Source organism: Microvirga lotononidis, assembly GCF_034627025.1.
GTDB lineage: Bacteria > Pseudomonadota > Alphaproteobacteria > Rhizobiales > Beijerinckiaceae > Microvirga > Microvirga lotononidis.
This window is the reverse complement of record NZ_CP141048.1, coordinates 4,344,557-4,401,853: the sequence shown is the minus strand read 5'-3', so window position 1 is coordinate 4,401,853 and position 57,297 is coordinate 4,344,557. Positions and strand designations below refer to the sequence as shown.

The 57,297-nt window shown below is 64.0% G+C and carries 54 protein-coding genes and 1 tRNA gene (2 of these 55 only partly in view); 45 read left to right on the top strand and 10 right to left on the bottom strand.

Annotation, left to right across the window (positions count from 1 at the left end; all coding sequences use genetic code 11):
- The 44 genes from U0023_RS20745 to lpxB all read left to right on the top strand — a co-directional run.
- Positions 1-199 carry the 3' end of a ubiquinol-cytochrome C chaperone family protein gene (locus tag U0023_RS20745; RefSeq protein ID WP_009491109.1) on the top strand. It extends 332 nt beyond the left edge of the window, so only the last 199 of its 531 coding nucleotides appear in the window; the start codon falls outside the window, past its left edge; it ends in the stop codon at positions 197-199.
- A gap of 12 nt (positions 200-211) precedes the next feature.
- Positions 212-727 carry a YceD family protein gene (locus U0023_RS20740; RefSeq protein WP_009491110.1) on the top strand — a complete coding sequence of 172 codons (516 nt, stop codon included), beginning with the start codon at positions 212-214 and terminating at the stop codon, positions 725-727.
- A 140-nt stretch (positions 728-867) separates the two neighbouring features.
- Positions 868-1,902, top strand: coding sequence for a phosphate acyltransferase PlsX (gene plsX, locus U0023_RS20735; RefSeq protein ID WP_009491111.1), 1,035 nt, complete (start codon positions 868-870; stop codon positions 1,900-1,902).
- A 12-nt stretch (positions 1,903-1,914) separates the two neighbouring features.
- Positions 1,915-2,892, top strand: coding sequence for a beta-ketoacyl-ACP synthase III (locus tag U0023_RS20730; RefSeq protein WP_009491112.1), 978 nt, complete (start codon positions 1,915-1,917; stop codon positions 2,890-2,892).
- Positions 2,893-3,022: 130 nt separating this feature from the next.
- Entirely contained in the window at positions 3,023-3,334 is a 312-nt protein-coding gene (locus U0023_RS20725; protein WP_009491113.1) for an integration host factor subunit alpha, read from the top strand.
- A 22-nt stretch (positions 3,335-3,356) separates the two neighbouring features.
- Positions 3,357-3,860 (top strand): MerR family transcriptional regulator, encoded by a 504-nt coding sequence (locus U0023_RS20720; RefSeq protein ID WP_009491114.1) that lies wholly within the window; start codon positions 3,357-3,359, stop codon positions 3,858-3,860.
- Between the two features lie 123 nt (positions 3,861-3,983).
- Positions 3,984-4,060 (top strand) — tRNA-Asp (locus U0023_RS20715).
- Positions 4,061-4,250: 190 nt separating this feature from the next.
- Entirely contained in the window at positions 4,251-4,679 is a 429-nt protein-coding gene (locus U0023_RS20710; RefSeq protein WP_009491115.1) for a low affinity iron permease family protein, read from the top strand.
- Positions 4,680-4,852: 173 nt separating this feature from the next.
- Positions 4,853-5,218, top strand: coding sequence for an NADH-quinone oxidoreductase subunit A (locus U0023_RS20705; RefSeq protein ID WP_009491116.1), 366 nt, complete (start codon positions 4,853-4,855; stop codon positions 5,216-5,218).
- Positions 5,209-5,793, top strand: coding sequence for a NuoB/complex I 20 kDa subunit family protein (locus U0023_RS20700; RefSeq protein WP_009491117.1), 585 nt, complete (start codon positions 5,209-5,211; stop codon positions 5,791-5,793). The genes U0023_RS20705 and U0023_RS20700 overlap by 10 nt, the downstream gene beginning before the upstream one ends.
- Before the next feature lie 14 nt (positions 5,794-5,807).
- Complete coding sequence (locus U0023_RS20695; RefSeq protein ID WP_009491118.1) at positions 5,808-6,410, top strand: NADH-quinone oxidoreductase subunit C; 603 nt, start codon at positions 5,808-5,810, stop codon at positions 6,408-6,410.
- A gap of 18 nt (positions 6,411-6,428) precedes the next feature.
- Complete coding sequence (locus U0023_RS20690) at positions 6,429-7,619, top strand: NADH-quinone oxidoreductase subunit D (RefSeq protein WP_009491119.1); 1,191 nt, start codon at positions 6,429-6,431, stop codon at positions 7,617-7,619.
- Between the two features lie 115 nt (positions 7,620-7,734).
- Positions 7,735-8,790 (top strand): NADH-quinone oxidoreductase subunit NuoE, encoded by a 1,056-nt coding sequence (nuoE, locus tag U0023_RS20685; RefSeq protein WP_009491120.1) that lies wholly within the window; start codon positions 7,735-7,737, stop codon positions 8,788-8,790.
- Positions 8,791-8,804: 14 nt separating this feature from the next.
- Entirely contained in the window at positions 8,805-10,106 is a 1,302-nt protein-coding gene (nuoF, locus tag U0023_RS20680; RefSeq protein WP_009491121.1) for an NADH-quinone oxidoreductase subunit NuoF, read from the top strand.
- Positions 10,107-10,114: 8 nt separating this feature from the next.
- Positions 10,115-12,193 (top strand): NADH-quinone oxidoreductase subunit NuoG, encoded by a 2,079-nt coding sequence (gene nuoG, locus U0023_RS20675; protein ID WP_009491122.1) that lies wholly within the window; start codon positions 10,115-10,117, stop codon positions 12,191-12,193.
- A 12-nt stretch (positions 12,194-12,205) separates the two neighbouring features.
- The gene (nuoH, locus tag U0023_RS20670; RefSeq protein ID WP_009491123.1) at positions 12,206-13,231 is read left to right on the top strand and encodes an NADH-quinone oxidoreductase subunit NuoH; all 1,026 of its coding nucleotides are present in this window, start codon (positions 12,206-12,208) and stop codon (positions 13,229-13,231) included.
- Positions 13,232-13,243: 12 nt separating this feature from the next.
- Positions 13,244-13,732: an NADH-quinone oxidoreductase subunit NuoI gene (gene nuoI, locus U0023_RS20665; RefSeq protein WP_009491124.1), complete on the top strand. Its 489-nt coding sequence runs from the start codon at positions 13,244-13,246 to the stop codon at positions 13,730-13,732.
- A 226-nt stretch (positions 13,733-13,958) separates the two neighbouring features.
- A complete protein-coding gene (locus tag U0023_RS20660) occupies positions 13,959-14,573 on the top strand; it encodes an NADH-quinone oxidoreductase subunit J (protein WP_009491125.1) in 615 nt (204 codons plus the stop codon).
- A gap of 11 nt (positions 14,574-14,584) precedes the next feature.
- Complete coding sequence (gene nuoK, locus U0023_RS20655) at positions 14,585-14,893, top strand: NADH-quinone oxidoreductase subunit NuoK (RefSeq protein ID WP_009491126.1); 309 nt, start codon at positions 14,585-14,587, stop codon at positions 14,891-14,893.
- An 86-nt stretch (positions 14,894-14,979) separates the two neighbouring features.
- A complete protein-coding gene (nuoL, locus tag U0023_RS20650; RefSeq protein WP_009491127.1) occupies positions 14,980-17,019 on the top strand; it encodes an NADH-quinone oxidoreductase subunit L in 2,040 nt (679 codons plus the stop codon).
- Entirely contained in the window at positions 17,019-18,530 is a 1,512-nt protein-coding gene (locus U0023_RS20645; RefSeq protein ID WP_009491128.1) for an NADH-quinone oxidoreductase subunit M, read from the top strand. Before nuoL ends, U0023_RS20645 begins: the two co-directional genes overlap by 1 nt.
- A 7-nt stretch (positions 18,531-18,537) precedes the next feature.
- Positions 18,538-19,977, top strand: coding sequence for an NADH-quinone oxidoreductase subunit NuoN (nuoN, locus tag U0023_RS20640; RefSeq protein ID WP_009491129.1), 1,440 nt, complete (start codon positions 18,538-18,540; stop codon positions 19,975-19,977).
- Between the two features lie 2 nt (positions 19,978-19,979).
- On the top strand, positions 19,980-20,804 hold the full coding sequence (locus tag U0023_RS20635; RefSeq protein ID WP_009491130.1) for a biotin--[acetyl-CoA-carboxylase] ligase: 825 nt from the start codon (positions 19,980-19,982) through the stop codon (positions 20,802-20,804).
- A gap of 4 nt (positions 20,805-20,808) precedes the next feature.
- Positions 20,809-22,482, top strand: coding sequence for a ribonuclease J (locus tag U0023_RS20630; protein ID WP_009491131.1), 1,674 nt, complete (start codon positions 20,809-20,811; stop codon positions 22,480-22,482).
- 21 nt (positions 22,483-22,503) lie between these two features.
- The gene (mce, locus tag U0023_RS20625) at positions 22,504-22,908 is read left to right on the top strand and encodes a methylmalonyl-CoA epimerase (protein ID WP_009491132.1); all 405 of its coding nucleotides are present in this window, start codon (positions 22,504-22,506) and stop codon (positions 22,906-22,908) included.
- 7 nt (positions 22,909-22,915) lie between these two features.
- Positions 22,916-23,254, top strand: a complete 339-nt coding sequence (locus U0023_RS20620; RefSeq protein WP_009491133.1) for a DUF1467 family protein — start codon at positions 22,916-22,918, stop codon at positions 23,252-23,254.
- Between the two features lie 392 nt (positions 23,255-23,646).
- Positions 23,647-24,975: a proline--tRNA ligase gene (proS, locus tag U0023_RS20615; protein WP_009491134.1), complete on the top strand. Its 1,329-nt coding sequence runs from the start codon at positions 23,647-23,649 to the stop codon at positions 24,973-24,975.
- Positions 24,976-24,981: 6 nt separating this feature from the next.
- The gene (locus tag U0023_RS20610; RefSeq protein WP_009491135.1) at positions 24,982-26,271 is read left to right on the top strand and encodes a lipoprotein-releasing ABC transporter permease subunit; all 1,290 of its coding nucleotides are present in this window, start codon (positions 24,982-24,984) and stop codon (positions 26,269-26,271) included.
- Positions 26,272-26,273: 2 nt separating this feature from the next.
- Entirely contained in the window at positions 26,274-26,969 is a 696-nt protein-coding gene (locus U0023_RS20605) for an ABC transporter ATP-binding protein (RefSeq protein ID WP_009491136.1), read from the top strand.
- Between the two features lie 391 nt (positions 26,970-27,360).
- The gene (dnaE, locus tag U0023_RS20600) at positions 27,361-30,834 is read left to right on the top strand and encodes a DNA polymerase III subunit alpha (RefSeq protein ID WP_009491138.1); all 3,474 of its coding nucleotides are present in this window, start codon (positions 27,361-27,363) and stop codon (positions 30,832-30,834) included.
- A gap of 178 nt (positions 30,835-31,012) precedes the next feature.
- On the top strand, positions 31,013-32,035 hold the full coding sequence (locus U0023_RS20595; RefSeq protein ID WP_009491139.1) for a 30S ribosomal protein S2: 1,023 nt from the start codon (positions 31,013-31,015) through the stop codon (positions 32,033-32,035).
- Between the two features lie 105 nt (positions 32,036-32,140).
- Positions 32,141-33,070 carry a translation elongation factor Ts gene (tsf, locus tag U0023_RS20590; RefSeq protein WP_009491140.1) on the top strand — a complete coding sequence of 310 codons (930 nt, stop codon included), beginning with the start codon at positions 32,141-32,143 and terminating at the stop codon, positions 33,068-33,070.
- Between the two features lie 71 nt (positions 33,071-33,141).
- Positions 33,142-33,855, top strand: a complete 714-nt coding sequence (gene pyrH / locus U0023_RS20585; RefSeq protein ID WP_009491141.1) for a UMP kinase — start codon at positions 33,142-33,144, stop codon at positions 33,853-33,855.
- A gap of 72 nt (positions 33,856-33,927) precedes the next feature.
- Positions 33,928-34,488: a ribosome recycling factor gene (gene frr, locus U0023_RS20580; RefSeq protein ID WP_009491142.1), complete on the top strand. Its 561-nt coding sequence runs from the start codon at positions 33,928-33,930 to the stop codon at positions 34,486-34,488.
- Positions 34,489-34,515: 27 nt separating this feature from the next.
- Complete coding sequence (locus tag U0023_RS20575) at positions 34,516-35,283, top strand: isoprenyl transferase (RefSeq protein WP_009491143.1); 768 nt, start codon at positions 34,516-34,518, stop codon at positions 35,281-35,283.
- Between the two features lie 26 nt (positions 35,284-35,309).
- Positions 35,310-36,143, top strand: coding sequence for a phosphatidate cytidylyltransferase (locus U0023_RS20570; protein WP_052600490.1), 834 nt, complete (start codon positions 35,310-35,312; stop codon positions 36,141-36,143).
- Positions 36,144-36,149: 6 nt separating this feature from the next.
- Entirely contained in the window at positions 36,150-37,331 is a 1,182-nt protein-coding gene (gene dxr / locus U0023_RS20565; RefSeq protein ID WP_009491145.1) for a 1-deoxy-D-xylulose-5-phosphate reductoisomerase, read from the top strand.
- Positions 37,332-37,351: 20 nt separating this feature from the next.
- Positions 37,352-38,515 (top strand): RIP metalloprotease RseP, encoded by a 1,164-nt coding sequence (gene rseP / locus U0023_RS20560; RefSeq protein ID WP_009491146.1) that lies wholly within the window; start codon positions 37,352-37,354, stop codon positions 38,513-38,515.
- A gap of 165 nt (positions 38,516-38,680) precedes the next feature.
- Positions 38,681-41,071, top strand: a complete 2,391-nt coding sequence (gene bamA / locus U0023_RS20555; protein ID WP_009491147.1) for an outer membrane protein assembly factor BamA — start codon at positions 38,681-38,683, stop codon at positions 41,069-41,071.
- 38 nt (positions 41,072-41,109) lie between these two features.
- Positions 41,110-42,174 (top strand): UDP-3-O-(3-hydroxymyristoyl)glucosamine N-acyltransferase, encoded by a 1,065-nt coding sequence (gene lpxD / locus U0023_RS20550; RefSeq protein WP_009491148.1) that lies wholly within the window; start codon positions 41,110-41,112, stop codon positions 42,172-42,174.
- A 40-nt stretch (positions 42,175-42,214) separates the two neighbouring features.
- Positions 42,215-42,679, top strand: a complete 465-nt coding sequence (fabZ, locus tag U0023_RS20545) for a 3-hydroxyacyl-ACP dehydratase FabZ (RefSeq protein WP_009491149.1) — start codon at positions 42,215-42,217, stop codon at positions 42,677-42,679.
- The gene (gene lpxA / locus U0023_RS20540) at positions 42,679-43,488 is read left to right on the top strand and encodes an acyl-ACP--UDP-N-acetylglucosamine O-acyltransferase (protein WP_009491150.1); all 810 of its coding nucleotides are present in this window, start codon (positions 42,679-42,681) and stop codon (positions 43,486-43,488) included. Before fabZ ends, lpxA begins: the two co-directional genes overlap by 1 nt.
- Complete coding sequence (locus tag U0023_RS20535) at positions 43,488-44,351, top strand: LpxI family protein (protein ID WP_009491151.1); 864 nt, start codon at positions 43,488-43,490, stop codon at positions 44,349-44,351. Before lpxA ends, U0023_RS20535 begins: the two co-directional genes overlap by 1 nt.
- Positions 44,344-45,522: a lipid-A-disaccharide synthase gene (gene lpxB / locus U0023_RS20530; protein WP_009491152.1), complete on the top strand. Its 1,179-nt coding sequence runs from the start codon at positions 44,344-44,346 to the stop codon at positions 45,520-45,522. The genes U0023_RS20535 and lpxB overlap by 8 nt, the downstream gene beginning before the upstream one ends.
- Before the next feature lie 51 nt (positions 45,523-45,573).
- On the opposite strand, the gene U0023_RS20525 is transcribed toward lpxB, so the two are convergent.
- The 3 genes from U0023_RS20525 to gltX form a co-directional block, all read right to left on the bottom strand.
- The gene (locus U0023_RS20525; RefSeq protein WP_154661012.1) at positions 45,574-45,966 is read right to left on the bottom strand and encodes a hypothetical protein; all 393 of its coding nucleotides are present in this window, start codon (positions 45,964-45,966) and stop codon (positions 45,574-45,576) included.
- A gap of 122 nt (positions 45,967-46,088) precedes the next feature.
- Positions 46,089-47,381, bottom strand: coding sequence for a citrate synthase (gene gltA, locus U0023_RS20520; RefSeq protein ID WP_009491154.1), 1,293 nt, complete (start codon positions 47,379-47,381; stop codon positions 46,089-46,091).
- A 174-nt stretch (positions 47,382-47,555) separates the two neighbouring features.
- Positions 47,556-48,986, bottom strand: a complete 1,431-nt coding sequence (gene gltX / locus U0023_RS20515; protein ID WP_009491155.1) for a glutamate--tRNA ligase — start codon at positions 48,984-48,986, stop codon at positions 47,556-47,558.
- A gap of 253 nt (positions 48,987-49,239) precedes the next feature.
- Here gltX and U0023_RS20510 point away from each other — a divergent pair, with 253 nt between their 5' ends.
- Positions 49,240-51,537, top strand: coding sequence for a ComEC/Rec2 family competence protein (locus U0023_RS20510; RefSeq protein ID WP_154661013.1), 2,298 nt, complete (start codon positions 49,240-49,242; stop codon positions 51,535-51,537).
- A 59-nt stretch (positions 51,538-51,596) separates the two neighbouring features.
- Here the strand turns inward: U0023_RS20510 and lexA are convergent, their stop codons facing one another.
- The 7 genes from lexA to trpE all read right to left on the bottom strand — a co-directional run.
- The gene (gene lexA, locus U0023_RS20505) at positions 51,597-52,301 is read right to left on the bottom strand and encodes a transcriptional repressor LexA (protein WP_009491157.1); all 705 of its coding nucleotides are present in this window, start codon (positions 52,299-52,301) and stop codon (positions 51,597-51,599) included.
- Positions 52,302-52,414: 113 nt separating this feature from the next.
- A complete protein-coding gene (locus U0023_RS20500; protein WP_009491158.1) occupies positions 52,415-53,671 on the bottom strand; it encodes a molybdopterin molybdotransferase MoeA in 1,257 nt (418 codons plus the stop codon).
- Positions 53,668-54,144, bottom strand: a complete 477-nt coding sequence (moaC, locus tag U0023_RS20495) for a cyclic pyranopterin monophosphate synthase MoaC (protein ID WP_009491159.1) — start codon at positions 54,142-54,144, stop codon at positions 53,668-53,670. Before moaC ends, U0023_RS20500 begins: the two co-directional genes overlap by 4 nt.
- Positions 54,141-54,941: an indole-3-glycerol phosphate synthase TrpC gene (trpC, locus tag U0023_RS20490; RefSeq protein ID WP_009491160.1), complete on the bottom strand. Its 801-nt coding sequence runs from the start codon at positions 54,939-54,941 to the stop codon at positions 54,141-54,143. The genes moaC and trpC overlap by 4 nt, the downstream gene beginning before the upstream one ends.
- 8 nt (positions 54,942-54,949) lie before the next feature.
- The gene (trpD, locus tag U0023_RS20485; protein WP_009491161.1) at positions 54,950-55,963 is read right to left on the bottom strand and encodes an anthranilate phosphoribosyltransferase; all 1,014 of its coding nucleotides are present in this window, start codon (positions 55,961-55,963) and stop codon (positions 54,950-54,952) included.
- 5 nt (positions 55,964-55,968) lie between these two features.
- Positions 55,969-56,598 (bottom strand): anthranilate synthase component II, encoded by a 630-nt coding sequence (locus tag U0023_RS20480; protein ID WP_009491162.1) that lies wholly within the window; start codon positions 56,596-56,598, stop codon positions 55,969-55,971.
- A gap of 58 nt (positions 56,599-56,656) precedes the next feature.
- Positions 56,657-57,297, bottom strand: partial view of an anthranilate synthase component I gene (trpE, locus tag U0023_RS20475; protein WP_009491163.1) — the final stretch only. 880 nt of this gene lie beyond the right edge of the window; only the last 641 of its 1,521 coding nucleotides appear in the window; its start codon lies off the right edge, out of view — the gene reads right to left on this strand; the stop codon is at positions 56,657-56,659.

The window sequence follows — 57,297 nt, the reverse complement described above, 5'->3', positions numbered from 1 at the left end:
CGCCTATGACGCTCCCCTGAATGCCGACGACGGGGAGGCTCTGGCGCTTGCTTTCGGCCGCAACGTCTACGGCGGTGAGGCACCGGCCGGCCCCCTGGCGCGTTATGCCTTCGCAGCCGATCGGGGGCTCAAGGCAATGGATCTGGACACCCTTCTGGAGACCGGCCCCACTTTTCCTGAACCTGAGACCTTTGCTTAAGGAGGCAACCTGATGACACCGGAAACCGTGGGACCCTTGTCGCGGCTGATCGACGTCATGAAGATCCCGCCCCGGGGGCAGGAGGTCCATGTGGAGGCGACGGCCGAGGAATGCGCCGCGCTGGCAAAGGACTTCGGGCTGCCGGGGATCCAGGCCCTCTCCGGCGACTACCAGCTGAAGGCCTCGGCCAAGGGCATCCATGTGACGGGCGTGGTCAAGGCCTCGATCACGCAGGTCTGCGTCACGTCCCTGGAGCCCTTCGATTCCACGATGGAGGAAGAGGTCGAAGTCGATTTCGCTGAACCGTCCGGGATGCCGGCGGAACCGCCCACCGATATCAACGAATATGAGCCCCCGGACGAGATCGTGAACGGGCAGATCGACCTCGGTGCGCTCACGGCCGAGTTCCTGGCTCTCGGCCTGGATCCCTATCCCCGGAAGCCCGGCGTCGATTTCAGCTACCAGGATCCCGCCGATGCAAAGGATTCTCCATTCGCGTCCTTGAACAGGCTCAAGGGAAGCCAATAGGGCTGGCGGCGTCAGGCTTCAGCGCATACCTGCACGTTGCGTAAGGTAGGCGCAACTCCTGAGAATTCAGTTGCGGAGCAACCGCAAACCGCTATTTTCCGCCCCCTGTTGAATGACTTAAAAAGAAAGAACAATCGTTCATGCCGAAGCCGGTGCGTATTTCGCTTGATGCGATGGGGGGCGATCACGGTCCGTCCATCGTGATCCCGGGCGCAGCCTTGGCCTTGGAGCGGCATCCGGACCTCCGCTTCCTGATGTTCGGCAATGAAGCGATCGTCGCGCCCCTTCTGAAAGCTCATCCCAAGCTGAAGGAAGCGACCGAATTGCGCCATACCGACATCGCCATCGCCATGGACGAGAAACCGAGCCAGGCCATCCGGATGGGGCGGGGGAAATCGTCCATGTGGCGGGCCGTCCAGGCTGTCCGGGACGGGGAGGCGGATGCAGCCGTGTCGGCGGGCAATACCGGGGCCCTGATGGCGACTGCCAAGGTCTGCCTCAAGACCATGGCCCATATCGAGCGCCCGGCCATCGCCTGCATGTGGCCGACCTTGCGCGGGGAAAGCATCGTGCTTGATGTCGGCGCGACGATCGGGGCGGATGCGGGACATCTGGTGGATATGGCGATCATGGGGGCCGCCATGGCTCGGATCGTATTCGACCTGGATCGCCCGACCGTCGGGCTCCTGAATGTCGGTACGGAAGAGATTAAGGGCATCGAGGCCGTCAAGGAGGCAAGCCGGATCCTAAAGGACGCGAATCTCCCGCATCTGGATTATCGCGGCTTCGTCGAAGGAGACGATCTCGGCAAAGGCACCGTCGATGTGGTCGTGACCGAAGGGTTTACGGGCAACATTGCCCTGAAGACCGCCGAGGGAACGGCGAAGCAGATCGCCCAGTACCTGCGCTCGGCCATGAGTCGCACCCTGATGGCCAAGATAGGCTATCTCTTCGCGAAACAGGCCTTTAATGCTCTCCGGGACAAAATGGATCCCCGCAAGGTCAATGGCGGTGTCTTCCTGGGCCTCGAAGGCGTCGTCGTCAAAAGCCACGGCGGCACGGACGATCTAGGCTTCGCCAGCGCCATCGACGTCGCCTACGACATGGCGCATTTTGAATTGATGAACACAATCCGGAGCATGCTCGACCATGACCCGGTTGGCCACTCGGCCTGAGGAAGGCGCATCTTGAAACGTATTCGTTCCGTCGTACGCGGCGTCGGCTCGTATCTGCCGAGGCGTAAACTGACAAACCAGGACCTTGAGAAGCTGGTGGACACTTCGCACGACTGGATCGTGCAGCGGACCGGCATCGAGGCGCGCCACATCGCTGACGACGACGAGACTACATCGGTGCTTGGGATCAAGGCGGCGGAGGCAGCCCTAGCCGATGCCGGGCTTCGGGCCGAGGATATCGATCTGGTCATCTGTGCGACCTCGACGCCGGATTACACCTTCCCCTCGACCGCCACGATGATCCAGACCGGCATCGGCATGACCCATGGGGCAGCCTTCGATCTCCAGGCCGTCTGCACGGGTTTCGTCTATGCGGTGGCGACGGCGGACAAGTTCCTGCAATCCGGTTCGCACAAGCGCGCCCTCGTTGTCGGTGCCGAGACCTTTTCCCGCATTCTCGACTGGAACGACCGCACCACCTGCGTGCTGTTTGGCGACGGCGCGGGAGCTATCGTGCTGGAGGCCCAGGAGGGGGAGGGCACGTCCTCCGATCGAGGCGTCCTGACCTCTCACCTCCGGTCCGACGGTCGCTACCGGGATAAGCTCTATGTCGATGGCGGTCCCGGTTCGACGAAGACGACGGGCGTTCTGAAGATGGAGGGGCGCGAAGTCTTCAAGTTCGCCGTTGGCATGGTGGCCGATGTCGTACAGGATGCCTTCAAGGCGACCGGCACGAGCCCCGAGGAGCTGAAGTGGTTCGTGCCGCACCAGGCCAACAAGCGCATTATCACGGCTAGCGCGGACAAGCTCGGCATCGCGCCGGAGAAAGTCGTCATCACCGTCAATAGGCACGGCAATACATCGGCAGCTTCGATTCCCCTCGCGCTGGACACTGCTCGAAAGGACGGGCGGATCAGGGACGGGGACCTCGTCATGATCGAGGCGATCGGCGGCGGCTTCACCTGGGGCAGCGCGCTGATCCGTTGGTAATCCGCCGGTGGAAGGAATCGACTCTGGTGGTATCCGGTCTATCGACCTTGGCGGTTGACCATAGGGAGCCATCTGCATAGCGTCGTCCTGGACGACAAGACCAAGGAACTCATTCGCGCTGGGGAGCTCAATGGCTGGCAAGACGATAACGAGAGCGGACCTGAGCGAGGCCGTCTATCAGAAGGTGGGGCTCTCGCGGACCGAATCGGCTGAATTGGTGGAGCGGGTCTTGGCCGAGATCTGCGACAGCCTGGCCGCCGGCGAGACCGTCAAGCTGTCGTCCTTCGGGTCCTTCATCGTGCGCAGCAAGGGAGAGCGGGTCGGCCGCAATCCCAAGACCGGCGTCGAGGTTCCGATCGATCCCCGCCGCGTCATGGTTTTCAAGCCCTCGAACGTCTTGAAGGCGCATATCAACGGCGAGACCTTCGAAGGCGAGGATTGATCCGGCGATGGCGAGTGGCGTCATGGACAAGAGCCCCGACGCATTCCGCACGATCAGCGAGGTCGCCGAAGATCTCGATGTTCCTCAGCATGTGCTGCGCTTCTGGGAGACCCGTTTCAGTCATATCAAGCCGCTGAAACGCGGCGGCGGACGGCGCTATTACCGCCCGGACGATGTCGACCTGCTCAAGGGGATTCGCCACTTCCTCTACGGCGAAGGCTATACGATCAAGGGCGTGCAGCGGATCCTGAAAGAAGAGGGGGTGCGCTTCGTCCAGGCGGTTGGACGCGGCGAACAGAGCGCCTCGGCGCTGCCTGCCGGCGGCGCGCAGCCGGCCGTTGAGGATAAAGCGCCATCGACGGGTCCCAACCTCGATGAAGAGGAGGATTCAGACCGTCTTCCTCCTCGGGAAGGGCTGTCGCCGGAGGCGCTCCATGGGCTCCGAGCCGCCCTCGAGGATCTCTACGAATGCGACCGGGTTCTGTCCTCCCTGAAAGGCGCAGGCGAGGCTCCGGTAGGCGAGTGATCGAGGCCGGGCGGCCCGGGAAATCTCATTTGGCGCGGTCTTTCCGAAACGGTTGTATTCAGCGCTTGACAGGGGGCAGGGCCGCCCTTAAACCGCACCCACACCGCTTTGGCGGTCCAATGCGCGGGCGTAGCTCAGTCGGTTAGAGTGCCGGCCTGTCACGCCGGAGGTCGCGGGTTCGAGCCCCGTCGCCCGCGCCACTTCCCCTCCCGAAAATCAGGTTCGATAGGGCTCTGGATGACGCATCCCGGAGCTGGCGAGCCGTCGCGATCCGCGGGATTTCTCCGTCGGGGCGGCGCTTTTTGGCCGAAGGCCGCATTCTCCTCGTGGTTTGGAGCATTTGGCCCAGCTGGGCGTTAACCGGCGAGGGGAGGTGCGAGGTCGTTGTCGATGTTGACGTCTAGATTGTTCACGAGTTTCTCCAATTGGGTCGCCCAGGTAGCGGGTCGGCCCATGACCTTTGGTGTCAGTCTCCTTATCATCCTGGTTTGGGCTCTCAGCGGCCCGTTGTTCGGGTTTTCCGATACCTGGCAGCTTGTCGTGAATACCGGGACGACGATCGTCACCTTCCTGATGGTGTTCCTGATCCAGAATACGCAGAATCGTGACGGCGCGGCCATTCAGGCCAAGCTCGACGAGCTGATCCGGGCCAGTGCGGCTCAAAACGTGTTCATCGGTATCGAACACCTGACCCAGGAAGAGCTCGACGAGATTCGGGCCAAGTGCGAGGCGAAGGCCAAGGCCGAGGCTGCCGCAGGGCAGGCCGAGGCCGCAGCCAACCGAAAAGCGGCGAAAGCGGCGGAAAAGGCCACATCCTAATTTGGAATGGTTCTTTTTGCGGCAGTGCAAACACTTGTCACGGAAGGGGAACTCGGTTAAGCCTCCCGCGCAATCAACGTGTTGCCGCAGGGGCTTTCGTCGGGCCCATCTGTGGCTTAAATGCGTTTCAGGTTGCCGGTCCTAGGCCGTGCTCCGTACCTTCTAGGTGTCGTATGACGAATCTCCTCGCCGACTACCTGCCTCTCGTAATCTTCATCGGCGTATCGCTCCTGATCGGGGTGGCGCTGCTCGTGGCTCCGTTCATCGTGGCCTACAGCCGTCCCGATACCGAGAAGCTGTCCGCCTACGAGTGCGGTTTCAATGCCTTCGACGATGCCCGCATGAAGTTCGACGTGCGGTTCTACCTCGTCGCCATCCTTTTCATTATCTTCGACCTCGAAGTGGCATTCCTGTTTCCCTGGGCGATCACGTTCGGGAACCTTGGCTGGTTCGGCTTCATCTCCATGATGATGTTCCTGGGCGTCCTGACGGTCGGATTCATTTACGAGTGGAAGAAGGGGGCCCTTGAATGGGATTGATCTCCGATACCCAATCGACCCTGGTCGCTCCCGCGCCGTGGGGCGTCATCGACCCGAACACGGGCAAGCCGGTCGGATCGACGGACCCTTATTTCGTCTCCATCAACGAAGAGTTGTCCGATAAGGGCTTCCTCGTGACCTCGACCGAGGACCTCATCACCTGGGCGCGCACCGGCTCGCTCATGTGGATGACCTTCGGCCTAGCGTGCTGCGCCGTCGAGATGATGCAGATGTCCATGCCGCGCTACGACGTCGAGCGGTTCGGCTTCGCGCCGCGCGCCTCCCCGCGTCAGTCCGACGTGATGATCGTGGCCGGGACGCTCACCAACAAGATGGCTCCCGCCCTCCGCAAGGTCTATGACCAGATGCCGGAGCCGCGCTACGTCATCTCCATGGGCTCATGTGCCAATGGCGGCGGTTATTATCACTATTCCTATTCCGTGGTTCGTGGCTGCGACCGGATCGTGCCGGTCGACATCTACGTGCCGGGCTGCCCGCCGACGGCCGAGGCGCTCCTGTATGGAGTGCTGCTTCTGCAGAAGAAGATCCGCCGGACCGGCACCATCGAGCGCTGAGCAAAGGTCGTTGCATGAGTGCTGATCTCCAAGCCCTGAGCGATCATATCGCCTCGTCCCTCGGTGAGGCGATCGAGAGCCGGGCTATCGCCTTCGACGAGCTGACGATCGTCGCCCGCCGCGAGGACATCGTCCGGGTGGCGACCTTCCTGCGGGACGATCCGCAGTGCCGGTTCGTCTGCTTCATCGATATCTGCGGTGCCGATTACCCGGCCCGCGAGAAGCGCTTCGACGTGGTCTATCACTTCCTCGCGCCCCATCATAACCGGCGGATCCGCCTGAAGGTCGAGACGGACGAGGTCACTCCCGTTCCCTCGCTCGTCGGTCTCTGGCCCGCGGCGAACTGGTTCGAGCGCGAGGCCTATGACCTCTATGGGATCCTGTTCTCCGGGCATCCGGACCTGCGCCGGATCCTGACCGATTACGGGTTCGAGGGACATCCGCTCCGCAAGGACTTCCCGCTCACCGGCTACGTCGAGGTCCGTTACGACGACGGACAGGGCCGCGTGGTCTACGAGCCGGTGAAGCTCAACCAGGAATTCCGCAACTTCGATTTCCTCTCGCCCTGGGAAGGCACCGACTACGTGCTGCCCGGCGACGAGAAGGCCAAGGCATAAGGAGCGGAGAGGCGACCCATGGGCGAGCATAATATCCGCAACTTCACCATCAACTTCGGCCCGCAGCACCCGGCGGCGCACGGCGTGCTGCGCCTCGTGCTGGAGCTGGACGGCGAGGTGGTCGAACGTGTCGATCCGCATATCGGCCTGCTGCACCGCGGCACCGAGAAGCTGATCGAGTACAAGACGTACGTTCAGGCGAATCCCTATTTCGACCGGCTCGACTATGTCGCGCCGATGAACCAGGAGCATGCCTTCTGTCTGGCGACCGAGAAGCTGCTCGGCATCGAGGTGCCTCGGCGTGCTCAACTGATCCGCGTCCTGTTCTCGGAAATCGGCCGGCTCCTCTCCCACCTCCTCAACGTGACCACGCAGGCCATGGACGTCGGCGCGCTCACGCCGCCTCTCTGGGGCTTCGAGGAGCGCGAGAAGCTGATGATCTTCTACGAGAGGATCTCCGGCTCGCGGATGCATGCCAACTATTTCCGCCCCGGTGGCGTGAACATGGACATCCAGCCTGAGCTGATCGACGACATCGAGGCCTTCTGCGACCCGTTCCTGCAGGTGCTCGACGACCTCGACACCCTCGTCATCGGCAACCGGATCTTCAAGCAGCGTAACGTCGACATCGGCGTCCTCACGCTGGACGACTGCTTCCGCTGGGGCTTCTCCGGCTCGATCATCCGCAGTTGCGGCGTTGCCTGGGACCTGCGCAAGGCGCAGCCTTACGAGTGCTACGAGGAGATGGAATTCGACATCCCCGTGGGCAAGAACGGCGACAACTACGATCGTCAGGTCATCCGCATGGAGGAGATGCGCCAGTCCGTACGGATCATGCGCCAGTGCCTTACCAAGCTGCGGGCGCCCGACGGGCAGGGGCCGGTGGCGACCCTCGACGGCAAGGTTGCTCCGCCGTCACGCAAGGACATGAAGCGCTCGATGGAAGCGCTGATTCACCACTTCAAGCTCTACACGGAAGGCTTCCACGTCCCGGCGGGCGAGGTCTATGCCGCCGTGGAAGCCCCGAAGGGCGAGTTCGGCGTCTATCTCGTGTCGGACGGAACGAATAAGCCTTACCGCTGCAAGATTCGCGCTCCGGGATTCGCTCATCTTCAGGGCATGGATTTCATGTGCCGCGGCCACATGCTGGCCGACGTCGCGGGCATCCTGGGCTCTATCGACATCGTGTTCGGCGAGGTCGACCGCTAACAAGAGCCGCCCCGGATCCGGGGCGGATATCCACGCTCTTTCAAGGCGTGCTGGACAATTTCAAGTCGCGATTGGCCGGGCTTCTGCCCGGCCATGGCGATGAGGAGAAGAGTGTATGGCCGTTCGTAAGCTCGCGCCTGAAAACATGCAGCCCGAGAGCTTCGTTCTCTCCGCCGAGACCGAAGCTTTTGCGGAAAAGGAAATCGCCAAATATCCGCCAGGCCGGCAGGCTTCGGCCGTGATCGCCCTCCTGACCAAGGCTCAGGATCAGGCCGGCGGCTGGCTGCCTCGCAAGGCCATCGAGGCCGTCGCGGCCAGGCTCGACATGCCGGTGATCCGCGTGATGGAGGTGGCGACCTTCTACACGATGTTCAACCTGGAGCCGGTTGGAAAATATTTCATCCAGTTCTGCGGCACCACGCCGTGCGTGCTGCGCGGTGCGGGCGACATCAGGAAGGTGCTGGAGCGCCGCGTCGGCGACCAGAACCACGTGACGGCGGACGGCACGTTTTCCTGGCTCGAAGTCGAGTGCCTGGGGGCCTGCTCGAATGCGCCCATGGTGCAGATCAACGACGACTATTACGAGGATCTCACCACCGAGAACTTCGAGAAGTTGCTTGACGATCTCGCAGCCGGGCGCCCCGTGAAGGTCGGATCCCAGATCGGCCGCAACCGCTCTGAGCCCTTCGAGGCCGTGAACACCCTTCAGGACCCGGCTCTCTACGACGGCTCCGTCGTCGGCGCCTGGCGCAAGCGTTTCGAGGAGCAGGCTAAGGCCACGGAAACCGGCGAGGCTGCCGCCGCGATGGCGAGCGTCCCGCAGGAAGCCAAGGCTGCAAAGCCGACGGCCGGACGCCCCATCGAGAGCGATGCCGCCGATACGCCGGCCAAGCGCGCCAAAGAAGGCGAGAAGCCGATCAGCACGGCGGACCAGAAGGAAGCCGCGGATACCTCGAAAGCGACCAAGGTCGAGCCCAAGGAGGCGGGTGTCCAGCCGGCCCCGCAGAGCGGCAAGTCCTATGTGGCTTCGCCCAAGAAGAAGGGTGAAGCCGTGCCTGCGAGCCCAACGACGCCTTCCGCAGGGACGCCGCCGGCACAGGCGGAGACCCGTCGCGACGGCAGCGAGAGCAAGCCGGGCGTGATCGTCGACAAAGACAACAAGTCGTCCTGATGGAGTGATCGGGAATGCTTCAGGACAAAGATCGTATCTTCACCAATCTCTACGGCTTCCACTCGCCGGACCTCAAGGCCGCGAAAATGCGCGGCGCCTGGGACGGAACGAAGTTCCTGCTCGAACAGGGCCGCGACTGGATCGTCAACGAGATGAAGGCGTCGGGCCTGCGCGGTCGCGGCGGCGCCGGCTTCCCCACGGGCCTGAAATGGTCCTTCATGCCCAAGCAGTCGGACGGCCGTCCGCATTATCTGGTCGTGAACGCCGACGAGTCCGAGCCGGGCACCTGTAAGGACCGCGAGATCATGCGGAATGATCCGCATCTCCTCGTCGAGGGCTGCCTCATCGCATCCTTCGCCATGGGAGCCCATGCGGCCTACATCTACATCCGCGGCGAGTACGTGGCCGAGCGCCATGCGCTCCAGCGGGCGGTGGACGAGGCGTACGAGGCCAAGCTCATCGGCAAGGACAACATCCACGGCTATCCGTTCGACCTCTACGTCCACCACGGCGCAGGCGCTTACATCTGCGGCGAAGAGACGGCTCTCATCGAGAGCATGGAGGGCAAGAAGGGCATGCCGCGCCTGAAGCCGCCGTTCCCGGCCAATATGGGCCTCTACGGCTGCCCGACGACCGTGAACAACGTCGAGTCCATCGCGGTCGCCGGAACGATCCTGCGCCGCGGCGCGGCCTGGTTCTCCGGCATCGGCCGGCCGAACAACGTGGGCACCAAGCTGTTCTGCGTGTCGGGCCACGTCAACAAGCCCTGCAACGTGGAAGAGGCCATGGGCCTCACCTTCCGCGAGCTGATCGACCGCCATTGCGGCGGCATTCGGGGCGGCTGGGACAACCTTCTCGGCGTGATCCCAGGCGGCTCGTCCGTGCCGATCGTTCCGGCGCACGAGATTGCCGACGCCTACATGGATTTCGACACGCTGCGGAACCTGAAATCCGGTCTCGGCACCGCGGCCGTGATCGTCATGGACAAGTCGACCGATATCGTCCGGGCGATTGCCCGCATCTCGTACTTCTACAAGCACGAGAGCTGCGGCCAGTGCACGCCTTGCCGCGAAGGCACGGGCTGGATGTGGCGCGTGCTCACCCGCATGGCCGAAGGCCGCGCCCAGAAGCGCGAGATCGACATGCTCCTCGAAGTCTCGACCCAGATCGAAGGCCACACCATCTGCGCGCTCGGCGACGCGGCGGCTTGGCCGGTTCAGGGCCTGATCCGGCACTTCCGTCACGAGATCGAGAAGCGGATCGACGATTACGCGGCAAACCCGCATTCCGAATCCGTCCTGATCGCGGCGGAGTGAGATTGAAGATGGCGAAAATCATCGTTGATGGCGTCGAGGTCGACGTCCCCGCGGAATACACCCTGCTCCAGGCCGCCGAAGCGGCGGGGGCGGAAATTCCGCGCTTCTGCTACCACGAGCGGCTCTCGATCGCCGGCAATTGCCGCATGTGCCTCGTCGAGGTGAAGGGCGCGCCGAAGCCGGTGGCGTCCTGCGCCTGGGGCGTGCGCGACTGCCGTCCGGGCCCGAACGGCGAGCCGCCGGAAATCTCGACCAAGTCGCCGACCGTGAAGAAGGCGCGGGAAGGGGTGATGGAGTTCCTCCTCATCAACCACCCGCTCGACTGCCCGATCTGCGACCAGGGCGGCCAGTGCGACCTCCAGGACCAGGCCATGGCCTACGGCGTCGACACCAGCCGCTATCATGAGAACAAGCGCGCGGTGACCGACAAGTATCTCGGCCCGTTGGTGCGCACCTCCATGAACCGGTGCATCCACTGCACCCGCTGCGTGCGCTTCTCCGCCGAAGTGGCCGGCGTGCCGGATCTCGGCGCCATCTGGCGCGGCGAGGACATGGAGATCACGAGCTATCTCGAGCGGGCCCTGGGCTCCGAGCTGCAGGCCAACGTGGCGGACCTCTGCCCGGTCGGCGCGCTCACCCACAAGCCGGAAGCCTTCCATTTCCGTCCCTGGGAGCTCACCAAGACCGATTCCATCGACGTGATGGACGCGGTCGGCTCGTCGATCCGCGTCGATTCCCGTGGCCGCGAGGTCATGCGCGTCCTGCCGCGCGTGAACGAGGCGGTGAACGAGGAGTGGATCACGGACAAGACCCGCCAGATCGTGGACGGCCTGCGCCTGCAGCGTCTCGACCGGCCCTTCGTACGCGAGAACGGCCGCCTTCGCCCCGCCACCTGGCAGGAGGCCTTCGCGACCATCGCCGTCCGCGTGAAGGGCGCCGATCCGAAGCGCATCGGCGCCATCGTGGGCGATCTCGCTGCCGTCGAGGAGATGTATGCCCTGAAGCTCCTTATGGAGAGCCTCGGCGTCACAAACATCGATGCTCGCCAGGACGGCACCGTGCTGACGCCCGTCTACGGGCGCGGCTCCTACCTCTTCAACACCACGATCGCGGGCATCGAGGATGCGGACGCGATCCTGATCGTCGGGGCGAACCCGCGCATCGAGGCTTCGCTCGTCAATGTGCGCATCCGCAAGCGCTGGCGCATGGCTCCGCCGCCGATCGCCCTGATCGGCGAGCATGCCGACCTGACCTATCCCTACGACTATCTCGGCGCCGGCCCCGAGACGCTGGCCGAACTGACCGGCGGCCGCCACAGCTTCATCGAGAAGCTGCGTGCCGCCGAGCGTCCGCTGATCATCGTCGGGCAAGGCGCTCTCTCGCGTCCGGATGGTCTGGCCGTTCTCTCGGCTGTGGCGCAGCTCGCTCGCGACGTTGGCGCCGTGAAGGACGGCTGGAACGGCTTCTCGGTGCTGCACACCGCCGCTTCCCGCGTCGGCGCGCTCGACCTCGGCCTCGTGCCGGGCGAGTGGGGCCTCGATTCGCGGACCATGGCGCAGGGCGAAGTGGACGTGCTGTTCAACCTCGGCGCCGACGAGATCGACATCGCCCCCGGGGCCTTCGTGATCTACCAGGGCACCCACGGCGACCGCGGCGCACACCGCGCCGACGTGATCCTGCCCGGAGCGACCTACACGGAGAAGTCCGGCACCTACGTGAACACGGAAGGACGGGTCCAGCTTGCCAACCGGGCGGCCTTCGCACCCGGCGAGGCCCGCGAGGACTGGGCCATCCTGCGCGCCCTTTCGGACGTGCTGGGCCACCGTCTGCCCTTCGACTCGCTGAATGCGCTCCGGGCCAAGCTCTATGCCCATTACCCGCACTTCGCGGCCATCGACATGGTCCAGCCGGCCGACGGCTTCGCGGCCGTCCAGGCCTTGGCGGGGATCGGCGGCGCTCCCGGACGCGAGCCGTTCGTGAGCCCGGTGAAGGACTTCTATCTGACGAACCCGATTGCCCGCGCCTCCGGCGTCATGGCCGAGTGCTCCGCGCTCGCCCGTGAGCTGAAGCTCGAGGCGGCTGAGTAAGAGGAACGGATCATGGAATTTGGAGATATCCTCCTCGCAGTCGCGATCATGCTGGGCAAGAGCCTGCTCATGCTGGTGGCGCTTCTCATCTTCATCGCCTATGCACTCTATGCCGACCGCAAGGTCTGGGCGGCGGTCCAGCTTCGCCGCGGCCCGAACGTGGTCGGTCCCTGGGGCCTGCTCCAGTCCTTCGCCGACCTCTTGAAGTTCGTCCTGAAGGAGCCGGTCATCCCGGCCCCGGCCAACAAGGGCATGTTCCTGCTGGCCCCCCTGGTGATGTGCACCCTGTCGCTCGCCGCCTGGGCGGTCATTCCGCTCAACGCGGGCTGGGCGATCGCCGACATCAACGTGGGCATTCTCTACATCTTCGCGATCTCGTCGCTCGGCGTCTACGGCGTCATTATGGGCGGCTGGGCGTCGAACTCGAAGTACCCGTTCCTCGGAGCCCTGCGCTCCGCCGCCCAGATGGTGTCCTACGAGGTTTCCATCGGCTTCGTCATCGTGACGGTGCTCATGTGCGCGGGAACGCTGAACCTCTCGGCCATCGTCGAGTCGCAGAACACCCGCCTGGGCATACTCGGCTGGTACTGGCTGCCGCTCTTCCCGATGTTCGTGGTGTTCTTCATTTCGGCCATGGCCGAGACGAACCGTCCTCCCTTCGACCTTCCGGAAGCCGAATCCGAGCTCGTGGCCGGCTACATGGTGGAATATTCCTCCACGCCGTACCTGCTCTTCATGCTCGGCGAGTACGTGGCCATCATGACCATGTGCGCGCTCGGCACGATCCTGTTCCTCGGCGGGTGGCTGTCGCCGATCCCGTTCGCGCCCTTCACCTGGGTGCCCGGCGTGATCTGGTTCGTGCTCAAGGCAAGCTTCCTGTTCATCCTCATCGCCATGGTGAAAGCCCTGGTGCCACGCTACCGCTACGATCAGCTCATGCGCCTCGGCTGGAAGGTCTTCCTGCCGCTCTCCCTGGCGATGGTCGTCATCGTGGCGGCTGTCCTGATGGCGACCGGCAATGCGCCGGGCGTCCGCTAAAGGAGATCGGCCATGCAGCTCGACCGCATTGCCCAGTCCCTCCTGCTGAAGGAGTTCATCTCGGGCTTCGTCCTGACGGTGAAGTACTTCTTCAAGCCGAAGGCCACGCTCAACTACCCCTTCGAAATGGGCCATCGCGGACCTCGCTTCCGCGGCGAGCACGCCCTGCGCCGCTACCCCAACGGGGAAGAGCGCTGCATCGCGTGCAAGCTCTGCGAGGCCATCTGCCCGGCCCAGGCCATCACCATCGAAGCCGGCCCCCGGCGCAACGACGGCACCCGCCGGACGACGCGCTACGACATCGACATGGTGAAGTGCATCTATTGCGGCATGTGCCAGGAGGCCTGCCCGGTTGACGCCATCGTAGAAGGCCCGAACTTCGAGTTCTCCGTGGAGACCCGCGAGGAGCTCTATTACGACAAGGCCAAGCTTCTCGAGAACGGGGAGCGCTGGGAGCGGGAAATCGCGCGCAACATCGCGAAGACGGCACCCTACCGGTAAGTGAAGCATTTTTCCGGTGAAGCGGATCCCGGTTCGCCTCGGAAAATGCGGACAAGGAGTTGGAGCTGATCCTGCGAAGCAGGTCAGCTCCGGGCTTTCTGCCCGACAGGGCAGGGGGCAAGCAGGTCCGGCGGGTTGTGCCCGTCGGATTCGGATTTTATAGACAGGCCGCCGGATTCTCCGGAGCCACGTCGGAAGGGGCCGCCTCGGGCGGCTTAAGCTGAACATGACGGTTACCGCCGCCTTCTTCTATCTGTTCGCGACGATCACGATCGCCTCCGGCTTCATGGTGATTGCCTCCCGCAATCCCGTTCAGTCGGTGCTGTTTCTCATTCTGGCCTTCGTCAATGCGGCAGGCCTCTTCCTGATGATGGGAGCCGAGTTCCTGGCGATGATCCTGGTCATCGTCTATGTGGGCGCGGTCGCGGTGCTGTTCCTCTTCGTCGTGATGATGCTCGACGTGGACTTCGCGGCGCTCCGCCAGGGCTTCCTGCAATACCTGCCCATCGGCGGAGTGATCGGCGTGATCTTCCTGCTCGAGCTGATCCTGGTCGTCGGCGCCTATTCGATCGATCCGGGCCTCGTCCGCTCGCCGGCCGTTCCGATCCCGTCGCCCGAGGTCATGACCAACACCGAGGCCCTCGGCCAGGTGCTCTACACCCGGTACTTCTATTTCTTCCAGGCCGCCGGCCTGATCCTGCTGGTTGCGATGATCGGCGCCATCGTGCTGACCCTGCGCGAGCGTGTCGGCGTGCGGCGCCAGGATATTTCCAAGCAGAACGCCCGGACGCAGGAAACCGCCGTCGAGGTGCGGAAGGTTCCCTTCCGCCAGGGCATCTAAGGAGGCACGCAATGGTTATCGGACTGGGTCATTATCTCACCGTCGCCGCCGTGCTCTTCACGCTCGGGGTCTTCGGCATCTTCATCAACCGGAAGAACGTGATCGTCATCCTGATGTCCGTCGAGCTGATCCTGCTCGCCGTGAACATCAACATGGTCGCCTTCTCGACCCACCTGAACGACATCGTCGGCCAAATCTTCGCCATGCTGATCCTCACGGTCGCGGCGGCGGAGGCGGCTATCGGCCTTGCCATTCTGGTGGTCTTCTTCCGCAACCGCGGCACCATCGCGGTCGAGGACGTCAACAGGTTGAGGGGCTAGGCATGATTCAGAAAAGTGGCAACCGGTTTTCTGAACAAGATCATGCCTCGGCCGTGAGCCCGATCGGACTGGCGAAGTAATCGAACATGTATCACGCAATCGTCTTCCTGCCGCTCGTCGGCTTCCTCATCGCAGGCATCTTCGGACGCGTCCTCGGCGCCCGTCCGAGCGAGATCGTGACCACGGCCCTTCTGTTCGTGGCGGCGGTTCTCTCGTGGGTGTCCTTCATCCATGTGGGCTTCGGCGATGAGCCGATGATCCGCGTGCAGATCGCCCAGTGGATGTCCGTGGGCGACCTCCAGGTCGATTGGGCGTTCCGGATCGACACGCTGACGGCCATGATGCTGGTGGTGGTCAACACGGTGTCGGCGCTCGTGCACCTGTATTCCATCGGCTACATGCACGAGGACCCGCACCGTCCGCGCTTCTTCGCCTACCTGTCGCTCTTCACCTTCGCCATGCTCATGCTGGTGACCGCGGACAACCTCGTCCAGATGTTCTTCGGCTGGGAAGGCGTGGGCCTCGCGAGCTACCTGCTGATCGGTTTCTGGTACCAGAAGGACTCGGCAAATGCGGCGGCCATGAAGGCCTTCATCGTCAACCGCGTCGGCGATTTCGGGTTCCTGCTCGGCATCTTCACGATCTTCGTCCTGTTCAACGGCGTCACCTTCGACCAGATCTTCCCGCGCGTGGCCGAGTTCGCCGACGCCAAGTTCCATTTTCTCGGGATCGAATGGCACGCCCTGACCATCGCCTGCCTGCTGCTCTTCATGGGTGCGATGGGTAAGTCGGCGCAGTTCCTGCTGCACACCTGGCTTCCGGACGCGATGGAAGGCCCGACCCCGGTTTCCGCGCTCATCCATGCCGCCACCATGGTGACGGCCGGCGTGTTCATGGTGGCCCGCCTGTCGCCCGTCTTCGAGTACGCTCCTGCGGCGCTCACGGTCGTCACCGTGATCGGCGGCATCACGGCCTTCTTCGCTGCGACGGTCGGCCTCGTTCAGAACGACATCAAGCGGGTCATCGCCTATTCGACCTGCTCGCAGCTCGGCTACATGTTCGTCGGCCTTGGCGTCGGCGCATACGGGGCCGGCGTATTCCACCTGTTCACGCACGCCTTCTTCAAGGCTCTGCTGTTCCTTGGCGCCGGCTCGGTCATCCACGCCATGCACCATGAGCAGGATATCCGGCACATGGGAGCGCTCCGCCGCTACATCCCGTTCACCACGGCGATGATGGCGATCGGTACGCTGGCCCTTACCGGCTTCCCGTTCACGGCAGGCTACTACTCCAAGGACGCGATCATCGAGGCGGCCTATGCGGCCCATTCGTCGGCGGGCTCCTTCGCCTTCCTGGCAACGGTCGTGGCGGCCTTCATGACGTCGTTCTACTCCTGGCGTCTGTTCTTCCTGACCTTCGAGGGCAGCGCACGCTGGGGACACCACGACCATCATGCCCATGCGCCGCATGATCATGAGGGCGTGGAGCATGACGATCACAACCGGGATGTGGAACCTGCGACCCATGCCCAGCACGAGCATGGCCATCACGGCTCGCACATGCCGCACGAGAGCCCGCTCGTGATGCTGCTGCCGCTCCTTGTGCTCGCCATCGGGGCGGTTGTGGCCGGCTTCGTCTTCCATGGCGCCTTCATCGGCGAGGGCTACCAGGAATTCTGGAAGGGGGCTCTGTTCACCCGTCCGGAGAACGAGATCCTGGAGACGATGCACCATCTCCCGGGATGGGTGCCGCTGCTGCCCACGATCATGATGATCCTCGGCTTCCTCGTCGCTGTGTACATGTACATCATCGACAACAAGCAGCCGGCGAAGCTCGCGGCCGATCACCCGATCCTGTACCGCTTCCTCCTGAACAAGTGGTACTTCGACGAGCTGTACGATGCGATCTTCGTGCGGCCCGCCATGGCCATCGGGCGCTTCTTCTGGCGCACGGGCGACCAGCGGATCATCGACGGGCTCGGGCCTGACGGCATCTCCGCCCGCGTACTCGACGTGACGCGCGGCGTGGTGCGGGTTCAGACCGGCTACGTCTACCACTATGCCTTCGCGATGCTGATCGGCGTTGCCGCTCTCGTGACCTTCTATCTCTTCAGGGGAGCCCACTAATGCTCGGCTTCGGCATCCTCTCCGGCCTTCTCATCCTTCCTCTCGTCGGAGCGGCCTTCATCCTGACCCTGCGCGGCGACAGCGAGGCTGCTCGTTCGAACGCGCGCTGGGCCGCCCTTGCCACGACGATTGCGACCTTCCTTCTGTCGCTCGTGGCCTGGGCCCGTTTCGACATCACCTCGGCGTCGTTCCAGCTGGTGGAAAGCCATGCCTGGCTCACCGATACGATCCGCTTCAAGCTGGGCGTCGACGGCTTCTCCATGCCGCTCGTCCTGCTCACCACGTTCCTGATGCCGTTCTGCATCCTGGCTTCGTGGGATTCGATCGAAACCCGTGTGAAGGAATACTTCGTCGCCTTCCTCGTGCTCGAAACGACGATGATCGGCGTCTTCTGCGCGCTCGACCTCGTGCTGTTCTACCTGTTCTTCGAGGCGGGCCTCATCCCGATGTTCCTCATCATCGGCATCTGGGGCGGCAAGCGGCGCATCTACGCGAGCTTCAAGTTCTTCCTGTACACGCTGCTCGGCTCCGTCCTGATGCTGCTGGCCATCATGGCCATGTACTGGACCGCCGGCACGACCGACATTCCGACGCTGCTAGCCTACAAGTTCGCGTCGAACCTGCAGATCTGGCTCTGGCTGGCGTTCTTTGCCTCCTTCGCGGTGAAGATGCCCATGTGGCCGGTCCATACCTGGCTTCCGGACGCGCACGTGGAGGCGCCGACTGCAGGCTCGGTGATTCTGGCAGGCGTCCTCCTGAAGATGGGCGGCTACGGCTTCGTCCGAGTGTCGCTTCCCATGTTCCCGGACGCGTCGCTCTATTTCGCCCCGCTGGTCTATGCCCTGTCCGTCATCGCGATCATCTACACCTCGCTGGTCGCCCTGATGCAGGAGGACATCAAGAAGCTCATCGCCTATTCCTCAGTGGCGCATATGGGCTTCGTGACCATGGGCCTGTTCAGCATGAACGAGCAGGGCATCCAGGGGGCCATGTTCACCATGATCTCCCACGGTCTCGTGTCGGGCGCGCTCTTCCTGTGCGTCGGCGTGATCTACGACCGGATGCACACCCGCGAGATCAAGGCCTATGGCGGGCTGGTGAACCGGATGCCGCTCTATGCGGTGGTCTTCCTCATCCTGACCATGGCGAACGTGGCGCTGCCCGGCACCTCCGGCTTCATCGGCGAGTTCCTGACGCTTATGGGAGCCTTCCGGTCCAACACCTGGGTCGCCTTCTTCGCCACGAGCGGCGTGATCCTCTCGGCTGCCTATGCGCTCTGGCTGTATAGGCGCGTGGTCTACGGACCGCTCGACAAGCCGGCTCTCCAGGGCATCAAGGACCTGAACCGTCGCGAGATCATCACCTTCGCGCCGCTCATCCTGCTCATCATCTATTACGGCGTGCAGCCCGGCCCGATCCTCGATGCCTTCGCGGCTCCGACGGATGCGCTCATGACCAGCGTCCAGGCTGCGCTCGCCACCGTGAAAACGGCCGCTGTCGCCGCACACTGAGGTTCCGATGAATCCCGCCCTCACCATTCCAGCTTTCGGTCCGATGCTGCCAGAGATCCTCATGGCAGTCGGCGTCCTCGTCCTGGTTCTGTTCGGCGCCTTCCGCGGCGAGCGTCCCGGTTACGGCATGAGCATCATCGCGCTGGCGCTTCTCGCCGTCACCTTCGTGGCGGTTCTGATGTTGCCCGGCGAGCGGGTCGAGACCATGGCCGGCTCCTTCGTGATCGACGGCTTCGCCAAGTTCATGAAGGCGCTGACGCTCCTGGCCTCGGCCGGAGGCATCATTCTCTCCCTGGACTATATGCGCCGCGAAGGGATCTATCGCTTCGAATACCCGATCCTGATCATCCTCTCGACCATCGGCATGATGATGGTCATTTCGGCCAATGATCTGATCGCCCTCTATCTCGGCCTCGAGCTGCTCAGCCTCTCGTCCTATGTGATCGCGGCCTTCGACCGTGACAATGCGCGCTCGACCGAGGCCGGCCTGAAGTACTTCGTGCTCGGCGCGCTCTCCTCGGGCATGCTGCTCTACGGCGCTTCGCTGGTCTACGGCTTCGCAGGCAGCGTGTCCTTCCCGGTCATCGCCACGGTTCTGCAGGGCAACGTGGGCATCGGTGCCATCGTCGGCCTCGTCTTCGTTACCGCCGGCATCGCCTTCAAGATCTCTGCCGTGCCGTTCCACATGTGGACGCCGGACGTCTACGAAGGTTCGCCCACGCCCGTGACGGCCTTCTTCGCCGCGGCTCCCAAGATGGCCGGCATGGCGATGGCCACCCGCGTCTTCATCGATTGCTTCCCGGGCATCCTGGTCCAGTGGCAGCAGATCATCGTCTTCATCTCGATCGCCTCGATGGCGCTCGGCTCCTTCGCGGCCATCGGCCAGCGTAACCTCAAGCGCCTGATGGCGTATTCCTCCATCGGCAACGTGGGTTACGCGTTGATCGGCCTTGCCGCCGGCACGCCCGAGGGCATCCAGGGCGTCGTCATCTACATGGCGATCTACCTGGCCATGACGCTCGGCACCTTCGCGGTCATTCTCGGCATGCGCCGAGGCAACGTGATGTTCGAGTCGATCGACGACCTCTCGGGTCTCGCCCGCACCCATCCGGCCCTGGCGTTCTGCCTGGCGATGATGATGTTCTCGCTGGCCGGCATTCCGCCCCTGGCAGGCTTCTTCGCCAAGTTCTACGTCTTCGCCGCCGCGATCCAGGCCAACCTGGTGGCGCTGGCCGTGATCGGCGTCGTGACGAGCGTGGTCGGCGCTTATTACTACCTGCGCATCGTGAAGGTCATGTACTTCGATGCGCCGGTCGAGCGGTTCGAGCGCATGTCTCCGGGCGTGAGCTTCGTTCTCGCGGTGTCGAGCGCCGTCGTGCTGCTGTTCTGGCTGGTGCCGGCTCCCATCGTCAACGCAGCGGGCGCCGCAGCGCGCTCCTTGTTCTGATCGTGCATCTGTCGCCTGAGACCGAGGCCGCCGGCTATCGGCTCCTCTCGCTCGAGGCGACGGGCTCGACGAACGACGACGCCCTCCAGGCTGCACGGGCCGGTGATCCAGGGCAGCTCTGGATCACCGCCGCCGAGCAACTCGCGGGCAGGGGGCGGCATGGTCGGCAATGGTCGTCGCCTCCGGGCAACCTCTATGCCAGCCTGCTTCTGATCGATCCCTGCGACATGCCCGCCGCTCCGCAGCTCGGTTTCGTCGCCGGGCTCGCGTTGCACGAGGCCGTCGAGGCTGTGACCGGGATAGGCGCGCCGCGCCTGTCGTTGAAGTGGCCGAACGATCTGCTGCTCGATGGTGCCAAGCTGTCCGGCCTCCTGCTGGAGGGGCACCGTCTTCAGCCTAACGGCCCGCTCGCCATCGTGATCGGCTTCGGGGTCAACGTGACTTTCGCCCCCACAGGCACACCATACCCTGCGACCACGCTGCAAGCCGTCAAGCCAGATCTGGAGAGAGGCGAGGTTCTCCGTGCCTTGTCCTCCGCCTTCGCGCGGACGTTCTCGGCATGGCGCACATCGTCGAGGATGAATGCGTCGGATCCCTTCGGCGCCATACGTCGGCTCTGGCTGGAGCGTGCCGCCGGACTCGGGCAGGAGGTGACGCTCCGCTTGCCCTCGGGCGAGAAGAAGGGAACCTTCGACGGTCTCGACAGGTTCGGACGCTTGCAGTTGAAAAGCCCGGACGGCTCGGAACTCATTGATGCAGGCGACCTTTATTTTCCCAATTTGCTGCACGATATAGCCAAGCCTGATGCGGGCTCGAAAAGGTTTTGATTTGATGGCTTCCAACCAGGATGAATTGGTCTTTCTCCCTCTTGGAGGGCTCGGCGAAATCGGCATGAACGCCGCGCTCTACGGTTTTGGGCCCGAGGCGGAACGGCAGTGGATTCTGGTCGATTGCGGCATGGGCTTCGGCGGTGAGGAGAACCTGCCTGGCATCGACCTCGTTTATCCCGATCTTCGCTTCATCGAGGAAGAACGCCACAACCTGCTGGGGATCTTCATCACCCATGCCCACGAGGATCATATCGGCGCGCTCGTCGAGATGTGGCCGAGGCTCCGGGCCCCGGTCTACGCGACCAAGTTCGCCATCGGTCTTTTGGAAACACGCCGTCTTTCCGAAGCCGACGCGCCGAAGGTCGATCTCAACGAGATCGTGCCTGGGCAGCGCCTGAAGCTCGGTCCATTCGACATCGAGTATGTTCCCGTCGCCCACTCGATCCCGGAATCGAATGCCCTCGCGATCCGCACTCCGCAGGGCCTCGTGGTTCATACGGGCGACTGGAAGCTCGACAATACGCCCTATCTCGGAAGCCTCACGTCCGAGGAGGCCTTCCGGGCCTTGGGCGACGAGGGGGTGCTGGCGCTCGTCTGCGATTCCACCAACGTGGTCCGTGAAGGCACGAGCCCGAGCGAATCCGATGTTGCCCGGAATCTGGCTCAGCTGATCAAGGATTCGCCGTACCGCGTGGCTGTCACGACATTTGCGTCGAACGTTGCCCGCATCCGGTCGATCGCGGAAGCCGCTCGCGAGTGCGGCCGCGATGTGGTGGTCGTCGGACGTGCCATGGACAGGGTCGTCGACGTGGCGAAGGAATGCGGCTATCTCGAGGGCCTGCCCGAGTTCCGCTCCACGGAGAATTTCGGCTACATTCCTCGCGACAAGATCGTCGCGATCCTGACGGGCTCCCAGGGCGAACCCCGCGCGGCGCTTGCCCGGATCGCTCAGGACGAGCATCCGGATATCGCGCTATCATCAGGGGACCGGGTCATCTTTTCCTCGCGCGCCATCCCAGGCAACGAGAAGGCGGTCGGGTCGATCATCAACAGTCTGATCGAGCAGGGCATCGAGGTCATCACCGACCGCACGGAACTTGTTCACGTCTCCGGCCATCCGCGCCGTGGCGAGCTGGAGCAGATGTACCGCTGGACCCGGCCGCGCATCGCTATTCCGGCCCATGGCGAGCCATTGCACCTGAGCGAGCACGCGAAATTCGCCCGCGCCCAAGGGGTGCCCGAGGTGGTCCGCGCGAAGAACGGGACCCTGGTGCGCCTTGCACCCGGTCCGGCCGAAATCGTCGACAATGTTCCGGCGGGCCGGCTTTACCGCGACGGCAATATCGTCATCGGGGCAGGCGAGCGAGCTCTGCCGGAGCGCCGCAAGCTGGCCTTCGCCGGGATCGTCACCGTGGCCATCGCCATCGATGACCGCGGCGAACTCGTCGGCGACCCAGTGATCGACGCGATGGGCCTGCCCGACAAGAATCGGGAGGGGCGTGACCTGACGGACATCATTGCCGACACGGTGGGCGATCTGCTCGACAGCTTGCCGAAGGCCAAGCGGCGGGATCCGGATGCGGTGGAGAACGCCGTACATCGGGCGGTCCGCGCGGCGGTGAACCAGGAATGGGGCAAGAAGCCGGCGTGCCACGTCCTCGTCATCGAGGCGTGAGGCCTGAATAGGGAAGATCCGATGATCGGACGTCTGAACCATGTCGCCATTGCGGTGCCCGATATCGCGGCCGCTGCCGAGATGTACCGCAAGACGCTAGGGGCCCAGGTCTCGGCACCGGAGGCATTGGAGGAGCATGGCGTCACGGTCGTGTTCATCACCCTGCCCAACACGAAGATCGAATTGCTGGAGCCCTTGGGAGGAGAATCGCCCGTCGCCCGTTTCCTGGAGAGGAATCCGGACGGCGGTATGCACCATATCTGCTATGAGGTGGATGATATCCTCGCAGCGAGGGACCGGCTTGTGAATTCCGGGGCAAGGGTGCTCGGGTCCATGGAGCCGCGGATCGGAGCCCATGGAAAGCCTGTGCTTTTCCTGCATCCCAAGGATTTCAACGGCACCCTCATCGAGCTCGAGCAAGCCTGAGGATAAGGTGTTGATAAGCGTTGTAAAAAACCTAGCGGGATCGTTCTGGTCGACGATTGCCATCGTGGTGATCATCTCGGCGATCGCAGTCGCCATCAGCGTCGGCGCTTTTGGCCTCCGGGTGAGTGGAGGCTTGGCGCTTTACTTCGTGATTTGGTGGGTCCTGCTCTTCGCCGTCCTGCCCTTCGGCATCCGCAGCCAAGCTGAAACGGGCGAGGTCGTCCACGGGAGCGAGCCCGGGGCGCCGGCGCTCCCGGCCCTGCGTGAAAAAGCGATCTGGACGACGCTGGTAGCATCCGTCGTTCTGGTCATCGCCGCCGCAGTCTTTCCCCTGGCAGGGCTCTGAACGAAAGCAGAAGCGGGGAGACAAAAAAGAAAAGCAAGGCTTTCGCCTTGCCTAAACTGCCTTTTGGCAATTTTTGATCCCTGGCTTTCTCAGACCAGCGCCTCCTGGCGCTTGGGGACCTTGTTCCTCCCGAAACTCGGACCGTAGCCTCAGACCTTTGAAGGTCCAAGACGTTAGGGTTTCGTTTATAGTCACCTTGTTCCCCGGTGTCACCTTTTGTAGGCAGGCCCTGATGCATTTTTCGGCATTTCTTGTATTGATCTTTGGTCTAATCCATCTCGCCGCAGGCCCGTTCAGGCGATGACAGCTTGTCTTTTGGCCGGCGCCTGTGTTGTGTGCTGGAAGCGAGTCGCTACCTATTTCCATATTCGATCGAGACCCAAAGGCGCCCTATGCGTTTGAGCCGCTACTTCCTCCCCATTCTCCGTGAGACGCCGAAAGAGGCGGAGATCGTGTCTCACCGCCTGATGCTGCGCGCCGGCATGATCCGCCAGGAAGCGGCGGGGATCTATGCCTGGCTGCCGCTCGGCTTGAAGGTGCTCAACAAGGTCAATGCCATCGTCCGCGAGGAGCAGAACCGTTCCGGCGCGATCGAGCTTCTCATGCCCACGATCCAGTCGGCGGACCTGTGGCGGGAATCCGGCCGCTATGATGCCTATGGCAAGGAGATGCTGCGCATCCAGGACCGGCATGACCGCGACATGCTCTTCGGCCCGACGAACGAGGAGATGGTGACGGAGATCTTCCGCGGCTATGTGCGCTCCTACAAGGATCTGCCGCTGAACCTTTACCATATCCAGTGGAAATTCCGCGACGAGGTGCGCCCGCGCTTCGGCGTCATGCGCTCACGCGAGTTCCTGATGAAGGACGCCTATTCCTTCGATCTGGACCAGGCCGGCGCCGTGCATTCCTACAACAAGATGTTCGTGGCCTATCTTCGCACCTTCTCCCGCATGGGACTGAAGGCGATCCCTATGCGCGCCGACACCGGTCCTATCGGTGGGAATTTGAGCCACGAGTTCATCATCCTGGCTTCCACGGGTGAAAGCGAGGTCTTCTGCCACGCGGATTACCTGAACTTCGACATTCCCCCGGCCGATACGAATTTCGATGACGTTGCCGGCCTTCAGAGCACCGTCGACAAGTGGACGTCGCTTTATGCTGCCACGTCCGAGATGCACGACGAGGCTGCGTTCAACGCCGTCTCGGAGGACAAGAAGATGTCCGCCCGCGGCATCGAGGTCGGACACATCTTCTACTTCGGCACCAAGTATTCCGAGCCCATGGGCGCGAAGGTCATGGGGCCCGACGGGCAGGAGAAGCCTGTCCATATGGGCTCCTACGGCATCGGCCCGAGCCGCCTCATCGCGGCCATCATCGAGGCGAGCCATGACGAGAATGGGATCATCTGGCCGGAAGCGGTCGCTCCCTTCGACGTGGCGGTCCTGAACCTGAAGATCGGAGACGCGGCAACCGACGCCGCATCGGAGCGGCTCTATCGCGAGCTGGGAGCTGCGGGCCGCGATGTTCTCTATGACGACCGGGACGAGCGTCCCGGCGGCAAGTTCGCCACCGCCGATCTCATCGGCGTCCCGTGGCAGATCCTGGTCGGACCGAAGGGGCTTGCCGAAGGCAAGGTGGAGTTGAAGAATCGCGCCACCGGAGATCGCGAGCATCTTGCGCTCGACGACGTGGTCGCTCGGCTTACGATTCGTAAATAGGCGCTTATGGCCAAGGAAAGAGAAGCCAGGACGATCCGGACGGGCACGAGGCCGTTTTCGCTCTTCGAGTGGATGCTTGCCGGGCGCTACCTGCGCACGCGGCGGCGGGAGGGCTTCGTCTCGGTCATTGCGGGCTTCTCCTTCCTCGGCATCATGCTCGGTGTGGCCACGTTGATCGTGGTGCTTTCGGTCATGAACGGCTTCCGCAAGGAGTTGCTCGACAAGATCGTCGGCATCAACGGCCACATCTTCGTGGCGCCTCTCGAGAGCCCGCTCACCGACTACCCGGAGGTCGCGGCCCGCATTGCGGCTGTGCCGGGGGTTAAGCGGGCGATTCCGCTCGTGGAGGGGCAGGCCTTCGGCTCATCTCAGTACAACGGCAGCGGTATCCTCGTGCGCGGCATTCGTGCGGAGGACCTGCGCAAGATCGAGCATATTGCGGGCAACATCCGCCAGGGTACGCTCGAGAACTTCGAGGACGGCGAGGGAGTCGCTATCGGGCGTCGTCTCGCAGATGCACTTTCGCTCCAGGCCGGCGATACCCTTACAATCATCACGCCGCGCGGAGCCTCGACTCCTTTCGGCACGGCGCCAAGGGTGAAGGGGTACCCGGTCAAGGCGATCTTCGAGATTGGCATGTCGGAGTTCGATTCGACCTTCGTGTTCATGCCCCTGACCGAGGCGCAAAACTACTTCAACCGCCAGAACGACGTGCAGCTCATCGAAGTCTATCTCGATAACGCCGATCGGGTCGACGAGGCCCGTGTCGCGATCGACGAGGCGGCGGGACGCCCGATCCTCATGACCGACTGGCGCCAGCGCAACCGAACGTTCTTCGGAGCGCTCGAGGTGGAACGGAACGTCATGTTCCTCATCCTCACGCTTATCGTGCTGGTGGCGGCGCTCAACATCATCTCCGGGCTCATCATGCTCGTGAAGGACAAGTCGGAGGATATCGCGATCCTGCGCACCATGGGGGCGACCCGAGGTGCCATCATGCGGGTCTTCCTCATCACGGGCGCGTCGATCGGGGTCGTCGGCACCATCGCGGGGTTCGGCCTCGGGCTGCTGCTCGCGCTCAACGTCGAGACGATCCGCGACGTCATTTCCCGGCTGACCAACACCAACCTCTTTCCGGCGGAGCTTTATTTCCTGAGCCGCCTGCCGGCGGAGGTGAACCCGACCGAAGTCACGACCATTCTCATCATGGCGATGGTGCTGTCGCTTCTGGCGACCCTCTATCCCTCCTGGCGGGCCGCGAAGCTCGATCCGGTTGAAGCGTTGCGTTACGGATAAGTATGTCGCCGACTCAAGCCCAACCCGCCCTGTATCTCTCCAAGGTCGAACGCCGTTATCCGCAAGGGGACAGCTTCCTCGAAGTGCTGCGCGGCGCCGATCTCGCGATCTGGCCGGGTGAAATCGTGGCGCTCATCGCACCGTCCGGCACGGGCAAGTCGACCCTGCTACACCTCGCGGGATTGCTTGAGAGACCCGATGGAGGCGAGGTCTTCGTCGGGTCGAAGCAGACCGCCGCCATGAACGATCCGGAGCGCACCCGCATCCGGCGGGAGGAACTCGGTTTCGTCTACCAGTTCCACCACCTCCTGCCGGAGTTCTCGGCCCTCGAGAACGTGGTGATCCCGCAGCTCATCCGCGGCCTGTCGAAGGCGGAAGCTCAGGATCGCGGGACCCAGCTTCTGACATTCTTAGGGTTGGGCAAGCGCCTCGATCACCGCCCCGGTGAACTCTCCGGCGGAGAGCAGCAGCGCGTCGCCATCGCCCGCGCGGTTGCCAATGCGCCGCGTTTGCTGCTCGCCGACGAGCCGACCGGGAATCTCGATCCCAACACGGCCGACCGCGTCTTCCAGACGCTCGTGGCCATCGTGCGCGCATCGAAGCTCGCGGCCCTGATCGCGACGCACAACCTGGAGCTCGCAGCGCGCATGGATCGGCGTGTGACGATCCGCGACGGGCTGATCGTCCAGCTGCCTTAAAGGCTTCTCTTCAGAACTGAGCCTGCAACAGCGTGTGTAGCGCGTGTGAAGTCGCGCGCCCGCGCATTTTAAGGTTTTGTTGACTCCGCCCCAACTCCGGACCCTGCACACACTTTACACAGAACATCCAATGAACAAAGATGAACATATTGGGAACACGGAGAACACACCATGCTTCGCTTCATCCTTGAGACCACCGCCGAAATCGCTTCGCTGGCAATCTTCGGCTCTGCCGTGGCAATCTGGGCTCTGGTCCTTTCTCCCATTGCTTGATACCGGGATCCACAACAACTCACCGGGATTCACAGGAACATTGTCCTTGTGGCCGGAGGTTAGGCTTCCTTAGACCAGAATCGTGCCACTATGCGTGCCGTTTGCTGAGTAGAATTTCATGGCGCGCATTCTTCACGATATCGGTTTCGTCCATCTGCATGTCCATTCCTCGTACTCGTTGCTCGAGGGGGCGCTGAAGGTCGCGCAACTGGCCAAACTCGCCGCGGCGGATAAGCAGCCGGCCCTCGCACTCACTGACACCAACAATCTCTTCGGTGCCCTGGAGTTTTCCGAGAAGCTCGCGGGTTCCGGCATCCAGCCCATAGCGGGCGTTCAGCTGTCCGTCTGCTTCGAGGAGCCGGATCCGGTTGCCCGCGTGGTGCCGCAGCCGTCGAACATCGTGCTGCTCGCGCAGAACGAGGAGGGTTATCGCAACCTCATGCGTCTCGTGAGCCACGCCTATTTCGGCGTGCCTCTGGGCGAGGATCCGCGCGTGATGGCGCCGGTGCTCTCGGCTCACAGCGAGGGGCTGATCGCCCTGACAGGCGGTTTCTCGGGGCCCCTCGATTGCGCCCTGCGCAACGGGGCGCGTCAGGACTTGGCGCAGGCCCGGCTTGATCTCTTGAAGAACGCCTTCGGCCACCAGCTCTATGTCGAGATCCAGCGCCATAGCCTCGAGGACCAGCGCCTGATCGAAGGAGAGTTGCTCGCGCTGGCGGATCGAAACGGGCTGCCCATCGTGGCGGCAAACGAACCCTTCTTCCCGTCGTCCAAGGACTACGAGGCGCACGACGCTCTGCTCGCCATCGCCGAAGGGCAGATCGTCTCGAATCCGGATCGCCGCCGTCTGTCGCCGGAGCATCACTTCAAGACGCGCCAGCAGATGATGGAGCTGTTCGCGGATCTCCCTGACGCGCTCCAGGCCAGCGTCGAGATCGCCATGCGCTGCGCCACGCGCGTGAGAACCCGCAAGCCCATCCTGCCGAATTTCGGAACCGGTCCCGATGCGGCTGCGCTGGACGAGGGCGAGGAGCTGAAGCGGCAGGCGGAAGAGGGGCTCGAGAAGCGCCTCGCCGCTCATGGTCCCGCGCCGGGCTTGACCGAGCAGGATTACCGCGACCGGCTCGCCTATGAGATCGGCATCATCCGGAACATGAAGTTCCCGGGTTACTTCCTGATCGTGTCCGACTTCATCAAGTGGGCGAAGGATCACAACATTCCGGTGGGGCCGGGCCGTGGCTCGGGTGCGGGCTCGCTCGTCGCCTATGCGCTCACCATCACCGATCTCGATCCTCTGCGGTTTGCTCTGCTCTTCGAGCGCTTCCTCAACCCGGAACGCGTCTCGATGCCGGACTTCGATATCGACTTCTGCGTCGAGGGGCGCGAGCGCGTCATCGAATACGTGCAGCAGCGCTACGGCGAGGAGCAGGTCGCTCAGATCATCACCTTCGGTACGCTGCTCGCCCGTGGCGTGATCCGCGACGTCGGCCGCGTGCTCGAAATGCCTTACGGCCAGGTCGACAAGCTCACCAAGCTCGTGCCGCAGAACCCGGCCAATCCGGTGACGCTCGCGCAGGCCATCGAGGGCGAGCCGAAGCTGCAGGCGGCCATCGACGAGGAACCGGTCGTCAAGCGAATGCTCGACATCGCGCAGAAGCTCGAAGGCCTGCACCGGCACGCCTCGACCCACGCCGCTGGCGTGGTGATCGGCGACCGTCCCCTCCAGGAACTGGTGCCGCTCTACCGAGACCCGAAGACCGGGATGCGCGTGACCCAGTTCAACATGAAATGGGTCGAGCAGGCGGGCCTGGTGAAGTTCGACTTTCTGGGCCTCAAGACTCTTACCGTTCTGCGCACGGCGGTCGATCTCATTCGCCGAAAGGGCATCGAGGTCGACCTTTCGGCTCTGCCGCTCGACGATCGCAAAACCTACGAGATGCTTCGGCGCGGCGAGACGGTCGGCGTGTTCCAGGTGGAATCGGCGGGCATGCGAAAAGCGCTCGTCGAGATGGAGACCGACCGCTTCGAGGACATCATCGCCCTCGTGGCACTCTACCGTCCGGGCCCGATGGCGAACATCCCGGTCTATTGCGCACGCAAGCTCGGCAAGGACGAGCACAACAAGAAGGACTGGTACCCCCACGACAAGCTGGAGCCGATCCTGCGCGAGACCTTCGGTATCATCGTGTACCAGGAGCAGGTGATGGAGGTGGCGAAGGTCCTCTCCGGATACTCGCTCGGCGACGCCGACCTTCTGCGCCGCGCCATGGGTAAGAAGATCAAGGCCGAGATGGACGCGCAGCGCGAGCGCTTCGTCTCCGGCGCGAAGGAGGGCGGCCTCGACAAGGGGAAGTCGAACGAGATCTTCGACCTGCTCGCCAAGTTCGCAGATTACGGCTTCAACAAGAGCCACGCGGCAGCCTACGCGCTGGTCGCGTTCCAGACGGCCTATCTGAAAGCCAATCATGCGGTCGAGTTCCTCGCCGCATCGATGACCCTCGATCTCGACAACACCGACAAGCTGTCGGAATTCCGACGCGAGGCTCAACGCCTCGGCTTCAAGGTCATCCCGCCGTCGATCAACCGTTCCGGCGTCGTCTTCGACGTGCAGTACGATCAGGAGGGCAAGGGGCAGATTCTGTATGCTCTTGCGGCCGTGAAAGGCGTTGGTCGGCAGGCCATCGAGGCCGTGGTCGAGGCGAGGGGCGACGAGCCCTTCAAGGATCTCGCCGACTTCGCCCGGCGCATCAATCCGAAAGCCATCAACAAGCGCACGCTCGAAAACCTCATCGCGGCCGGCGCCTTCGACGAACTGGAGCCGGACCGCGCGAAGGCTTGCGCATCCATCGACGCGATGATGAGCCTCGCCCAGCAATCGCATGAGGCGGCCAATGGCGGCATGATGGACATGTTCGGCGGCGTCGCCGCGGCCGGCGTGCAGCTGCGGATCGGACCCTACGAGCCCTGGCCCTCCGCCGAGAGGCTGCAGCGGGAATACGACGCCATCGGGTTCTTCCTCTCAGGCCATCCGCTCGACGAATACGGCGATCTTCTCAAGAAACTCCGCGTCCAGACCTGGATGGAGTTCTGCCGTTCTGTAAGGGCGGGCAATTCCGTGGGGCGCGTCGCCGCCACCATCCTCGACCGGCAGGAGCGCCGGACCAAGACCGGCAACAAGATGGGCATCCTCACCCTGTCGGATCAGACCGGACAGTTCGAGGCCATCATCTTCTCCGAGGGGCTCCAGCGCCTGCGCGACGTTCTCGAACCCGGATCCGCCGTGGTCCTGATGCTCCAGGCCGGTCTCGAAGGCGAAGAGGTGAGGGCGCGGATCGGCATGGCCGAGCCCCTGGACGAGGCCGTCGCCAAGCACCAGAAGAGCATGCGGATCTTCCTGCGCGACGAGCGGCCGATCACGAGCGTCTTTGAGCGCCTCAAGGCCCGGGGCGAGGGGGAGGTTTCCCTCGTCCTGATCCTCGACGACGGCGACCGGGAGGTCGAAGTCAAGCTCCCCGGCAAGTACATGGCCACCCCCCAGATCGCCGGTGCTCTCCGCGCGGTGCCGGGGGTCGTGGACGTCCACGTGAACTGAGCCATTCCCGCTTTCACCTAGGCGAGGACGGGTAATGTCGGGCTTGCATTCCAGCCCCTTTACCCCTATATGCGCGCCTATCCCACACGCGGAATCAACCTCATAAGTCCATGAGGTATCCCGGTGGCCGGTCGGACCGGTCCACTGATCCGCGGAGGCTTAACCGGAGAATAAAACTATGGCGCTTCCCGATTTCTCGATGCGCAGCCTGCTTGAGGCTGGCGCTCACTTTGGCCACCAGGCTCACCGTTGGAACCCGAAGATGGGGCAGTACATCTTCGGCACCCGCAACAACATCCACATCATCGACCTTGCCCAGACGGTTCCGATGCTGCACCGTGCCCTCCAGGCCGTCAGCGACACGGTGGCCAAGGGCGGTCGCGTGCTTTTCGTCGGCACCAAGCGTCAGGCTTCCGATGCGGTCGCCGACGCGGCCAAGCGTTCGGCCCAGTACTATGTCAACTCCCGCTGGCTCGGCGGCATGCTGACCAACTGGAAGACGATCTCCGGCTCGATCCAGCGCCTGCGCAAGGTCGACGAGATCCTCGCCGGCGGCGGCCAGGGCCTCACGAAGAAGGAGCGCCTCATGCTCGCCCGTGAGAAGGAAAAGCTTGAGCGCGCTCTCGGCGGCATCAAGGACATGGGCGGCACGCCCGACCTGATCTTCGTCATCGATACCAACAAGGAGCAGCTGGCGATTCAAGAGGCCAAGCGCCTCGGCATCCCGGTGGCTGCCATCGTCGACACGAACTGCGACCCGGACGGCATCACCTTCCCGGTTCCGGCCAATGACGACGCCGGCCGCGCGATCTCGCTCTATTGCGACCTGATCGCCCGTGCCGCACTCGATGGCATCTCCCGTGGCGCCGGCGCAATGGGCATCGACATCGGTGAGTCCGAGAACCCGATGGCCGAGGAGCTTCCGGCGAACGATACAGCTGTTGCCGCCTATGAAGGTGAGCAGTTCGAGCGTCTGGCGGCTCCCCGTGGCGCTCCCGACGACCTGACCAAGCTGAACGGCGTCGGCCCGCAGCTCGAGAAGAAGCTCAACGAGGCCGGTATCTTCCACTACTGGCAGCTGGCAGCCATGCAGTCGGGCGATGTCGCTCAGCTCGACAAGGACCTGAAGCTGAACGGCCGCCTCGAGCGCGACGGCTGGATCAACCAGGCCCGCTCGATGATCGAAGCCGCTGCTGCGTAAGCCTTACGGCGCCGCACGATGCAGCGCCGCTTGAACGAATGATCGAGCCCGGCGTTCCATGAGCGCCGGGCTCCCTCTATGCGTGAACCTTTGAAAGGAAAAGCCATGGCGAACATTACCGCTGCGATGGTGAAAGAGCTGCGCGAGACGACCAGCGCCGGCATGATGGACTGCAAGGCCGCTCTCGCCGAGACCAACGGCGATATGGAGGCCGCGATCGACTGGCTCCGCAAGAAGGGCCTGTCGAAGGCCGCCAAGAAGGCCGGTCGCGTCGCTGCCGAAGGCCTCGTGGCCGTCGAGTCTTCCGGTCACACCGCCACGATCCTCGAAGTCAACTCCGAGACGGACTTCGTCGCCCGCAACGACCAGTTCCAGGCCTTCGTGCGCGAAGCCGCCAAGATCGGCCTGATGGGCAACGGCACCATCGAGTCGCTCGAAGCTGCCAGCTTCCCGGGCTCCTCCACGACCGTGAAGGACCGCCTGCAGGAGCTCATCGCCACCATCGGCGAGAACATGACCCTGCGTCGCATCGCCAAGCTCGAAGTATCGAAGGGCGTGATCGCCTCCTACGTGCACAACGCCGTCAGCGAAGGCCTCGGCAAGATCGGCGTTCTCGTGGCGCTCGAGTCCGAGGGCGATGTCGATGCGCTCAGCACGCTCGGCCGTCAGATCGCCATGCACGTGGCCGCCACCAGCCCGGTGGCTCTCGATGCCTCCGGCGTCGATCAGGCGACCATCGAGCGCGAAAGCGCGATCCTGCGTGACAAGAACGCCGGCAAGCCGGACCATGTCATGCAGAAGATCATCGAGAGCGGCCTGAAGAGCTACTTCAAGGAAGTCACGCTCCTGGAGCAGCCCTTCGTTCACGATCCTTCGAAGACCGTGACCCAGGTCCTCAAGGAAGCCGAGTCCAAGGCCGGCAAGCCGGTGACCCTCAAGGCCTTCGTCCGCTATGCCCTCGGCGAGGGCATCGAAAAGGAGGAGGCTCCGGACTTCGCGGCCGAAGTGGCCGCCCAGGCCGGTCTCAAGGCCTAAATCGAACCCAGGAAAACGGCGGCTCTTCAGCCGCCGTTTTCATGAGAAGTCTCGAAAAGAAAGGTCTGATGATGGCAACGTTCCGGCGCATCCTGGTGAAGCTTTCCGGTGAGGCCTTGATGGCTCCCGACGGCTACTGGCTCGACACTCAGATCCTGTCCTCCCTGGCCGAGGATCTGGCCCAGGCGACGCGGGCCGGCTTCGAGATTGCCGTCGTCATCGGCGGCGGCAACATCATTCGCGGCGCCCGCATGAGCGCCGCCGGCTGGATCGACCGACCCACGGCTGACTCGATGGGCATGCTCGGAACGGTCATGAACTCCCTTGCCGTCGAGACCGCCCTCAATGCGGCAGGCGTGCCGGCCCGCACCATGTCGGCGGTCTCCATGCCGACAATCTGCGAGACCTATGCCCGCCAGCCGGCCCTCCACCACCTCGACAAGGGGCAGGTCGTGGTCCTGGCGGGCGGTACCGGCAACCCCTTTTTCACGACCGATACCGCTGCCGTCCTGCGTGCCGCCGAGCTCCGCTGCGACGCGGTTCTGAAAGCGACGCAGGTGGACGGCGTCTACTCGGCCGATCCGAAGAAGGACCCTTCAGCTATCCGATTCGACCGTCTGACCCATGACGAGGCAATCGCCAAGGATCTGAAGGTCATGGATACGGCTGCGTTCGCCCTGGCGCGCGAGAGCAAGCTCTCCATCATCGTCGGTTCGGTGCACGCTCCCAGCTCGGTAACGGCTCTTCTCCAGGGGAAAGTGCCCTCGACGATCGTCGCCCCTTGATCCTAGGGCCTTGATGCCGGACCCTGGGAAGCGTAAGCCCGTTTTAACTAGTTCGCGTAAGGACAAAATCTGATGGCCACGACCTTTGATCTCGCCGATGTGAAGCGCCGCATGCAGGGCGCCATCAACGCTTTCAAGAACGACCTGGCTAGCCTTCGCACCGGGCGCGCCTCCCCGAACCTTCTCGATCCCATTCAGATCGACGCCTATGGCTCCCTGATGCCGATTACCCAGGTCGCCACGATCAACGTTCCGGAACCGCGCCTTCTGAGCGTCCAGGTTTGGGACCGGGGCATGGTGGCCGCCGTCGAGAAGGCGATCCGGGAGTCGGATCTCGGCCTCAATCCGCAGACGGAGGGTCAGGTGATCCGCCTCCGCATCCCCGAGATGAACGAGCAGCGCCGCAAGGAGATGGTGAAGGTCGCTCATAAATACGCCGAGGAGGCGAAGATCGCCGTTCGCCACGTGCGCCGCGATGGGCTCGATCTGCTCAAGAAGCTTGAGAAGGACAGCACGATTAGCGAGGATGACGGCAAGCGTCATGCTGACCAGGTTCAGAAGGCCACCGATCAGTTCGTAGCCGAAATCGACGGGCTTCTGGTGTCCAAGGAAAAGGAAATCATGCACGTCTGACCGTCAGGCGTGCATCGGGACGGAAATATGAGCGGCGAAGCCAAGCGGACGGCTCCCATCCTCGCCCAGCGAGAGGCGGTCGAGGGGATGCCAAGCCATGTTGCCATCATCATGGATGGAAACGGACGCTGGGCCGCACAGAGAGGGCTGCCCCGGTTCGAGGGGCATCGGAAGGGGATCGAGGCGATCCGCCGTGCGGTGCGAACCGCGACGGATCTCGGCATCGGGTACCTGACGGTTTACAGCTTCTCGGCCGAGAACTGGCGGAGGCCCGTCGACGAGGTCTCCTACCTCATGGGCCTGCTCAAACGCTTCGTCCGGCACGATCTGGCCGAGCTTCACGCCAACAACATCCGCGTCCGGATCATCGGAGAGCGCGAGGGATTGGCCTCCGACATTCGCCTGCTGTTGGACGAGGCGGAGCATCTCACCCGGTCCAATACGGGCCTGACGCTCGTTATCGCGTTCAATTACGGCGGGCGCCAGGAGATCGTGGGCGCCATGCGGGCTCTTGCCCTCAAGGTGAAGGAAGGGACGCTCGACCCCGCCGATATCGATATGGCCACGGTCGGGCTAGCCCTTGATACCCATGATATTCCCGATCCGGATCTGGTCATCCGGACCTCGGGCGAGCAGAGGGTATCGAACTTCCTGACGTGGCAGACGGCCTATTCCGAGTTTGTCTTCCTGCCCTGTTTCTGGCCGGATTTCGACGAGACCGCGTTCAGGTCCGCCATTGACGAATATTTCAGGCGCGACCGCCGGTTCGGCGGCCTGAGCGTTCGGGCGGGCTGACGATGGTCTCGGACCAAGGATCAAGCTTGCCTTCCAATTCGAAGCCTGCCCCATCCAAGGAACTGACGGCACGCGTTCTTTCGGCTCTGGTCATGGTCGCCATAGCCCTGTTGACGGCCTATTGGGGCGGGTGGCCCTTCGCCCTGTTCTGGCTCGCGGCCGGCATCGCCATCATGATCGAATGGACCCGCATGACGGCTGTGGAGCCGCGCCTGCCGGTGCAGGGCGTTCTTGCGGTCGGCCTCGCTGTCCTGACTGCTCTTTTCCTGGCGAATGCGAGCTTGAGCGTCTTCATTGCCGCGGGGCTGCTCTTCCTGGCTGCAGGCACGCTCCTGGCGCGCGGCAACGGCAACAGAATCTGGGCGGCATCGGGATTTCTTTACGCGTTGCCGATCGTGCTCGTTCCACCGATCGTCCGTGAGCATCCCGAACTCGGCATCCTGGGCCTGCTATGGATGTTCGCCGTCGTGTGGGCGACGGACATCGCCGCCTATTTCACGGGCCGGACCTTCGGCGGACCGAAATTGTGTCCGCCCATCAGTCCGAAGAAGACTTGGTCCGGGTTCATGGGGGGCGTCGTAGCGGCAGCCCTTGGCGGGGTGCTGGTCGCCTGGGTAGGGCAGAAATTTGGCCTGGGACTTCCATTCGGACTCCTCGGCACGGCGGTCATCTCCGTCGTCGCCTCTGTTGCGAGCCAGATCGGAGATCTCGGCGAGTCGGCTCTCAAGCGCCATTGCAACGTCAAGGATTCGAGCCATCTTATCCCGGGTCATGGCGGCGTGATGGACCGCCTGGATGGTTTCTGGGCCGTATGCCTGATCGCTGCGGCCGTTCTTTCGACGATTCACTCCATCCCATAGGCATTGATGACCCGTTCCCTTACGATTCTCGGAGCCACCGGTTCAATCGGCCGCTCGACGGCCGACGTCGTTCTGGCCCATCGGGACGAGTTCCGCATCGAGGCCGTCGTCGGTGGGCGCGATGCTCCGGCGCTCGCTAAAATGGCCCGCGAACTCGGCGCCAATTTTGCCGCCCTTGCCGATGAGCGCGGGGGCGAGGCGCTGAGGGAAGCCCTGGCGGGAACGGGAATCGCCAGCGGGGCGGGGCCATCGGCCGTTCTCGATGCGGCCGAGCGTGACGCCGACATTGTTCTCGCCGCCATCAGCGGCACGGCCGGCCTGGCTCCGACCCATGCGGCCCTGAAGGCGGGGCGGCGGATTGCCCTCGCCAACAAGGAAAGTCTCGTCAGCGCAGGCGCCGCCTTCATGGCCGATGCCCGGCAACGCGGCGTGGAAATCATGCCGGTGGATTCCGAGCATAACGCCCTCGACCATGCTCTTGCGGCAGGGTTGGGGAGGGATGTGGAAAAGGCGGTTATAACCGCCTCTGGAGGCCCCTTCCGCTCCTGGACGAGGGAGGCCATCGCGGCGGCCGGCGCCAAGGAGGCATCGGCTCACCCGGTCTGGTCCATGGGGTCGAAGATCAACATCGACTCGGCCACCTTGATGAACAAGGGTCTCGAGCTGATCGAGGCGCATCACCTGTTCGATCTCCCGGAGGAGCGGCTCGACGTTCTGGTTCACCCGGAGGCGATCGTCCACGGCCTCGTGCAGTGGAGCGACGGTGCCGTTACGGCCGGGCTTGCCCTTCCCGACATGAAGGTCCCGATCGCGAACGCCTTGCGCAATCAGGGGCGCCTCACCATGGACCTGCCCCGTCTCGATCTTGCCGCGATCGGACGATTAAGCTTCGAACGCCCTGACGAAGAGCGGTTTCCGTGCCTATCTCTGGCTAAGGCCGCACTCAGGGCCGGGGGAGCGATGCCCACCATCCTGAATGCAGCCAATGAGATCGCCGTTGAATCCTATATGGCAGGCCATATCAGGTTCTATGATATTTCGGAGATCGTCGAGCGCGTCTGCTCAATGTTCTCGGGAAGACGGATCTCCGCGCCGGCGACCGTGGCAGATGCTCTCGGGATGGACCAGGAAGCCCGGCAAGTGACACGGCAGCTCATTCCGACCTATGCTGAAGCGACGCGGCCCTAGAGCGCGCGAAAGGGATGACGATGGACGTTCTTTCGATGATCAGCGGTGCGACAGGCTCCCTGTTCCTGACCCTGATCTCTTTCCTGGTGGTTCTCACGGTCGTCGTGTTCATCCACGAGTTCGGCCATTTCTGGGTCGGTCGCCTGTGCGGCGTCGGGGTGACGGCCTTTTCCATCGGCTTCGGGCGCGAGCTGGTCGGGTGGACCGACAGGAAGGGGACCCGCTGGAAGATCTGCGCGATTCCCCTGGGCGGCTATGTCAAGTTCGTCGGCGACCTCAATGCCGCGAGCGTCCCGGACCAGAAAGAGCTCGACCGCATGCCGCTGGCGGAGCGCTCGATCAGTTTTCCCCATCAGAATGTTGCCAAGCGCGCCGCTATCGTTGCGGCAGGGCCCATCGCCAATTTCATCCTGGCCATCGCCATCTTCGCGGGCTTCAACTACTTCAGCGGGCGGCAGGTGCTCGAGCCGAGGATCGAGGCGGTCCAGCCCGGGAGCGCGGCCGAGAAGGCCGGCTTCCAGCCCAAGGACCTGATTCTCACCGTCGACGGCCGGCAGATCCAGACCTTCGCCGACATGCAGCTGATCGTGAGCTCCAGTGCCGGTGAGCCGCTCGAGTTCACGGTCGAGCGCAACGGGCAGACGGTTAACCTAACGGCAACACCGAATCTCGTCGAAAGGACCAGCCCGTTCGGCAAGCAGCGCATCGGGCTCCTCGGGGTCGAGGCCTCGCGCGATCCCGCGGCGATCAAGCGCCTGACCTATTCCCCTTGGGGAGCCGTCAAGGCGGCCGTAGGGGAAACCTGGAGCCTCGTCGAACGGACGCTCAACTTCATCCGCCGCCTCGCCATGGGGTGGGAATCGACCGATCAGCTCTCCGGTCCCATCGGAATCGCCAGGGCTTCCGGGACCGCATTCGACGTGGGAGGGGTCTACAGCCTGGTGAGCCTGATCGGGTTCATGTCGGTCTCGATTGGACTTATTAACCTATTTCCCATTCCGCTGCTGGATGGCGGCCATCTTCTGTTCTATGCCATTGAAGCGGTTCGCGGGCGTCCTTTGAGCGAAAAAGCCCAGGAAATCGGCTTCAGAATAGGGTTTGCCCTGGTGGGAATGCTCATGCTGTTCGCCACCTGGAATGATCTTGTTCACCTTGGCACCAGTTTTCTGGCCCGGGGATCGTGACAAGGACGCCACGCTATTTAAAAATTGGTACTCTGTTGTGGATGTGCCGTTTGCAATGACGGCGAAAGTTTGTACAAGCGGTCCACACAGATAAGGTTGGCGGCACTCGTCTCCAACCTGCGGGGCCTCCTCGCTAGGGACAGAATATAAAGAACGGGCCAGTTGATGATGTCGACGACCACGCCTCGCCGGAAAAAACCGGCCACTACTGCCATTGTCGCGATCAGCGCGCTCATGGCCGGAATTACTGCCGCGGAGAGCGCCTTCGCGCAGCAGGTGGCACCGGGGAATCGCCGTGCTTCGGCCTCGCAGGGACCTATCGTCAACCGCGTCGTGATCGAAGGTAACAAGGGCGTCGAGAAGGCCCTGATCCAGGACCAGCTCCAGGCCCGCGGCCGTGCGCCCTACAATCAGGCCGCCGTGGATGCCGACGTTCAGCGCATCCTCGAGATCTACCGCCGCTCGGGTCGTGGTCTCGCCCAGGTGACTCCCCGTCTGGTCGATCTGCCGAACGGCACGGTCGACGTGGTCTACACCATCAACGAGGGTGACAAGACCGGCGTGAAGGAGATCCGGTTCGTCGGGAACAGCCAGGTCTCGTCCAGCCGCCTGCGCGGCATCATGCAGACGAGCGAGTCGAATCTCCTGAGCTTCCTCAAGAGCAACGACGTCTACGATCCGGATCGCCTGTCGAACGACCTCGATCTCATTCGCCGGTACTACCTGAAGAACGGCTATGCCGATTATCAGCTCGTTTCCAGCGACGTTCAGTTCGACCCGAATGCCGGCGGTTACGTCATCACGATCACCGTGAACGAGGGCGAGCAGTACCGTTTCGGCAATGTGAGCGTCGATCCGCGCCTCTCCGGCGTGGACCCCGAGGCCGTGCGCAAGGGCATCGCGACCTCCGAGGGCTCGACCTACAACGCGGAAGCCGTCGAGAAGTCGGTCCAGGCGCTGACCACGAACGTGGCCCGTCAGGGCAACCCGTTCGCCCAGGTGCGCCCGGTCGGCACACGCGATCCTTCGACCCGCACGGTCAACCTCGCCTATGTGATCGAGGAAGGTCCGCGGATCTACATCGAGCGCATCAACGTGCGCGGCAACAGCCGTACCCGCGACTACGTGATCCGTCGCGAGTTCGAGCTGGGCGAGGGCGATGCCTACAACCAGGTTCTGGTCGATCGCGCCGAGCGCCGCCTGAACAACCTCGGCTACTTCAAGCGCGTTCGCATTTCGAACGAGCCCGGATCCTCGGCTGACCGCGTGGTCGTGAACGTGGATGTGGAAGACCAGTCCACCGGCTCGTTCGCCATCTCGGGTGGTTACTCGACGGCGGACGGCTTCATCGGCGAAGTCTCGGTCACCGAGACCAACTTCCTCGGCCGGGGCCAGTTCGTCCGTCTCGCCGGTCAGCTCGGCCAGCGCGCCCACGGCGTCGACTTCTCGTTCACGGAGCCGTATTTCCTCGGCTACCGGATGGCGGCGGGTATCGACCTGTACTCGAAGTTCAGCGACCAGACCCGCTATGCTCGTTACGAGAACCGGGTGACGGGCGGTACGCTGCGTCTCGGCCTTCCGATCACGGAAGAGTTCTCCGTCACGGCCCGCTACTCGCTCTTCCAGCAGTCGGTGGATATCCCGAACGACATCAAGCAGCCCTATAACGACTGTTCGGCTCCGATCCCGGGCTATACGGTCCTGAACCCCGATGGAGTTCCGAACCGCGCATTCTGCGAAGGCAACGGCGAAGCATCCCTGGCCATCAAGCAATCGCAGGGCGACACCATCACGTCGCTGGCCGGCTTGACGTTCAACTACAACACCCTCGACAACATCCGCGACCCGCGTAACGGCTTCTACGCCGAAGTGAAGACGGACTTCGCCGGCCTCGGCGGCGACTCCCGTTACTTCCGCGTGACCGGCGATGCCCGCTACTACCGCGAGCTGTTCGAGGACGTGGTCGGTATCGCCCGTGTCCAGGGTGGTCACATCATCGGCTTCGACAACAACAACGACGGCGGCGACAACGGCAATCTGCGCATCGTCGACCACTTCTTCATGGGCCCGTCGCTGGTCCGCGGCTTCGCCCCGAACGGCATCGGTCCGCGTGACATCTCGAGCCTTGACAGCCGTGCGAACGCGGTCGGCGGTACCACCTATTTCGGCGGTTCGCTCGAAATGCAGTTCCCGATCTGGGGTCTGCCGCGTGAGCTTGGCCTGAAGGGCGCGATCTTCGCCGATGCCGGTACCCTGTTCGGCTACGAGGGCCCGACCCGGTTCGCCCTGAATGGCGGCAGCATCCTCGATCCCGCCGATGCCGGCGTCTGCGTGCAGAACCCCACCGTACCGCAGAACTGCATCAACGTGCTCGACAGCAAGGTGATCCGCTCCTCCGTCGGCGCCTCGGTGCTGTGGAGCTCGCCGCTCGGTCCGATCCGCTTCGATTACGCCTATGCGCTCACCAAGGAAGAGGGCAGGCTCCTTCCGAACGGCACCCGGGTCGGTGAAGACCGCACCCAGGCCTTCCGGTTCACGGGCGGCACTCGCTTCTAATCGGGGAGGGCGCCGATCGGCGCCCTCACTTATTTTTCATGACAGAATCCCAATTCTTTCCGCAAGCCAAGACGCTGACATTGCGTCAGGTGGCGGAGATCGCGAATGCAGCGCTCCCCGACGGTACCGACGGGGAGTTTTTGCTTAAGGGCGTCGCTCCCCTGGAGAGCGCGGGCCCTGGCGATCTCGCCTATATGGACAATCCGGCCTATGTGGGAGCCTTGGCCGCGACGCGGGCGCGGGCCTGCCTCGTGACCCCGCGTTACGCCGCGAAGGTTCCTCCCCAGACCGTCGCCATCGTGACCCCGCAGGCCTATCGGGTGTTCGCCCAGGTGCTCGCGATCCTGTTCCCCTCCGCCATGCGGCCGGAATCCTCCTTCGCATCGTCCGGAATCTCCCCCGGCTCCTTCGTCCATCCATCCGCCCGGTTGGAACACGGGGCGCGGGTCGATCCCGGCGCCGTCGTCGGTCCCTATGCGGAGATCGGGGCAGGGACCCTGATCGGCGCTCATTCCGTGATCGGAGCCCACGTCAAGATCGGCCGCGATTGCTCGATTGCCGCCCATGTGAGCGTGTCCCACGCCTTCATCGGCAACCGGGTCATCCTTCATCCGGGCGTGCGCATCGGACAGGATGGATTCGGCTTTGCCATGGGACCGCAAGGGCATCTGAAGGTGCCGCAGGTCGGGCGGGTCATCATCCAGGACGATGTGGAGATCGGAGCGAATTCGACCGTGGACCGGGGCGCCAGTCGCGATACGGTCATCGGCGAAGGGACGAAGATCGACAATCTCGTGCAGATCGCCCACAACGTGGTGATCGGCCGCCACTGCGTGATCGTCGCCCAGGTCGGCATTGCCGGCTCGACCACCATCGAGGATTACGTGGCCCTCGGCGGCAAGGTCGCCGTCAAGGGGCACGTGCGGATCGGCATGGGGGCCCAGATCGCGGCGACGAGCGGCGTCAACGGCGATGTCCCGCCCGGCGCCCGGTGGGGCGGCACTCCCGCCCGTCCCATGCGCGACTGGTTCCGCGAGATCACGGCCCTGAAAAAGCTTGCATCCCGGGGCGATTCCGCCAAAGACGACGATGCGTCTTCATAACGTTTGTTGAAGGCATCCACTACCGCCTGGAGTTCACGTCATGTCCGAAGCGCCCACCACGCTTCAAACCGCCGATATCATGGAGATTCTGGAGCTTCTGCCGCACCGGTATCCGTTCCTCCTGGTCGACAAGATCATCGAGATCGACGGCGACAATTCGTGCATCGGCATCAAGAACGTCACCTTCAATGAGCCACAATTCACGGGCCATTTCCCGTCTCGGCCGATTTTCCCCGGCGTCTTCCTGATCGAGGCCATGGCGCAGACGGCAGGTGCCATCTGCGTCAAGGCCAAGATGGCGGAGCAGGCCAAGCCGAAGCAGGTATTCTTCATGACCATCGACAAGGTGAAGTTCCGCAGGCCGGTGGAGCCCGGAGACCGGGTCGAGTTCCACATGAAGAAGCTGAACAATCGCCGCAACATGTGGTGGTACAAGGGCGAGGCCAAGGTGGACGGCACCCTCGTCTGCGAAGCCGAGGTCAGTGCCATGCTGGTGCTCGAATAATGGAAACCGTGATTCATCCGACCGCCGTCATTGAGGACGGTGCGAAGGTCGGCCCGGGCGTCAAGATCGGTCCCTTCTGCACGGTGGGACCGGAGGTTGAACTGGGCGAGGGCTGCCAGCTCATGAGCCATGTGGCTCTGGCCGGGCGGACGAAAATCGGCCCTCGGACGCGAATCTTTCCATTCGCATCCATCGGCCACATCCCGCAGGACCTGAAGTACAAGGGCGAGCCCTCGACCCTCGAGATCGGCGCCGATTGCATGATCCGCGAAGGCGTGACCATGAACCCCGGTACGGAAGGCGGCGGGCTGCGCACGATCATCGGCGACCGTTGCGCCTTCCTGGCCAATTCGCATGTGGGCCACGACACGAAGGTCGGCAACGATTGCATCCTGTCCAACAACGTGATGCTGGCGGGCCACGTCACGGTGGGCGATTTCGTGATCTTCGGCGGCGGCTCCGCCGTGATCCAGTTCGCGCGCGTCGGCTCCCACGCGTTCGTGGGCGGCATGTCGGGCCTCGAGAACGATCTCATTCCCTATGGCATGGCCATGGGCAACCGGGCGCATCTCGCCGGCCTGAACATCATCGGCCTGCGTCGCCGCGGCTTCACCCGTGAGCAGATCCACGACATCCGTCGCGCGTATCGCCTGCTCTTCGCAGACGAGGGCACCTTGTCCGAGCGGGTCGAGGACGTGGCCGGGGAGTTCGACCAGCATCCCTTCGTGCACGAGATCCTCGACTTCATCCGTGAGGGCGGCGATCGCGCCATCTGCACGCCGCGGGATCCGGTCAGCTCGGCAGGCTAATGTCCAAAGGCCCGATCGCGATTATCGCCGGGGCCGGGCAACTTCCCATCCAACTCTTGGATCACCTGGAGCGGACGGGACAGGAGGTGCGCGTTCTCGCCTTCCGCGGCTTCGCGGAAGCGGAGCTGCAGCGCCGCGCCCATGCCACCGTCGATCTGCTCGACCTCAAGACCATCATGACCACCCTGGAGGGATGGCGGCCGCAGGCCGTCTCGCTCGTCGGTGCCGTGCGGCGTCCCGGCTTCTCCGCGCTTCTGAGCGCCTATTCCCTCCTGCGGAACATGCACGAGGTGAGGGAGGTGATCACCCGCGGAGACGATCAGGTCCTGCGTGGAGCGGTGATGCTGCTGGAGGAGCGCGGCCACCGGGTCGTCGGCGCCCATGAGCTCGCGCCCGATCTGGTCGCTTCCCGGTCGCTGAGCGGCAGCCGCTCGCCCAATGCGGACGATCGTGAAGCGATCACTGTGGGGCTCGATCTTCTCAAGTCGCTGTCGGCTTTCGATATCGGCCAGGGGGCCGTCGTCGCCCGCCGGCATGTTCTGGCGATCGAGGGACCCGAGGGCACCGACCGGATGATCCGGCGCGTCATGAAGATGCGCCAGACCTGGTTCGGCCTGCGCCGGCGCGAGGAAGGCGGGGTGCTCATCAAGGCCGCCAAGCGCGGCCAGGACCTGAGGGTCGACATGCCGACCATCGGCCCCCGCACCATCACCGAGGCCGCAAGGGCAGGGCTGTCGGGCATCGCCGTCGGGGCGGGCTCCACGTTCGTGCTGGAGCAGGAGAAGACCCTGCACACGGCCGATAGGCTCGGCCTGTTCCTCGTGGCCGTGGACCTGCCCTGGATGGAGAATTCCCTTGGCTGAGGACAAGCCGCTCACGATCTGGATCGTCTCAGGCGAGGAATCGGGCGATCAGCTCGGCGCCAAGCTGATGCGCTCCCTGAAGGCACGGTTCGGGCGGGAGCGCCTGCGCTTCGGCGGCGTCGGCGGGCATGCGATGGAGCGCGAAGGCCTGCAGAGCCTGTTCCCACTTGAAGAGATCGCCGTGATGGGTTTCTCAGCGGTGATCGCGCGGTTGCCGTCGATCCTGAAGCGCATCCGGTTCACGGCCGATGCCGTGGTCGCGGCGAAGCCCGACATGCTCGTCATCATCGACAGTCCGGATTTTACCCACCGGGTCGCCAAGGCCGTCCGGAATCGGGCGCCGGGCATTCCCATCATCGATTATGTCAGCCCCTCCGTCTGGGCCTGGAGGCCCGGCCGCGCGCCGAAGATGCGGGCTTATGTGGATCACCTGCTGGCGCTTCTGCCCTTCGAGCCGGAGGCGCACCGGCGCCTCGGCGGTCCGCCGACAACCTATGTCGGTCATCCGCTGATCGAGCGGCTCGGCGAGATCCGGCCTGCTCCCGGCGAGCGGGAGAAACGCGATCAGGGGCCGGTCAAGCTGCTCGTCCTGCCGGGCAGCCGCCGCTCGGAAGTAAGCCGTCTCATGGAGCCGTTCGGCGAGGCTTTGGCCCTCCTGGCGGAACGCTCGCCGCGCCCCTTCGAGGTCACGATTCCGGCCGTGGCGCATGTCGCGCAGGAGATCAGGACAAGGGCCGAAACCTGGAGCGTGAAGCCGACCATCGTCGAAGGCGAGGCAGCCAAATGGGCCGCTTTTCGAGCCGCCGACGCGGCGCTCGCCGCCTCCGGCACCGTGACCCTGGAGCTCGGGCTTTCCGGCGTGCCGATGGTGGTGGCCTATCGCGTTTCGAAGATCGAGGAAGTGCTGAAATACCTCATCAAGGCCCCGTCCATCGTGCTGACCAACCTGGTTCTCGGCGAGAACGTCATTCCCGAACTCATCCAGTGGGACTGCACGCCGGAGAAGCTCGCGGACGCGCTTCTTCCGCTTCTGAGCGACACTTCTGAACATCAAAGACAGCTCGCGGCGTTCAGCAAGCTCGACGAGTTGATGAAGATCGGCGACGAGGCGCCGAGCGAGCGGGCGGCGAGGATCGTAGAAGAGGTTCTTGAGGCAGGATGTAAGGCTTGAAGCGTCCTGTAGAGCTGATTCTACTGGCATGGGATCAGCCCTCTTCTTTGCCTAGCCGCCTTCGCCATGGTCCATGCGCGTGTTCAGGATACGCTCATAAGCCGCTCTACAAATCGGCAAATCAGGGCAGCTTGGAATAATCATCATTGGCACAACAACGACGAGTGCCGCAGCGATGATCATGAGCGACATGCGGGCAGCAGTGACCGCTTTGTCCATGACGCCGAGATAGAGAAAATAGAATCCCTGAATGAAACAGGTTGCGATGAGTATCTGCAGCGGTCGAAGCGTCTGCCTTTCATAAGGGGTCAGCCCTCCGTCCGGAAATCCTTGCATGCTTTGCGCGGTATAGGACCCTAGTGCCAGCAGCATGCATATGAGTGCCCAGGCTATCGCTACATATCGTGCCGATTGTTTTTCTGCTTGGAATTCGTTGGGCGACATGGGAAACACCGATCGGATAGGTATAGTAACACTATGTCATCGGATTTTTAAACTGTCCCAAGCAAGACCTGCCAAAAGAAAAGGCCCCAAAAAGGGGCCTTTCAAATTTCATGGGATGAAATTTACCCGCGCTGGGCGACCGTCACGTAGTCGCGTTCCGTCTCGCCGGTATAGAGCTGGCGCGGACGGCCGATGCGCTGGGACGGATCCTCGATCATCTCGCTCCACTGGGCGATCCAGCCGACCGTGCGGGCCAGTGCGAACAGCACCGTGAACATGGAGGTGGGAAAGCCCATCGCCTTGAGGGTGATGCCCGAGTAGAAGTCGATGTTCGGGTAGAGCTTCTTCTCGATGAAGTACTCGTCCTTGAGGGCGATCTGCTCGAGTTCCACGGCCACGTCGAGGAGCGGGTCGTCCTTGATGCCGAGTTCGTTGAGAACCTCGTGGGTGGTCTTCTGCATGATGCGGGCGCGCGGATCGTAGTTCTTGTAGACCCGGTGGCCGAAGCCCATGAGGCGGAACGGATCGTTCTTGTCCTTCGCCTTGGCGATGTATTCCGGAATGCGGTCGGGCGTGCCGATCTCTTCCAGCATCTTCAGGGCTGCTTCGTTGGCGCCGCCGTGAGCGGGGCCCCACAGGCAGGCGATGCCGGCCGCGATGCAGGCGAACGGGTTGGCGCCCGACGAGCCTGCGAGACGCACGGTCGAGGTCGAGGCGTTCTGCTCGTGATCGGCGTGCAGGATGAAGATCCGGTCCAGCGCCCGCGAGAGCACCGGGTTGACCTTGTATTCCTCGGCAGGGACCGCGAAGCACATGCGCAGGAAGTTGGACGTGTAGTCGAGCTCGTTCTGCGGATACACGAAGGGCTGGCCGATCGAGTACTTGTAGGCCATCGCGGCGAGCGTCGGCATCTTGGCGATCATGCGCATCGACGCGATCATGCGCTGGTGCGGATCCGAGATGTCGGTGGAGTCGTGATAGAAGGCCGAGAGGGCGCCCACGGAAGCGACCATGATCGCCATCGGGTGCGCGTCGCGGCGGAAGCCGGTGAAGAACCGGTTCATCTGGTCATGCACCATGGTGTGGCGCGTGACGCGATAGTCGAAATCAGCCTTCTGGGCGGCGGTCGGCAGCTCTCCGTAGAGCAGCAGGTAGCAGGTCTCGAGGAAGTCGCCGTGCTCGGCCAGCTGGTCGATGGGATAGCCGCGGTAGAGCAGGATGCCCTTGTCGCCGTCGATATAGGTGATCTTCGACTCGGTCGCGGCCGTCGAGGTGAAGCCGGGGTCGTAGGTGAACATCCCGGTCTGGGCGTAGAGCTTCGAGATGTCGATGACGCTCGGGCCGATGGTGCCTTCTTTGACCGGCAGTTCCACGGACTTGTTGTCGACGGTGACGGTGCTGGTGTTGGAACTCATGCGTCATGGCCCTTTCAAAAAGGAGGCCGGGCAGAACCTAGTGCAACCGGTGGATCGGAGAAGGCCTCCGGGGCTGCGGAACCGAGGTTTGCCGGTCGGTCGGGAGGTTAATGGCGCCTTGGGTAGCTTATCCGTGGGAACGGAGCAAGCACGTCTAAAGGCGAGAAACGCCTGCTATGCAGCAGGCGCATCCTTGGTTTGGTCGCTCAGGCGCGACAGGGTTTCGTCCTTGCCGAGAACCTCCATCACGTCGAAGATTCCAGGCGAGGTGGCGCGTCCCGTCAGGGCGGCCCGGAGCGGCTGGGCGACTTGGCCGAGCTTGGCCCCGATGGCCTCGGCGTGCTCGCGCACGACCGCTTCCACGCTCGCCGCCGACCAGTCGGACACGGCTTCGAGTCTTTCGGGAAGACCCACAAGGCGCGACCGGCCGTCCGCGATGAGGCTTGCGGCCTTCTCGTCCAGGTGCAGCGGGCGCTGCGCGTAGAGGTAGTAAGCGCTGTCGAGCAGTTCCACGAGGGTCTTCGCACGCTCCTTGAGGCCCGGCATGGCGGCGATCAGCTTCTGCCGCAGGGCGGGCTTGAAGGTGCGTCCCAGGTGATGCTCGTCCTTGTCGAGTTCCGGCAGAAGATCCTCGAGAGCCTGCACCAGCCGCTCGTCGTCGGCCTGGCGCATGTAATGCCCGTTGAGGTTCTCCAGCTTGGCGAAGTCGAAGCGGGACGGCGATCGGCCGATGCTGCCGAGATCGAAGACGTCGATCATCTCCTTCGTGGAGAAGATCTCCTGGTCGCCATGGCTCCAGCCGAGACGGACGAGATAATTGCGCAGGGCCTCCGGCAGGTAGCCCATGCTGCGATAGGCTTCTACGCCCAGCGCCCCGTGCCGCTTCGATAGCTTGGCTCCGTCGGGGCCATGGATGAGTGGAATATGAGCCATCTTCGGCACGTCCCAGCCGAGCGCCTGATAGATCTGGGTCTGGCGCGCCGCATTGGTCAGGTGATCGTCGCCGCGGATGACGTGCGTGACGCCCATGTCGTGATCGTCGACCACGACGGCGAGCATGTAGGTGGGCGTGCCGTCCGAGCGCAGCAGAACGAGGTCGTCGAGATCCTTGTTCTGCCACACCACGCGGCCCTGTACTTCGTCCTCGACCACGGTCTCGCCCTCAGTGGGCGCCTTGAGACGTATGACGGGCTTGACGCCCTCGGGAGCCTCTGACGGGTCGCGGTCGCGCCAGCGGCCGTCATAGCGCAGGGGACGGCCCTCCTTGCGGGCAGTCTCGCGCATCTCCTCCAACTCCTGCTGGCTCGCATAGCAGTAATAGGCGCGGCCCTGGGCGAGAAGGCTCTCGGCGACCTCCTTGTGACGGGCCGCACGGGAGAACTGATAGACCACGTCCCCGTCCCAATCGAGGCCGAGCCATTTCAGGCCGTCCAGAATGGCCGCGATGGCGGCGTCCGTGGAGCGTTCCCGGTCCGTGTCTTCGATGCGCAGCAGCATCTTGCCCCCATACCGCTTGGCATAGAGCCAGTTGAAAAGGGCCGTGCGTCCCCCTCCGATATGCAGGAAGCCGGTGGGAGAGGGGGCGAAGCGGGTGACGACGGTCATCGCAGGAAACCTTGAGTAAAAACATGTGGCCGCGCGGCTTTTCCATCCGCAGCGTCATCCGACTCAATCCACAGGATGGTTTGGGCCGGAGCGTGCGGTCGTCTAGCGCATCGTGCGGAAAAGTGGGCCCGGTTTTCCGCGCCCGACGATGCGCCAGACTGAAGAATAAGCATCGAATGGATCCCAAAAGTGGAATCCACTTTTGGGTTCGATGCTCTAGCATGCGCCGAGACCCGCGTTAAGCCGAAGCCCAATGGAAGACAACCAAGCAAAGCCCCGCAGGATCCCGCGCAGCATGGCGCGGGCCGTGGCGCTGCCCTTGTCCTCAGGCATACCTCTGATCTGGAGCCTCCCGGACGGCCGCGCCTGGTTGTCCCGGAACATGGCCCTGGAGGTCGAGCAGCGCCGGCTTTTCCCCTGGATCGCGATCTTCTTCGGGATCGGCATCGTGTTGTTCTTCCAGGCCGATGGCCAGCCGGCGCTCTGGGCGCCGGTGGGCGCCTTTGGGCTTTTCGGCGCTGCCGCGATCGCCTCTCGCCGCCACCTGACGGTCTTTTCAATCCTGATCGCGCTCGCGGCGCTCCTTGCCGGCTTCTCGGCCGGGGCGATCCGTGCCCGCAGCGTGGCGGCGCCTGCCCTGACACGCCTCGTCATCGCACCCGTGACGGGATTCATCGAGACCGTCGAAGACCGGGAGGGCGGAAAGCGGCTGCTTCTGCGCCTGACGGGGATGATGGGTGTCGCGGATGCGGGGCGGCCTGAGCGCATACGCGTTTCAGTCCGCAGCGGCGAGGGGCTCTCCCCCGGTCAGCTGATTGCCGGCACAGCGCGGCTTCTTCCGCCGCCCCAGGCGGCATGGCCCGGCGGCTACGACTTCGCCCGCGACGCCTCCTTCAAGGGAATTGGCGCCGTCGGCTCCATGGTCGGACAGGTTCGCCGGATCGATTCACCGCAAAGGCCGGGCTGGTCGCTCTGGCTGGCGGCACGGGTCGACGAGGCGCGCAATGCGCTGACCGAGCGCATCGCCTCGGCCATCGGAGGAGCGGCCGGAGGCGTCGGCGCGGCGTTGGTGACCGGTAAACGCGGCCTCATTCCCGAACCGACGAATGATGTGCTTCGGGCCGCCGGCATCTACCACATCGTGTCGATCTCGGGACTTCACATGGTGCTGGCGGCAGGCACTTTCTTCTGGGTCGTGCGCGCGCTCCTCGCCCTCGCGCCGGGGGTCGCTCTGCTCTGGCCGGTGAAGAAGATGGCCGCCGTCGCGGCCATGGCCGGCGCCACGATCTACTGCATCTTCTCAGGCTCCGATGTCGCCACCGAACGTTCGCTCGTTATGACGCTCGTAATGTTCGGCGCGATCCTCGTCGATCGCCCCGCCCTGAGCATCCGAAACCTGTCGATTGCCGCACTCATCGTGCTGGCGCGGGAGCCGGAGGCGTTGCTGGGACCGAGCTTTCAGATGTCCTTCGGCGCCGTCGCGGCCATGATGGCGCTCGTCCCATTGATGCACCGGCCGAGGCTGGAAGGCGCGCGCGGCGGCTTCGTCGCGCGAGGCGTCTCGTGGATCGGAACGGCCATGCTCGGTCTCGTCACGACGACGCTCGTGGCGAGCTTCGCGACGGCACCCTTCGCGGCCTATCATTTCCAGAGCCTCAATCCCTACGGCCTGATCGGAAACGCGCTCGCGCTGCCGCTCGTCTCGCTGATCGTCATGCCGTCCGCCCTTCTCGGCGTTCTCGCCTATCCCTTCGGCCTCGACCGCCCGATCTGGCAGTTCATGGGAATGGCCGTGTCGCAGGTGCTCGACGTCTCGGCCTGGGTCGGAGGATTCAGTGGCTCGACCCTGGTTGTGCCGGCATTGGGAGGCGCAGCGCTCGTTCTCCTGAGCCTCGGGCTCATCCTCGTATCCGTGCCGGCTTCCGCCCTGAGGTGGATGGCTCTCGTGCCGGCCGGGGCCGGGCTGGCCTTCGCCGCGACACCGGATCGCTACGACGTCTTTATCGACAGGGACGGGGCAGGGGCGGCCATTCGCGCCAAGGGGGGACGGCTCGCGCTCGTCGGGCGGCCGTCCGATTTCGTCGCGGAGCAATGGCTGCGTGCGGACGGGGATGCGAGAAACGCCGATGACGGAAGCCTCAGGCAGGAGGCGAAGTGCGACGCCGCAGGCTGCGTTGTCGCTGCGGCAGGAGGACGATGGGTCGCCTTCGTCCAGGATTTCACGGCTTTCGAAGAGGATTGCCGGCGCGCCACAGTGATCGTCACAAGGCTCAAGGCACCGCCGATATGCAAGGCGTCCTTCGTCCTGGATGGTGACGATCTGAAGGAGCGCGGTGCGACCACGATCCGCTTCAACCCCGAGACGGTCGAACTGCGTTCCGTCAGAAAGGGACGGGAGGTCAGAACGTGGGCCGGCAAAGAAGTACACCGGGCAGACGTTTCGTCTGCTCCGGAAATCCCACGTCGCGCGCGGCCTGTCCCGGAGCAGGATTTTCCTGAGGAAGACCTCAATGCATCCGACGAGAGTTCGACGTCACGCCCGATGCATTGAGGTTCCGGTCTTGCGTATCTCTGCACGCAAGACCGATTTCCACTTTTGGGTCCGAGGCTTCAGTACCGGCGAACCAGACTGACGAGCTTGCCCTGGATCTTGACCCGGTCGGGGCCGAGCACGCGCGTCTCGTAGGCTTGGTTGGCGGCCTCGAGCGCGATGGAGGAACCGCGACGGCGGAAGCGCTTCAGGGTCGCCTCCTCGTCATCGATCAGAGCCACGATGATATCGCCCGTATTGGCCGTATCCTGGCGGCGGATCACCACGAGGTCGCCGTCGAGAATGCCGGCTTCCACCATCGAGTCGCCACGCACCTCAAGGGCGAAGTGATCGCCCTGGGCAAGAAAATCGCCCGACAGGGTGATGGAATGGCTGCGGGTCTGGATCGCAGAGATCGGCACACCGGCGGCGATCCGGCCCATGACGGGGATCGACATTTCCCGGTCGCGCGGATCGGCGGCCGGTTGGGGCGCGGCCTTGCTCTTGCCGGCGAGACCACCCTCGACCACGCTCGGCGTGAAGCGCCGCTGGCTCCCAGCGCCGCTGGTGCTCTCCGGCAGCCGGATCACCTCCAGCGCTCTGGCGCGATTCGGAAGACGGCGGATGAAGCCGCGTTCTTCGAGCGCCGTGATGAGGCGGTGGATGCCGGATTTGGACTTGAGGTCGAGCGCATCCTTCATCTCGTCGAAGGATGGCGGCACCCCGGTTTCACGCAGCCGCTCATGAATGAAGCGGAGCAATTCGTGCTGTTTGCGCGTCAGCATGGCTGGCCCTTACTGCCCCTGTGGAGGCGATTCTGAAACAAATCGAGAACAAGGTAACCGTTCTTGCTGTGTTCCGCAAGCCTGAGTATTCGAGCGGCGTCATAAAAGATGCCTCAGCAGAAGCGGTCCAGCCGAATGATGCGGCACGGCTCGCCTGCGACGGCCGCCGGAGCATGGGGCGGACGCACGAGCAGGGCGTCGGACCGTTCCAGGATGCTCAGCATGGAAGAATCCTGCAGCAGGTGCGGCATCGCGACGGGAAGCATCACGCGCTCGGTGCCGTGGGCGAGGCTCAAGGGCACATCCTGGAGGGCGAGCGCGGCGCGCAGATAGTCCTGGCGTTCCCTGTTGGCCGGCAGGTCCGCGCCCAGAATCGCGTCCTCCGCCGGGTCTTCGGCGGCCCTCTGGTCGCCCAGGAGCGCGCGGATCGCGGGAATCAGGAACAGGACGGCGCAGACGAGGGAGGAGACCGGATTGCCCGGAAGGCCCAGAAGCAGGGTTGGTCCGAGGCGTCCATGCATGAGCGGCTTTCCGGGCCGCAGCGCCACGCGCCAGAATCCGAGATCCATGCCGTGGCGACTCAAGGCCTTCTGCACGAGGTCGTGCTCGCCCACGGACGCGCCGCCCAGGGTCACGAGAATGTCGGCTTGCGCGTCCTTGGCGAATTGAATGCGCTCGTCGAGCGATTCGAGCGTGTCGCGGGCGATGCCGAGATCGATGGCTTCAGCCCCGGCTTTCTCAACCATCAGGATCGTGGCCGGCAGGCTGGAGGCGGTGATCTGGTCGGGGCCGACCGGTTCACCCGCCCGGACCAGCTCATCGCCCGTGGCGAGAATGGCGACGCGGGGCTTGCGGTGGACGGACAGCGTTCCGTGGCCCATGGCGGCCGCGAGCGCGATATGGCGGGAATCGAGACGAAGGCCTGTCTGCAGCAGCACGTCGCCGGAGCGGAAGTCGAGCCCGGCCACGCGGATGTGCCGGTTGGAGCGGGGCGCTTCCTTCACCGTCACCTGGTCGCCGGAGCGTTCCGTGTCTTCCTGCAGCACCACCGCATCAGCCCCTTCGGGAACGGGGGCTCCGGTGAAGATCCGCACGGCTTCCATGGCACTGACCGTGCCCGTGAAGCGCCTGCCCGCCGCGCTCTCGCCGATGACCCGCAGATGGGCTGGAATGGCGGAGCAATCGGCGCTGCGCACCGCATAGCCGTCCATGGCGGATGCCGGGAAGGGCGGCTGGTCGCGCAGCGCGCTGACGTCCTCCGCCAGCGTCCGGCCCGCGCAGTCGGCCAGGGGAATGCGTTCGATCCCGACCGGCTTCTCGACGTTCGCCAGAACGCGGGAGAGAGCATCCTCGACCGAAATCAGGCTCATGGCGCTTCAAAATCTCCCGAGCGGCCGCCGCTTTTTCGGCGCAGGCGAATATGCTCGATCCGCATCCCTTTATCGGCCGCCTTCACCATGTCGTAGATGGTCAGGCAGGCGACGGAGACGGCGGTCAGCGCCTCCATCTCGACGCCGGTCTGGCCCGACACCTTCACCTCGGCGCTCACGCGGATACCGGGAAGGGTGTCGTCGAGGGTGCAGTCGACCTTCACCTTCGAAATTAGCAACGGGTGGCACAGGGGAATGAGTTCGTGCGTGCGCTTGGACGCCATGATCCCGGCGAGCCGCGCCGTGCCCAGGACGTCGCCCTTCTTGGCCTCGCCATGACGGATCAAGTCCAGCGTTTCGGCCTGCATGATGACGCATCCCTCGGCGATCGCCGTGCGGCTGGTGACGCTCTTGTCCGAGACGTCGACCATGCTGGCCTGGCCCGTTGCATCGAGATGCGTGAGTTTCGTCATGCTGCCTCGCCGAACAGAAGCCTCCGGGTCGCCGCCGCTACATCGGCCTGCCGCATCAGGCTCTCGCCCACCAGGAAGGTGCGGATATCGACCTTCGACAGCCGCTCGATATCCGACAGGGTGAAGATGCCGCTCTCGCCGACGACGATCTGGTCGGACGGGATCAGGGGCGCCAGCTCCTCGCTGACGTGAAGCGACACCTCGAAGGTGCGGAGATTCCGGTTGTTGATGCCGACCAGTTTCGTGCCGAGCGCCAGGGCGCGTTCCAGCTCCGCGCGGTCGTGCACCTCGACCAGCACATCCATGCCGAGATCGTGCGCCGTGTCGATCAGGGCGCGGGCCTCGTCGTCGGAGACGCTCGCCATGATGACGAGGATGCAATCGGCCCCCCAGGCGCGGGCCTCGTAGACCTGATAGGGCTCGAACAGGAAATCCTTGCGCAGGGCGGGCAGGCCGGAGGCTTCGCGTGCCTGGGACAGATATTCGGGCCTGCCCTGGAAGGACGGCTCGTCCGTGAGCACCGACAGGCAGGTGGCGCCGCCTTCGGCATAGGCGCGCGCCAGGCTCGGCGGGTCGAAATCCGGGCGGATCAGGCCCTTCGACGGGCTTGCCTTCTTCACCTCGGCGATGAGGGCGGGCCGCCCCTCGGCGAGATGGCGCTCGATGGCTTTCGCGAAGCCGCGCGGCGCGGAGGCGGCGCGGGCGCGGCGCTCGATCTCGCTCTGCGAAACCGCCGCTTTCGCCGCCGCGATCTCCTGCCGCTTGTAGGCTTCGATCTTGCTGAGAACATCGGCCATGGCGGCGCTCAAGCGTTCGAGACTTCGACGAGGCGCTCGAGGGTCGCCTTGGAGGCGCCGCTGTCGAGAGCCCGCGAGGCGCGGTCGAGGCCATCGCGTAGGTTCTCGGCCTCGTCGGCGATCACGAGTGCGGCCGCCGCGTTGAGCAGGGACACGTCCCGGTAAGGCGTGCGGGCGCCGTCCAGAACCGCGCGCAGCTGAGCGGCGTTGTGCTCCGGGTCGCCGCCGCGCAGATCGTCGAGCGACACGGTCGGCAGGCCGACCTCTTCGGGCGTCACGGTGAAGCGGCGGATCGCGCCGTTCTCCAGCGCGGCCACGAAGGTCGGACCGGTGGTCGTCATCTCATCGAGGCCGTCCGAGCCATGCACAGTCCAGACCTTCTGGGAGCCGAGCTCCTTCAGAACCTGGGTGAGCGGCTCGATCCAAGCTTCTGAAAACACGCCGAGAAGCTGCCGCTTGGCTCCGGCCGGATTGGCCAGGGGGCCGAGCAGGTTGAAGATCGTGCGGGTTCCGAGCTCGACGCGCACCGGAGCCACGTGCCGCATGGCGGCGTGGTGGGTCTGCGCGAACATGAAGCAGAGCTTCGTCTCGTCCAGGCAGCGTTCCAGCTCCTCCGGGGCGAGACCGAGCTTCAGCCCCAGGGCCGACAGGACATCCGCCGTGCCGGATTTCGAGGAGGCCGCCCGGTTGCCGTGCTTGGCCACAGGAACGCCGCAGGAGGCGACGATGATCGAAGCCAGCGTCGAGATGTTGTAGCTGCCCTTGTGATCACCGCCGGTGCCGACAATGTCGATGGCCTTTTCGGGAGCCTTGACCCGCAGCATCCGGCCGCGCATCGCTGTCACCGCGCCGACGATTTCCTCGAGCGCCTCGCCGCGAACCCGCAGAGCCATCAGGAAAGCACCGCCCTGGGCAGGCGTCACCTCGCCGGAGAGCAGGTCGTCGAAGGCATCCCGCGCCTCGTCGCGCGTCAGCGATGCGCCGGTGGCGACCTTGGCGAGGTAGGATTTGAACGATTCCATCGGTTTCAATGTCCTGCTGGAGCGGCTGCGCCGCCGGCGGCGCGGTGCTGGGCATTCCAATCCGCCGCGAGTTCGAAGAAATTGCGCATGATCGTTACCCCGTGCTCCGACAGGATGCTTTCGGGATGGAACTGCACACCGTGGATCGGCAGGGAGCGGTGCGACAGCCCCATGACGAGGCCGTCCGCCGTCTCGGCCGTCACCTGCAGGTCAGCCGGGCAGCTCTCCCGGTCCACAATCAGCGAGTGGTAGCGGGTCGCCTTGAACGGGCCGTTGATGCCGCGGAACACCGCCTGGCCGGTGTGCTCCACCTCGGACACCTTGCCGTGCATGGGGAGCGGCGCCCGTGAAACGGTCCCGCCGAAGACCTGTCCGATGGTCTGGAGGCCGAGGCATACGCCGAAGGTCGGGATTTCGGGCGAGGCGCGCCTGACGAGATCGAGGCAGATCCCGGCCTCGTTCGGCGTGCAGGGGCCGGGGGACAGCACGATGGCATCCGGCCGGGAAGCGAGAACCTCATCGGGCGTGATGGCGTCGTTGCGCACCACCTCGACGGAGGTCGCGAGCGGGCCGAGCAGATGCACCAGATTCCAGGTGAAGCTGTCGTAATTGTCGATGACGAGAACGCGGGTCATAGCGGGCAGACGTTCGCGTAAGCGAAGCTCCCGGTCAAGGGAAGCATCGTCACCCGGCTCATTGTCCGATCCTCGCCTGGCTCGCGAAGCGCACCGCCTCCTCGGCGGCACGGAACAGGGCCTTCGACTTGTTGATGCATTCCTGCTGCTCGGAGGCCGGGTCGGAATCGTACACGATTCCGGCGCCGGCCTGAACGGCCATGCGTCCATCCTTCACGAGGGCCGTGCGCAGCACGATGCAGGTATCCATCTCGCCATTTGCGCCGAAGTAACCGATGCAGCCCGCGTACGGGCCCCGCTTGTCCTTCTCCAGCTCGTCGATGATCTGCATGGCGCGCACCTTCGGCGCCCCCGAGACCGTGCCGGCCGGGAAACCCGCCACCAGCGCGTCGAGGGAATCGAAGGACGGGTCGAGCCGACCTTCGACGTTCGACACGATGTGCATCACCTGGCTGTAATATTCGAGGAAGAAGGAATCGGTGACTTCCACGGATCCCATCTCGGCCACGCGCCCCACATCGTTGCGGCCGAGATCGAGGAGCATGAGGTGCTCGGCCCGTTCCTTATGGTCCGCCAGAAGGCTTTCCGCATGGGCCCGGTCCTCGGCGGCTGTCGCGCCGCGCGGCCGCGTACCGGCGATGGGACGGATCGTGACCTTGCCGTCGCGGACCCGAACCAGGATTTCCGGCGAGGAACAGA

What these genes read in the sequence shown, in the direction of transcription:
- U0023_RS20740 (WP_009491110.1), top strand. Translation starts at nt 212, where the DNA reads ATGACACCGGAAACCGTGGGACCCTTGTCGCGGCTGATCGACGTCATG.
- plsX (WP_009491111.1), top strand. Translation starts at nt 868, where the DNA reads ATGCCGAAGCCGGTGCGTATTTCGCTTGATGCGATGGGGGGCGATCAC.
- U0023_RS20725 (WP_009491113.1), top strand. Translation starts at nt 3,023, where the DNA reads ATGGCTGGCAAGACGATAACGAGAGCGGACCTGAGCGAGGCCGTCTAT.
- U0023_RS20720 (WP_009491114.1), top strand. Translation starts at nt 3,357, where the DNA reads ATGGACAAGAGCCCCGACGCATTCCGCACGATCAGCGAGGTCGCCGAA.
- U0023_RS20710 (WP_009491115.1), top strand. Translation starts at nt 4,251, where the DNA reads ATGTTGACGTCTAGATTGTTCACGAGTTTCTCCAATTGGGTCGCCCAG.
- U0023_RS20705 (WP_009491116.1), top strand. Translation starts at nt 4,853, where the DNA reads ATGACGAATCTCCTCGCCGACTACCTGCCTCTCGTAATCTTCATCGGC.
- U0023_RS20700 (WP_009491117.1), top strand. Translation starts at nt 5,209, where the DNA reads ATGGGATTGATCTCCGATACCCAATCGACCCTGGTCGCTCCCGCGCCG.
- U0023_RS20695 (WP_009491118.1), top strand. Translation starts at nt 5,808, where the DNA reads ATGAGTGCTGATCTCCAAGCCCTGAGCGATCATATCGCCTCGTCCCTC.
- U0023_RS20690 (WP_009491119.1), top strand. Translation starts at nt 6,429, where the DNA reads ATGGGCGAGCATAATATCCGCAACTTCACCATCAACTTCGGCCCGCAG.
- nuoE (WP_009491120.1), top strand. Translation starts at nt 7,735, where the DNA reads ATGGCCGTTCGTAAGCTCGCGCCTGAAAACATGCAGCCCGAGAGCTTC.
- nuoF (WP_009491121.1), top strand. Translation starts at nt 8,805, where the DNA reads ATGCTTCAGGACAAAGATCGTATCTTCACCAATCTCTACGGCTTCCAC.
- nuoG (WP_009491122.1), top strand. Translation starts at nt 10,115, where the DNA reads ATGGCGAAAATCATCGTTGATGGCGTCGAGGTCGACGTCCCCGCGGAA.
- nuoH (WP_009491123.1), top strand. Translation starts at nt 12,206, where the DNA reads ATGGAATTTGGAGATATCCTCCTCGCAGTCGCGATCATGCTGGGCAAG.
- nuoI (WP_009491124.1), top strand. Translation starts at nt 13,244, where the DNA reads ATGCAGCTCGACCGCATTGCCCAGTCCCTCCTGCTGAAGGAGTTCATC.
- U0023_RS20660 (WP_009491125.1), top strand. Translation starts at nt 13,959, where the DNA reads ATGACGGTTACCGCCGCCTTCTTCTATCTGTTCGCGACGATCACGATC.
- nuoK (WP_009491126.1), top strand. Translation starts at nt 14,585, where the DNA reads ATGGTTATCGGACTGGGTCATTATCTCACCGTCGCCGCCGTGCTCTTC.
- nuoL (WP_009491127.1), top strand. Translation starts at nt 14,980, where the DNA reads ATGTATCACGCAATCGTCTTCCTGCCGCTCGTCGGCTTCCTCATCGCA.
- U0023_RS20645 (WP_009491128.1), top strand. Translation starts at nt 17,019, where the DNA reads ATGCTCGGCTTCGGCATCCTCTCCGGCCTTCTCATCCTTCCTCTCGTC.
- nuoN (WP_009491129.1), top strand. Translation starts at nt 18,538, where the DNA reads ATGAATCCCGCCCTCACCATTCCAGCTTTCGGTCCGATGCTGCCAGAG.
- U0023_RS20630 (WP_009491131.1), top strand. Translation starts at nt 20,809, where the DNA reads ATGGCTTCCAACCAGGATGAATTGGTCTTTCTCCCTCTTGGAGGGCTC.
- mce (WP_009491132.1), top strand. Translation starts at nt 22,504, where the DNA reads ATGATCGGACGTCTGAACCATGTCGCCATTGCGGTGCCCGATATCGCG.
- proS (WP_009491134.1), top strand. Translation starts at nt 23,647, where the DNA reads ATGCGTTTGAGCCGCTACTTCCTCCCCATTCTCCGTGAGACGCCGAAA.
- U0023_RS20610 (WP_009491135.1), top strand. Translation starts at nt 24,982, where the DNA reads ATGGCCAAGGAAAGAGAAGCCAGGACGATCCGGACGGGCACGAGGCCG.
- U0023_RS20605 (WP_009491136.1), top strand. Translation starts at nt 26,274, where the DNA reads ATGTCGCCGACTCAAGCCCAACCCGCCCTGTATCTCTCCAAGGTCGAA.
- dnaE (WP_009491138.1), top strand. Translation starts at nt 27,361, where the DNA reads ATGGCGCGCATTCTTCACGATATCGGTTTCGTCCATCTGCATGTCCAT.
- U0023_RS20595 (WP_009491139.1), top strand. Translation starts at nt 31,013, where the DNA reads ATGGCGCTTCCCGATTTCTCGATGCGCAGCCTGCTTGAGGCTGGCGCT.
- tsf (WP_009491140.1), top strand. Translation starts at nt 32,141, where the DNA reads ATGGCGAACATTACCGCTGCGATGGTGAAAGAGCTGCGCGAGACGACC.
- pyrH (WP_009491141.1), top strand. Translation starts at nt 33,142, where the DNA reads ATGGCAACGTTCCGGCGCATCCTGGTGAAGCTTTCCGGTGAGGCCTTG.
- frr (WP_009491142.1), top strand. Translation starts at nt 33,928, where the DNA reads ATGGCCACGACCTTTGATCTCGCCGATGTGAAGCGCCGCATGCAGGGC.
- U0023_RS20575 (WP_009491143.1), top strand. Translation starts at nt 34,516, where the DNA reads ATGAGCGGCGAAGCCAAGCGGACGGCTCCCATCCTCGCCCAGCGAGAG.
- dxr (WP_009491145.1), top strand. Translation starts at nt 36,150, where the DNA reads ATGACCCGTTCCCTTACGATTCTCGGAGCCACCGGTTCAATCGGCCGC.
- rseP (WP_009491146.1), top strand. Translation starts at nt 37,352, where the DNA reads ATGGACGTTCTTTCGATGATCAGCGGTGCGACAGGCTCCCTGTTCCTG.
- bamA (WP_009491147.1), top strand. Translation starts at nt 38,681, where the DNA reads ATGATGTCGACGACCACGCCTCGCCGGAAAAAACCGGCCACTACTGCC.
- lpxD (WP_009491148.1), top strand. Translation starts at nt 41,110, where the DNA reads ATGACAGAATCCCAATTCTTTCCGCAAGCCAAGACGCTGACATTGCGT.
- fabZ (WP_009491149.1), top strand. Translation starts at nt 42,215, where the DNA reads ATGTCCGAAGCGCCCACCACGCTTCAAACCGCCGATATCATGGAGATT.
- lpxA (WP_009491150.1), top strand. Translation starts at nt 42,679, where the DNA reads ATGGAAACCGTGATTCATCCGACCGCCGTCATTGAGGACGGTGCGAAG.
- U0023_RS20535 (WP_009491151.1), top strand. Translation starts at nt 43,488, where the DNA reads ATGTCCAAAGGCCCGATCGCGATTATCGCCGGGGCCGGGCAACTTCCC.
- U0023_RS20525 (WP_154661012.1), bottom strand. Translation starts at nt 45,966, where the DNA reads ATGTCGCCCAACGAATTCCAAGCAGAAAAACAATCGGCACGATATGTA.
- gltA (WP_009491154.1), bottom strand. Translation starts at nt 47,381, where the DNA reads ATGAGTTCCAACACCAGCACCGTCACCGTCGACAACAAGTCCGTGGAA.
- gltX (WP_009491155.1), bottom strand. Translation starts at nt 48,986, where the DNA reads ATGACCGTCGTCACCCGCTTCGCCCCCTCTCCCACCGGCTTCCTGCAT.
- U0023_RS20510 (WP_154661013.1), top strand. Translation starts at nt 49,240, where the DNA reads ATGGAAGACAACCAAGCAAAGCCCCGCAGGATCCCGCGCAGCATGGCG.
- lexA (WP_009491157.1), bottom strand. Translation starts at nt 52,301, where the DNA reads ATGCTGACGCGCAAACAGCACGAATTGCTCCGCTTCATTCATGAGCGG.
- U0023_RS20500 (WP_009491158.1), bottom strand. Translation starts at nt 53,671, where the DNA reads ATGAGCCTGATTTCGGTCGAGGATGCTCTCTCCCGCGTTCTGGCGAAC.
- moaC (WP_009491159.1), bottom strand. Translation starts at nt 54,144, where the DNA reads ATGACGAAACTCACGCATCTCGATGCAACGGGCCAGGCCAGCATGGTC.
- trpC (WP_009491160.1), bottom strand. Translation starts at nt 54,941, where the DNA reads ATGGCCGATGTTCTCAGCAAGATCGAAGCCTACAAGCGGCAGGAGATC.
- trpD (WP_009491161.1), bottom strand. Translation starts at nt 55,963, where the DNA reads ATGGAATCGTTCAAATCCTACCTCGCCAAGGTCGCCACCGGCGCATCG.
- U0023_RS20480 (WP_009491162.1), bottom strand. Translation starts at nt 56,598, where the DNA reads ATGACCCGCGTTCTCGTCATCGACAATTACGACAGCTTCACCTGGAAT.